Origin of the sequence: Bacillus cereus group sp. BceL220, assembly GCF_051776965.1 — a bacterium.
Classification (GTDB): Bacteria; Bacillota; Bacilli; order Bacillales; family Bacillaceae_G; genus Bacillus_A; species Bacillus_A cereus.
In genome coordinates, this window is sequence record NZ_JBPWBC010000003.1 from 57672 (window position 1) to 115342 (window position 57671).

Consider the following 57671-nt stretch of genomic DNA (forward strand, 5'->3'; position numbering starts at 1 on the left):
AGGAAAGATGGTAGTTTCATCAAAGAAAGGGACTGGAACAGCTTTATATAATATTAATGAACGTCTTATTGGGTTATTTGGGAAAGAAACGATGCTTCATATCGAAAGTGAATTAAATAAAGGGACGGAGATTACCTTTATTATTCCAAAAAAAGTAGGGGAGGAAGAGCCGGGTGTTAAAAGTATTAGTAGTTGACGATGAAATGTTAGCACGTGATGAACTAAAGTATTTATTAGAGAGAACGAAAGAAGTTGAGATAGTTGGTGAGGCTGATTGTGTGGAAGACGCATTAGAAGAACTAATGCAAAGTAGACCAGATATTGTGTTTTTAGATATTCAATTATCCGATGATAACGGATTTGAAATCGCGAATATATTAAAGAAGATGAAAAATCCACCTGCAATTGTATTTGCTACTGCCTATGATCAATATGCGCTGCAAGCATTTGAAGTAGATGCGTTAGACTACATTTTAAAACCATTTGATGAAGAACGTATTGTGCAAACATTAAAGAAGTATAAAAAACAAAAACAAGCGCAAATAGAAACGAAGCACGAAATAAAGGGGACAGATGTAGCAGCAGAGATGCATAAATTAGCATTACCAATTGAAGAATCAATCGTACTTGTGAATATTGAAGACATTATATATGTAGGGCTTGTAGATGGGAAAGTAACAGTAAAAACAATGAGGGAAACGTATGTAACACATGATACACTTGTAATTTTAGAGAAGAAGTTACCACAAGCAAGCTTCATGCGCATCCATCGTAGCTTTATTGCGAATATTAATCATATTACTGAAATTCAGCCATGGTTCAATTCTACTTATAATTTAATCATGAAAGAAGGATCGAAAGTACCTGTTAGCCGTACATATGCAAAAGAACTCAAGAAGCTGCTTCGTATTTAAGAAGCGGCTTTTGTATTTCATCCTTTTATATTTGTAACTGATTCTGTATATTTGACGTTCTGTTATGTAAACGCTTACTTTGGTGTTTATATCCTATACAATAAAGGTACCAAATCGAAAGAGGTGGCCAAAATGAGTACGAAAAAAGTAAATAGTTTCTTATCACAAGCATTTATATTCTCAGCTATTATGTTAATTTCAAATATTATTGCAACGCATTTACCAATTCCAATGCCTTCATCGGTAATCGGGTTAGTTATTTTATTTAGTCTATTATGTTTAAAAGTAATTAAATTGGAGCAAGTTGAATCACTTGGAACAGCTTTAACCGGTATTATCGGATTCCTTTTCGTCCCATCAGGTATTTCAGTTATTAATTCTCTTGGTGTAATGGGGCAATACTTTGTACAAATTTTAACTGTAATTGTTGTAGCAACAGTTATTTTACTCGCTGTAACAGGATTATTTGCACAATTCATTTTAGGAAAAGATGAAAAAGAAACAGAAGATACAAAAGAATTGAAAGTAGTAAATAAAGGACGCAAGCACGGAAAGGTTGCGTAACCATTGAATTTATATATTGTTAGGAGGTAATGAACATGGCAAGCACAATGACTCCATATTTCGGAATCGTCGTTTCATTAATCGCATACGGAATCGGAACATTATTATTCAAGCATTCAAAAGGGTTCTTCCTATTTACACCATTATTCGTAGCGATGGTATTAGGGATTGTCTTTCTAAAGGTAGGTAACTTTACTTTTGAAGAATATAATACTGGTGGAAAAATGATTAGTTTCTTCTTAGAGCCAGCAACAATTGCATTCGCTATCCCACTATATAAACAAGTTGATAAGTTGAAAAAATATTGGTGGCAAATTTTATCAGCTATCGTGGTTGGATCTATTTGTTCAGTAATTGTCGTGTTCATTGTTGCAAAAGCAATCGGTTTAGATACAGCAGTAATGAATTCAATGCTACCACAAGCAGCAACAACAGCAATTGCGTTACCAATTTCAGAAAGTATCGGTGGTATTCCTGCAATTACATCGTTTGCGGTTATTTTCAACGCAGTTATCGTATACGCATTAGGAGCATTATTCTTAAAAACATTTAGAGTGAAACATCCGATTGCAAAAGGTTTAGCACTTGGAACAGCGGGCCATGCACTAGGAGTTGCAGTAGGAATTGAAATGGGTGAGGTAGAGGCAGCGATGGCAAGTATCGCTGTAACGGTAGTTGGGGTTGTAACAGTAGTTGTCATCCCGATGTTCATGCCATTCATTTGATAGTGAAACTTACTTAAAAAATAAGAAAAGCAAGCTATTTGTAGGACAGATTTCTACTGATAGCTTGCTTTTTATGTTACAGTAGTGGTAAGACCTATTTAAAAAAATGTAAGTTTCCTTAAATCTTCATTAATACTATGTAGAATACGTTTTGAATTAGGTCATTGTATTGTAAAATAAGAAGTAAGCTACTATATACCTGTTAAGGTAGGCATATAATGAGTTTATAAAAATCTTAATATGAATGAATAATTAAAAGTAGAAAAGAGAGAGAAATCTACTTATTAACGTTTTAGTTTATAGGACAGGAGAGAGTATTCGTCGATTATGCAAATAAAAAACCTGTTTCAAAGCAAAGGATTTCAGAGGTTACTCGTATTAGTAATACTTGCTCTCGTGTTATACGGGCTGCAAAGTATGTTGAATTTAATATTAATTACGTTTATTCTCACGTATTTAATGGATCGATTCCAAAAGTTTATTTCCCGCAAATTAGATCATTTCATGCCTATTAATCGAAAAATTATTATAGCATTTCTATATGTAATGTTAATTGGTGGAATTGCTATTACGCTATTTAAATATTTACCAGTATTAACGATACAAATTTCACAATTGATTTACCAATTCAATGTATTTTTAAGAAACCCACCAGATAGTGAACTAATTAAGTATGCAGTTAATGCTGTCAATCATATGGAGCTTTCTAAATATGTAGGACAAGGCGTAGACATTTTGTATAAATCAATTACGAATGTTGGTAAATTTGGTCTTCAAGTTTTACTTTCTTTAATTTTGAGTTTGTTTTTCTTACTAGAAAAATCTCGTATTGTTGGTTTTACTGCAAAGTTTAAAGAAAGCAGGCTTGCAATTTTCTATACTGAAATTGAGTACTTCGGTAAGAAATTTGCACGTTCATTCGGAAAAGTAATCGAAGCACAATTTTTAATTGCAGTTGTTAACTGTGTTTTATCCGTGATTGCACTATGGATATTAGGATTCCCGCAATTATTAGGTTTAGCATTAATGATTTTCTTGCTTGGATTAATTCCAGTAGCGGGGGTTATCATTTCGTTATTCCCACTTTGTATGATTGCTTACAATATTGGCGGTATTATGTACGTTGTTTATATTTTAGTTATCGTAACAGTGATTCATGCGCTTGAAAGTTACGTATTAAATCCGAAGTTTATGTCGCAAAAAACAAATTTACCGATTTTCTATACTTTTATGGTATTAATTTTCTCAGAGCACTTCTTAGGTGTATGGGGACTGATTATCGGTATTCCAATCTTCATTTTCTTACTAGATGTTTTAGACGTGACAAGTGATGAAATTGAGAAGGATGTTGGAACAAAATAAAGTGAAGTAGAGAAAAAGCATCGATGTTCGATGCTTTTTCTTTTATAACATTATGTTTCTTATGCCATACTGTAAGGAGAATATAGAATAGGGGTGAAGTAATGGCTGTAAATGAAAAGGTAGAATTGGCTACATTTGCTGGAGGGTGTTTCTGGTGTATGGTTTCTCCATTTGAAGAGATGGAGGGAATTATACAGGTTGTTTCAGGTTATACAGGCGGTCATAAAGAGGACCCAACGTATAAAGAAGTGTGCTCAGAAACAACAGGACATTATGAAGCAGTACAAATTACATTTGATGCAAATAAAATGCCGTATGAGGAATTGTTAAATATATATTGGAGACAAATTGATCCGACTGATATTGGGGGACAATTCCACGACCGCGGGCAGTCTTATGAAACGGTGATTTTTTATCATAATGAAGAACAACATAAAAAAGCTGAGGCCTCAAAAGAAGAGCTTGAGCAGAGTGGACGCTTTTCAAAACCAATTGCGACAAAAATATTACCAGCAGCTACATTTTATCCAGCTGAAGAATATCACCAAGGATATCATAAGAAAAACACATTCCGCTATGAGTTATATCGTAAAGGCTCAGGACGAGATGCTTTTATTAAGCAACATTGGCCAAAGGATAATGCTCATTTAAAAGAAAAACTCAATGAGATGCAGTTTTATGTAACACAGGAAAATGGTACAGAACCACCATTTCGAAATGAGTATTGGAACCATAAAGAGGAAGGTCTTTATGTAGACATCGTTTCAGGTGAGCCGCTGTTTACTTCTCTAGACAAATTTGATAGTGGATGTGGATGGCCTAGTTTTACAAAACCAGTTATGTCAGCAAGTGTGAAAGAAAAGATGGATGTGAGTCATAATATGACACGTACAGAAGTGAGAAGTAAAGAAGGAGACTCACATCTTGGGCACGTATTTCCAGACGGTCCAGGACCAAATGGCCTTCGTTACTGTATTAATTCCGCAGCTCTTCGATTTATTCCAAAAGAGGAATTAGAGAAAGAAGGCTATGGCGATTTCCTAATCTTGTTTGGAAATAAAAAATAACCTCGCAGTTAGCGAGGTTATTTTTTTGTTATTTTGCTTTTTTCTTTTTGAACTTGCTTAATACTTCATAAACGATTGGAACAATAAGAAGTGTTAATAACGTTGAACTTGTTAATCCACCAATTACTGTTACACCAAGTCCTTTAGAAATTAAGCCACTACCTTCAAATCCTAATGCAAGCGGGATAAGAGCACCGATTGTTGCAATTGCAGTCATTAAAATTGGACGAAGGCGTGTTGCACCAGCTTCTAATAAAGCTTCACGTGTTGATAGACCTTCATTTTCTTTATGAATAACGCGGTCGATAAGCACGATTGCGTTTGTTACAACGATACCGATTAACATAAGCGCACCAATCATTGCAGATACACTTAATGTTTCACCAGAGATTAATAAGGCAACAAGAGCCCCAATAATTGTGAATGGTAGCGAGAATAAAATTGCGAATGGTGCAAGAGCACCGCCAAATGTAACGACAAGAACGAAGTATACAATGGCAATCGCAGCTAACATCGCTAAGCCCAGTTGTTTGAATGATTCTTCAATATCTTTAGTAACACCGCCCATAGAAACATCTACACCGGAAGGAAGATCCATTTTATCTACTTCTTTTTGGACTGCAGCAGATGCTTTTGAAACGTCATCAGATGTTAGTTTTGCACTAACCTCTGCATAAACACGTCCATCTCGGTGTGTTACTGTATTCGATGTTTCACCTTCTTTTACAGTCATAACATCTTTCACAGCTACTTCATTACCAAGTGGTGTTGTAATTTTGCGATTTGTTAAGTCATCGATTGTTTCATAATTTTGTTTTTCAGCTTCTACATATACATTGATATCCTTACCGTCTTTTTTAATTGTTGTCAGAACAGGGCGATCATGTTGATTAGAAAGTCCCATTCCAATTTGAGCAGCCGTTAAGCCCATTTTACTTAGCTTTTCTTGATCTGCGACTAAAGTGTACTCTGCATATGTTTTTGCAATACTAGAATCTATATCTTTTAAGTCTTTATTTTTCTTCATGATATTTTGAATATCTTTTACGACAGGCTTAATGTCTTCTGAGCTATCTCCGTAAACGTATAGTTTAATTTCATTACTACCGCCACTTGCTCCGAAGTCTTGGTTTTTCCATTCGCCTTTGCCAGACATCTTCTGTAAATCTTTAACGACTTGTTCTTTCTCTTTTTCGAAGTTTTTCGTGTCGTTATCATATTGCACGAAGAACATTGCTTGGTTTGATTGACCAGGACTCATTGGATTCTCTCCACCTAATGAGAACTGAATTGTTTTGACGTCTTTATTATCTTGGAAGTGCTTCTCAGCTTTTGTTGCAATTTTTTCAACGTCTTCTAACGTTTGACCTGGTTCAGGATTATATGTTGCAATAATCATTTTTTCTTCTTCAGAAGGTAAGAAACTTACACCGATAACTGGTACAAGTGCAAGACTACCAACCAATAGAAGGACAGCGATACTTGATGTAATAATTTTGTGATTTAAAGCCCATGCAAGTATGCGTTTATAACCATTTGCTAATTTACTTGGTTTTTCTTCATGATGTACTTCTTTTTCCCTCATACTCTCTTTCTTAAATAAAGAGTGAGCTAGCATCGGTACGATTGTAACAGCTACTAGTAATGATGCTAATAAAGCGAAGACGATAGTTAAGGCAAATGGTAAGAACATTTCACCAATCATACCTTTTACTAGTCCAAGTGGTAAAAATACAGCAATTGTTACAATGGTAGAAGACATAATTGGGATAAACATTTCTTTCGTAGCTTCACGAATTAAATCTTTTCCGCGCAATTTCTCTTCTGATAACGACATACGTCGGTAAATATTTTCAATAACAACAATTGAGTCATCGACAACGCGGCCTATAGCAACGGTCATTGCTCCAAGTGTCATAATGTTAAGCGTAATATCCATTTGCTTTATGACTAAAACAGCAATTAATAAAGAAAGTGGTATTGAAACGACAGAGATTAACGTTGTTCGAATATTTCGTAGGAACAGCATAATAATAACAATCGCAAAGATAGCACCGAAAATTGCTTTGCTTAGCATTGTTTCAACTGATTTTTCAATAGGTGCACCTTGGTCGAATGTTGAAATGATCTCTAAATCTTTATATTTTTTCTCAAGATCTTTTACTTTATCTTTTACTGCATTTACAATATCAACTGTATTTGCATCAGAGGCCTTCACAATTTGAATTCCAATTGCTTCTTTTCCATTTGTTCGAGAAATGGATTCTGCTTTCCCAACTTCTTTAATGTCAGCAATTTCGTCTAATGTAACTGTTGGAATCCCGTTCATAGCAGCTGGATTCATTTGCGGCGTTTGTGCACCAGCGCCAGCATTTTGACTACCTTGACCGTTAGGTGAGGAAGGTATAGCTGGGATTTTAAGTTCTTTTAATGCTTTAATCGTTGTAATATTGCCATCTACAACAACTGATTTTTCCGTGTCTTTAAATGTGTATAAGCCAAGTGGTAAAGATACATCCGATCCCTTAATCACATTTTTTACAGTATCTTCACTTAGTCCTAGTTCTTTCATTTTATCTTTCTTGAAGACAAGCTGTACTTCATCTACTTGTTGGCCAGCAATTTGGACAGATGCAACACCATCAAGTCCTTTTAATCCTGGTACAACATTTTTTTCTACATTTTCAGTTAAGGTAGCTAAAGATTCATTCTTGCTTGCTACGCTTAACGAAATAACTGGGAAAGCATTGAAGTTTACTCGTGAAACTTTAGGATCTTTAACACCTTCTGGGAGTTTTACATTTGTGAGAGCTTCTTTAATTTCTGTTTCTGCTTTTTCCATATTTTTATCAAAATCGTATTCTACTTGAATAGAAGATGCGTTTTGAAAAGATGATGAGCTTACAACGTTAACACCGCTTAAATTTTGTAGTTGTTCTTCCATCGGCTTTGAAACTTTATCAGCTACTTCTTCTGGTGTAGCACCAGGATAGACCGTAGTTACTGTTACAATCGGTGTTGTAATATCAGGAATTGTTTCCAGCTTCATATTGAGTCCAGAGTAGATCCCTGCAATAGTAACAATAATGGTTAGTAGCCAAACTGCGAACTTATTTTTTAACGAGAAATTGATGATTTTGTTCATGTTTGCGCTCCCTTTTTATTGTATTGACCAACTGGTCAGTCTAATACATAATATAACTGACCAGTTGGTCAATCGTCAATAAAAAGAGATGGTATAATAAATCCATAATAAGATGCGAGATTAAATTTAGGAGAGAAGATATGAAAGAAAAAGAGCGTTTAATTATAGAATCGGCTATGAAGTTATTTGCTACTAAGGGTGTAAATGCGACATCAGTGCAGGAAATTGTGACAGCTAGTGGTATATCTAAGGGAGCTTTTTACTTATATTTTAAATCAAAAGATGAGCTTTTATTAGCGACACTTCGATATTATTATGACAAAATTCAAAAGAAAATGCTGGATATTGAGCAAGAGTCTTTGTTACCACGTGAAAAATTTGCAAAACAATTACATTGTCAGTTTAATGATATACAAAGGCATAAAGAGTTTATTATTATGCATGCGAGAGAAAATGCGATTCCGTTTAATAAAGAAGTGGAAGAATTTATGATGCGGATGAAGTTAGAGTCTCATGCATTTTATCGAAATAGTTTATTGTCCATTTATGGTGAAAAGATTATGCCATATTTATTGGATTTAGTAATTATGGTGGAAGGCATATGCCGTGGGTATTTAGAATTAATTATTTTACAAGCAACAGAAATTGATTTATCTTACGTCTCTGCTTTTATTTTAAAAAGAGTAGATAATCTAGTAGATGGCTTGGTAGAGTCTTCGGAAGAGCCTATTTTACATGAAGAAAAGCTTGGAGAATTTTTTTGTAAATCAGAGCTCATTAAGGAACAAGTTAAAGAGCATTTTTTAAAAGAAATTATTGGATTTAAGCGCACTCTAGCTGATCAATTAGAGGACGATGAGTTGCTAGTAACATTAGATGTTTTAGAGGCGGAAATGCGATTGCTTAATCCAAGAATTCCGGTAATTAGAGGTATGTTAGCAAATTTAGAGGCGTATCCGGAATTAAAAGAATTTCGATTACGCCTTATAGGATACTACAATATAAAAAATTCTTAATAAAAACAAGTAAAAAACTCCTTGTCTACACAAGGAGTTTTTTCTTAAAGACTACTTACTATTTTGAGACCATTCTTCAACATCCCAAACCTTTGTGATCCAATCTTCATAGAATTCCGGTTCGTGACATACAAGGAGAATTGTTCCTTTATATGCTTTCATAGCCTTCTTAAGTTCTTCTTTTGCTGTAACATCAAGATGGTTTGTCGGCTCATCAAATAGTAGCCAGTTACTTTCTTCACCCATTAACTTACATAAACGAACTTTTGCTTGTTCTCCACCACTTAATTGACTTAATGGGCGAGAAATATGTTCATTTTTTAATCCGCATTTTGCTAACATCGCACGAATTTGATGCTGGTCTAGGCCAGGGAATGTATTCCATACATCATCAATTGGTGTTATATTATCAGCTTTAACTTCTTGCTCAAAGTATGCAGGCTCTAAGAAGTCACCAAGACTTGTTTTACCGTTTAAAGGTTTAATTTTACCTAAGATTGTTTTTAGTAACGTTGATTTACCAACACCATTACATCCAACAATAGCAATTTTTTCACCACGCTCAATTGTCATTGATAGCTTTGGTAGTAGCGGATGTGTATATCCGATTTCTACATTTTCACCTTCAAAGACGAAGCGACTACTTGCACGACTTTCTTTAAATGAGAATTCAGGTTTAATTGCTGTTTCCGGACGATCAATAAGTTCCATGCGATCAAGTTGTTTTTGACGACTCTTTGCACGACCTGTCGTTGAATAACGAGCCTTGTTCTTTGCAATGAAGTCTTCTTGCTTTTTGATAAACTCACGCTGCTTTTCATAAGCGTTTATATGTTGATTTTTATTGATTTCTGCTAGTTCTAGGAATTTTTCATATGTCGCTGTATAGCGCGTCATTTTTGTGAATTCTAGATGGAAAATAACATCAACACATTTGTTCATAAATTCTGTATCATGAGAAATTAATAAGAATGCATGTGGATATTCTTTTAAATAAGTTGTTAACCAATGAATATGTTCAACGTCTAAATAGTTAGTAGGTTCATCAAGCAATAACACTTCTGGTTGCTCAAGTAATAGCTTTGCAAGCAATACTTTTGTACGTTGTCCACCACTTAGTGCTGAAACATCACGATCTAAACCAATAGCATCAATTCCAAGACCACGTGCAGCCTCTTCAATTTTCATATCTAGTAAATAGAAACCACCTGCTTCAAGTGCATCTTGTATTTCTGCCATTTGTTCAAGAAGTTCTTCTAGTTCTTCTGGTGTAGCAGTTCCCATTTTTTCTGTAACTTCATTTAAAGCTGTTTCCTTTTCGAATAACGGTAAAAATGCATCCGCTAGTACGTCACGAATTGTACGTCCAGGCGTTAAAACCGTATGCTGATCTAAGTAACCGTAATGTGTGCCTGGTGTCCATTCTACACGACCTTCGTCATGAATAAGCTGACCAGTAATGATATTCATGAATGTTGATTTACCAACACCGTTTGCACCAACTAATCCAACGTGCTCACCTGCTAATAATCGCATAGATACATCTTTAAATAATGTACGATCGCCAAATGTATGTCCTAATTTTTCAACTGTTAATAAGCTCATAGTATCCTCCGTCCAACTTGAAATAGTACCTTGAATCATGATACTAAATTCTTTCATATAATGCCATCATTTCAAAATGTATATTTTTTCAAAAAAAGGGTTGCATTAATTTTCTGAAAATATATAATATAATTGAACAGTGGTTAATTAAATGTGTGAGGTATGAAATATGTCACCAAGGAAAGCAGTTAAACAAGAACTAACAAGAGAAATGATTATGAATGTAGCTAGGGGGCTATTTATAGCACAAGGATATCAACATACTTCAATGCGCAAAATTGCAACAGAACTTGGATATAGCCATGGTTCGATTTATTATCATTTTAAAAACAAAGCAGAGCTATTTTACGCAATGGTGGAACAGGATTTTCAATTATTAAATAAAAAGTTAGATGAAATTTGTAATCAAAAATTATCGAGAGAAGAGCAACTAAGAGCAGTTTTATTCGGTTTTATTGAATTTGGTCTAAGAAATCAGAGTCATTATGAAATTATGTTTTTAATTAAAGATGCCGAATTAAAAGAGTGTTTGGCAAATAGTCCTAATGTTAGCTATGAAAAATTTGCGAAGGTTATTTCTTCTTTATGTGATGGGAAATTAAATACGATGATAATATGGTCTGTTTTTTTATCATTACATGGATTTGTAGCACATTATTGCAGAAGTGGTCAAACGTTTGAAGAACTACAAGGTTTGGCTAAAGTACATGTAGAGTTTATTTCAAAATCGCTTCTTATGTAAGTGATTTTCTTTTTAACATTAATTGACCGGTGGTTAATTAATTTAGGAGGGGATTTATAATGAAGAAGGCTTTAGTATTAGGTGCTTCTGGTTCAATGGGTTATGCAATTGTAAACGAATTATGTGACCGAGGGATTCATGTAGTTGCTTTTGCAAGAAATAAGGAGAGATTAGGTGCATTATTTTCTGGGAACAAACATGTAGAAGTTGTAGCAGGCGATGTATTTATACAAGAGGATATAATGAATGCCGCTAAAGATGTTGATATTATATTTCATGCTGTAAATATTCCGTATTCAGATTGGGAGAAACAACAAGAGAAATTATTAATAAACATATTAGAGGTATCGAAACATTACGGTATCAAACTAGGAATAGTTGATAATATTTATGCGTATGGAAGGCAAGGGGAAGGGCTTGTAAAAGAAGATGCTAAAAAGAGACCACAAACAAAGAAAGGGAAGATTCGTTTACAACTTGAAGAGATGGCAAAACAAGCTAATGTACGAATGTTTATTGCTCATTTCCCAGACTTTTATGGTCCAAATGCAGAAAATACACTTGTCCATCATACATTAAAGGGAATACTTGCAAATAAAATGTCTAGCTTTGTTGGAGATAAAAAGATTGCCCGTGAATATATTTTTACACCAGATGGTGCAAAAGCGATGGTTGAATTAGCTTCACATGATGAGGCCTATGGACAAAATTGGAACATACCAGGTTATGGTGTCATTACAGGTGAGGAAATGATTCAACACATACGGGAATTAACGGGATATACCAAACGAATAATAGCTGTGAAAAGAGGAATGATCCAGTTCATTGGTCTGTTTGATAAGCAGATGAAAGAATTTGTGGAAATGCTATATTTGACGGAAAAACCAGTTGTATTAAGCGGGGAGAAATATGAGAGGTGTATCGGGGAGATACCAAAAACTTCGTATTATAATGGGCTAAAAGAAATGATTATATCTATGCAAAAAAAGGGTGTGTAAATGTTAGGATATAAAAAAGTTACTTCTACCTATAGAAGTAACTTTTTTGTTATGCCTTTTGTTTAACTTCACTAACTTTCTTTTCAGCTACAATAAAATGTGGTCTACGTTTTGTTTCATAATAAATACGACCGATATATTCACCAATAACCCCTAGGAATATGAGTTGAATACCGCCAATAAATAGTATAGCGGAAATGAGAGTAAAGTAACCAGGAACTTCCACACCACCAAGGATGATTTGAACGAACGTAGTGATTACATATAAAAGTCCAAAAATGGTTGTTAGTAATCCGAGATATATAGATAGACGTAACGGTTTATTATTGAATGAAATTACACCATCAATTCCGTAATTTAATAATTTCGAGAAGGTCCATTTACTTTCTCCATCAGAACGTAATACATTTTCATATTCAATGATTAATTCGTTATAACCAATCCAAGAGAATAAGCCCTTCGAAAATCGGTTGTATTCACTTAAAGATACTAAAGAATCCACTGCTCTTCGGCTTAAAAGTCTAAAGTCACCAATACCATCTACTAATTCAATATCTACAAATTTATTCATTACTTTATAGTAAAGACGAGAGACGAAAGAGCGAACGGGTGAATCACCAGTTCTTGTCCTTTTTGCAATGACTTGGTCGTAGCCGTCGTTATATCCTTCTAACAGTTCTTTTATTAATGTAGGAGGGTGTTGTAAGTCAGCATCCATAATAACGATTGCATCGCCTGTAGCATATTTTAAACCTGCTAACATTGCAGCTTCTTTTCCGAAGTTTCGACTAAACGATATATAGTGTACCGATGAATCTGCACTAGCTAAATCACGTAAAATATTTAAGGTATCATCTTTACTACCATCATTAACAAAAACAAATTCATAATCGGTAGTTAATTTATGAATTTCAAGAGAAGTCTCTGAATAAAAGGCTCGAAGCACCTTTTCTTCATTGTAGCATGGTACAACTATTGAAAGGGTCATGTTTGACACTCCTTGTTTGTAGTGGATTAAAATAATATTTAGATATTATTTTAGGAAGCTATCTAAATAGATAGCTTCATGATTCATTAAGTGCTCATTATTGCTTTTTAAAAGAAAATTTTCGTCGTGCTTTTGGATTTTTGAAAATTAGTAAAGCTATACAGATAATTAGTGAGATGATTGATATAGTCATACCTAATTTGAAGTAAGGTGTAACGTAAGTCATTTCGATTACATGTGAACCTTTTGTAATTGGAACACCGATAAAGGCAGAATTCGCTTTCGTAAATTCTGTTTCTTTCCCATCAATTTTTATAGTCCAGCCTTTACTATATGGGACAGATAGATATAAGAGCCCGTCTTTATTTGATTTGATATCCCCTTTTAAATAATTGTTCTTATAATAAATATTTTCAAGCCTATTTTCAGTTAGTTTTTTTGTTTCTTTTTGTATACTTTCATAGTTTACAATATTTGCTTGCAAGTCACCTAATTCATACTCACCTGCCATATCAATAGAGATAGTTAGGTTTTCTGGACGCTCATTGCCCAAATTGTAAACAAACCTTTCTAACGGATAAGAGTATGCACCAGCATCGTCCCCTTTTCCTATCGTTTTTCCATTAACAGTTGCATTGAATGTGCCTGCATTTTTTAATTTTAATTCTATCAGTAGATCACCAGGTGTATCAGGATAATTGATAGGTACAATCATATTTCCAAAGCCATGAATAATTAGTTTATTTTCTTGTTTTTCCATGTTTTCGAATTTTGCTTTTTCCGTTTTAATAGATACTGCCTTTGATTTAAGGTCTTGTTTATTAAAATGGTTTAATGAAAATTCTTTTGTATTATTAACGACAACAGCATGTAATAATAATTGATCACGCTGAGCGAAGTTTAATTTAGAAAATTCTTCTTCACTTATAGCCGAATCATATACATATCCTAACGGTAAAGCATAGTCATTTTTGTAAATATTATATGGTCCTACTTGCTGTAATAGTTTATATCCATAAGGTACATTCTTTGAATCTGTATCAGCACTTAATACGCGATATTTTATACCTAGCATATTTTCGAGTAGTAGTCGACTATCAGCTTGATAAAACATTGAAGGTGTATCGTACATTTGGAATACGCCATATTTATTTTTCATAAAGTCATGGACATAATAATTAACCAAGCTTTGATACGTACTTACGCCATGATATCCTTGTAGCATTGGTGTGTTATATTCGCTATATGGATTAAGAATACGATAAAAGTCTTTATCATTTTCTTGTATGTAGCGAATTGCAGCAATTTCTTCTTGATTATCATAGCCTGGTTCGTGTAACTTTTCAGTTGAAATCTGGCTCTGTCCGTAAACTGTGCTAAGTATATTATTCGCATACATATAATTCATAGAAATTGTGCTAACGAGTACGTTCAATACAACTAAAAATTGTATGAAAGGTTTAGAAATATAACGCCATAAACATACTGTAATAACAGAAAGAACGACAGTTCCGAGTAAAATGTTATCAACGTCTTGTAAAGGTTTATCAGTTACATTTATATTTGCCTTTCTATAAAATGCATAAATGAATAATCCAATAGACACTAATAAACTTATTAAATAAGGTAATTTGTAGTCTTTCTTATGAATAATCATCCAATCTAGAATGTATGCAATTGTTTGGGCAATTACAAATACAAATAAATAAAACCATCTAGATTGCATTGCTGAAAAACCATTAAACATAGAATATGTATATGGAAGCATAAACAGAATGAACATGAATAACGTAAAGAATACTTTATTCTTAACGAGTTTATCACGTATAAACATTCCAAATACGATTAAGAATAAAATTAAAGCTGGTAAAGCTAATTGATGATTTTCAGCATTATACATGAAGAAAATATTTTCCATTAAATCTTTATAAAATTTATCTTCAAATAATAATGGTATCTCAAACTTTTTTGATAGTCGATCAGCGCTAAATACGGCATTAACTGATGGGAGGAAGCAAACGGCGGCTAAACCGAGTGATAATCCGTACAATAAACCGATTCTAATATAATAAGTTAGAAAAGAGACAATCGTTTTATTTTGTTGTGTCGCAAAGTATTGGAATAATGCATAAATAAATATGAAAATACTTGTGATAAAAGCAAAATAAAAGTTTGATGCTAACATTAAAGTAGCAGCGATTAGGAAAAGGCCGTGCTTCTTTTCAATAATATATTTATCAAGTCCCCATATTACTAATGGTAAAAATACAATGGCATCAGCCATGAAATCCCATAGTAAAGAGTGGCGGATGAAAGTAATACAGCCACCATATATAATAGCAGCAACAAAAGATGAGAATGCTGTTTTATTATGGTAACGTAAAGAACCATACATGAATACCATAGCTAAAAAGTTTTTTAAAATACTCATGTATAATTTCACGTCATATACTTGCTCAAGACTTAGTTTAGGTAGTAACAGTGTAATCCAGAAAAACGGTGATGTGCTGTAATAATAACTAAACTCTCCAAATAAATCTCCACCTAATCCATAATCAAAAGACCAAAAAAGGTTGCCATCTTTAAAGGCATGTTGTAGAAGAAACGTAAAAAAGCCAAATTGACGTAACGCATCCCCTGTACCAGAAAAGGCTTGATTAGATGTTAAAAAGAAATAATGAAAAGCAAAAGCGCACAATAATAATATTGGCATAATTATCATTGTTTTCTTGGAAAAGAATTTATTATTCGGCTTTATGCTCATAAAAATTGATAATCCTCCTTTGAAAGTCGTTACATGTAACAACTAGTTTTTAGGTAGCATATAAAAACACACCAATTTTTAAAGGTGTGTTCTTTAGTTTTAACATGAGAAAATATATATTTTTGTTGAAGCATATATATTTTTACAAGCGTTGAAGTTCATAGTTTACATGTAATTTAGTATAAGGCATTTTCAGAAAGTAAGTCAATTTGAGCTGGAATATATAGCATTTTTTTACTGAAGAAAAATGATGGTATATAAAAAAAGCAAAAAGCTTTTCCATTTTTAAATAGGAAAAGCTTTTTGCTTTTAAGCATGTTTGCGAATGAGCTTTTGTTTTATAAACCCTAAAACAAATCCACGTATTTGAGGATCAATTCCAATTCCAATTATACCGTATAGTATACCAGTAAGAGTTAAAGCAATTAGTGGCGGTAAGTTGATTAATGCAATTCGGTATATACCGTAACTAATAATAAAGGCTAAGGAATTAAATATAACTCCTTTAACTAATAATTGCATGCCTTTACGAATAAAGAGGGTAAATCCGATTAATAGTGTAATTTCGGTAAGGATAGCTGCGGCAGCTGCTCCCATCATTCCATATTTACTACCTAATACAATATAACCTATGATGGCAACAACTAATCCAATAGTCATTGTTGTTGCACGTTTCCATTGCTGGCCAATCGTTGTTAAATTATCGGCTAGTGGATAGTTAATTGATTGTAAAATAACCATAAACGCTAGAATAGCAAGAGCGTCACCAGCGGGAGCGTATTCTTCTCCTAATAAACTAACAATCCAGAAACTTGGATCTGCAATAAAGGGGATAGAAATTCCGATTCCTAAAAAAGACATAAGTTTTAATTCAAAACTTGATAATTTTCTATGTTCTTCAATATTTTTCTCATTACCAAAAGCAAAAAGCCTTGGATAAAAGGCTGCTGCAATTACCCCAGGTATTTGATATAGTACAGCAGGTATTTTAGATGCAGCACCAAAGAATCCAACTTGATTATACGTTGAAACCTTTTCTAATATAATAGGGCCCAATTGTGGTAAGAGCATAATGATGATGCCATTGATTGTAAAAATAAGTAGTTGATCTAAAATGCCTTTATCCCAACCCTTATGGACCTTCGTATAACGTATTGTCATTATAAAGGCGATAACACCTGTTACAAGACTAGATACCCCGTACATGGCAGCAACCATCATAAGTGACCATTGGAAAGACATCCCTAGTAATAGGGCAGCAGCAGCAGTTACACCTTGTAGTACAGAAATAATAGCTGTAAATTGCATGCGTTCTGTTACTTGGAAGTAAGCCATTCCAACACCTTGTAAGGTTGCTCCGAACATTGTTGGTAGAACAACCCAATATACCATCGCGCGTAAGTAAGCATCGGGATAGAAGAACTGGGCAAAAATAGCGAAAAGTACAGAAATTACGATAGCTAATATTAAACGAATACGTAAGTAACTACTTATTAGCACGCTAATATTAGCATCGCTTCTCGTTCCTTCACGCATAAACGTATGTGTTAAACCTGCATCTGTAAAGTAACAAATAACAGCTGAAACTGCTAACGCAGTTGTAAACATACCGTAATCACTTGGAGAAACATACCTTGCAAAGAAAATTGTTGCAATAGCCAGTACAAAACGGACAGTAATGTTTCCTACAAACAGGTAGGATGCGTTTTTTAGAATTTTATTTGTTTTCATGAGAAAAGACCTTTCTATTCTTTAGGACCCGGTTAGCTTGTCCTATTTGTAAATTTGATTTGTTCACAGAAAGAGAGAGTATCGTTATATTTTCAGTTTAAGAAAACAGAAATTTAATTCGTACAAACCAAAGCATTGCATATAGTTTTTTACTACGTTTTCCATTCTTTGAATAGATTTTACGGCAATATTTCTTTATATCTTTTTTGATTAATTGAACTTGTGATTTATCTAATTGAGAGTTTTCTTTAATATATATACAAGCGTTATTGATGACTGTATAAGGGAATAAATAAGTCTCAAGAATTTCAATAAGTAACTGAGAATCTTTTGTAATGAAATCTTGAGATTTATTATGTACCCATTCCTTCATACGATTGAATACTTCCAGCTCTTTTGTCGTTTTTAATTCATAATCTTTATACTTAGAAGAAAGATTTCCTTCTGATAAGATTCTATAATAAGTTAAGTATTCATGGACATAACATACATTTGTCACACTCATAAGTTTAAATAAAAACTCTAAATCTTCGCCCCAACTACATTCTGGTGTAAAACGAATGTTATGATCCATTACGATGGATCGTTTGAAAATCCAAGTACTTGTTTGAGCAACAACTTGATGCGTTAGGAATGCTTTTGCCATATCACCTTTAATAAAGTTTGTTGTATGTTCAACCTTCTCACCTGTTTCTTCGTAGAAATTCATATAACCACAATAGCAAGCGTCCATGTTGTTTTTATGCATACTTTCGACTTGCTTCTCAATTTTAGTTGGATGCCATAAGTCATCGCTATCAAGAAAAGCGACATATTCTCCACTAGCATTTTCAATACCCGTATTACGAGCTACTGAAACACCTTGGTTTTTTTGATGAACGTATTTTACTTGCCCTGGATATTTTTCAGCAAGGTTTTTCACAATAGAAGGTGATTGATCTTTACTTCCATCATCTACAATTACAATTTCGATATTTTTATATGTTTGATCTAGTATTGACTGCATCGTTTCTTCAATATATTTTTCCGTGTTATACAGGGGTATGACAACAGAAACAAGTTGCTTTTGTTCCATCATAGAATTTTTATCTCCTCAAGTTTTTTATGTCTTGCATCATATATACAAGCCTTTTGAAAGGAAGAAGATTACAAGAACATCTGTATAAGTTTAACGCATATAAACTTTGTAAATCAACTTTCTATTAAAAAGGTGGCGGGAAGTTAGATTCTTATGGTTAATTCTCGTATTTCAAACAGCTTTATCATGTCTATTGCATATAACTTCTTATTCATGTCATTTTAACTTATTAGTTAAGTAGGATGTATCTATCTTAACGATTGTGAAGGCGAATAAATTATTATTAAGAATAAAAAACCTCTTAATTTTTGCAATAAATTAAGAGGTTTTTTATATTAGCTATGAAATATTAGGTTAGTCTTTGTCTGGCTCAGTTGCATTTAATTTTTGCTTTAGTAACGCATAATCTTGCGTTAATGTTACAAGTTGATGATGTTGTTTAGAAATTTTTCTTGTTAGGTCAAAAATTAAGATGAAACAGAATAATAGTCCAAATAAGAATAAAATGGAAGGGGGATATTCTACTTTTAATAGTTTTCCAATCCAGTTTATAATTTTATCGGTAGAACTTAAAATAGCCATTGCAATACAAACAAAAATCCATAAAACAGCATATTTCGTTTCTAAAGTTTCACGGCGAATGGAATTAATAATTAATAATAATAATAATAAAATAAAGATGAATGAAAAGGTAATTATAGGCATTTATTATCAACCTTTCACGATTTTTTGCATCAATATAGCAAGACTTACTTTAATCATGTAATATGCAGATTTAAAAGGTGTGATAGAAGATTGTCCACCTTGTCGCTCTTGCATATTTACAGATATTTCATTAATGCGAAGTTTTTTCTTTTTTAAATGAATAAGAACTTCTGGTTCTGGATAATCTTTTGGATAGTTGTGTGCAAAAATTTTAATTACTTCTCGATTGATAGCACGATATCCAGAAGTTGGATCCATAAATGTTTGTTTTGTTAGTACTTTCAATAAGGCAGTAAAATAAAAAATACCGATCCTTCTGGAAATACTACCTTTATATGCTGTTTTTTCTGTAAAACGTGACCCTAGCACCATATCGCATTCATCTTCAGCGATAGGCTTTATAATTTTATATAAATCATCTGGATTATGTTGTCCATCAGCATCGAACTGAATCGCAATATCATATCCGTTCTCATATGCGTATTTATATCCAGTTTGTACAGCTGAGCCAATACCTAGGTTATATGGTAAATTCACAAGGTGAACAGGAAAATCTTGTACGATTTGAGCTGTTTTATCGTGTGATCCATCATTAATAACACAAATGCTTAATCCTGTAAAATGCTGTTTTAGTTTTAATAATCTTGTTAATGTATCTGCAATTGCTTCTTCCTCGTTATACGCTGGAATAATAATTAACGTTTTTGGTATTGAAATTGGTACTTCAATAGTCATTACCGCACCATCCCTTATATACTTAATCATATTATGGTTATTTTTAAACGAACTTTATTTAATATACCATTAACAGTATAACAAAATAAAGGAAAAGCTGGTGCATGATTTAGGAGAACAGATTGAGAATAAAATGGTAAGAGGTGATATTTTGTATAAAAAAATACATGCAAGGAAGAAAAAATCTGTGCATGTATATGGAAGAGTATTGTATTAAATATTCCAAGGTTTATTTAAAGTTAAAACCTCAGCCATTTCTTTGCTTTTTAAACGTCCTTTTTTTCTATTTTCCGCACGTTCTGAACCGGTTGTGTATAACCAATGTTCTTCCTCAGTTTCAGGTAGTACTTGTGGTACCGACGAAGGTTTTCCATCTTTTATTGCTACAAATGTAATGAAGCAAGTAGCAGCAATTCTACGCTCGCCTGCTAATAAATTTTCTGCGATTACTTTTACGAAAACTTCCATTGAAGATTTCCCTGTATAACATACAAATGCTTCATAACAAACAGAATCAGCCTGGTGAATTGGAGTTAAAAAATCAACTGAATCAATAGATGCTGTTACGCAATGTTTACGACTATGTCTTGCAGCCGCAATCGAAGCAATACTATCAATTTCTGCTAATAATTTCCCTCCAAAAAGTGTTTGGTGATTATTTAAATCGTTAGGAAAAACACGTGTTGTCTTAATTGCTTTAGATTCTCGCATGAATTTCTTTTCCATATATTCAGCCCCTATAGTCTGTTTTCAATCAGAATAATATGTGTAAGCGGATTACTCATATTAGATATTTAATGAAGTAAAGTGTATTCCAAAAGAGGATTATTTAAACTTCTGTATTTGTATTCATGTAACTGAAAGAAAATTTATTTTATCTAAAATGTAGTGTAAAAGAGGATTCGCTTACATTGCAAGTAAAAAGTAATGACTATGTATTTGTCATAGAAATTCTCTATCAGCCGTGTACTCATTCATGATAGAATCGTTTTGTTATGAATGGAAATAGAGGTGCAATGGACATATGAATCATATACAAACAAATTTTTCATCTTTCTTTAATAAAATTACAATCGGTGCGATGCTCGCATTTTTTGTTTATAGTTGTTGGGCAGCATTTGAGAAAAGTAAGCAATTTTTTGGAGGAAGTACAACAAGTGTAACAATCATATTAGCAATTTTTATCATACTCATTTTGTTAGTGGCATCAATTCTACAATATCGTTTTACAGATAAACAATTTCTTATTTTTCTTATAAGTATATCTATAGTTGTGAGACTTAGTATGCTGTTATTTGTAGACGCTCCAATAATTGGTGATCTGAAAGTGATGTATGAGTCTGCAAAGCAGATTGCAATTGGTAATAATATAGAGACTGTAACTCATTTGCCTTTTATTATATATGAGTCAGTAATTATTCGTATATTTGGTGATACATTATTCGCTTTACAACTATTTAATGTGTTATTTTGCGCAGGAACCGCATTTTTTATTTATCGTATTGCAGCAATGGTTTTTGGAGAAGAATGCGGTCGTATTGCTTCTATCTTTTATGCTCTGTATATTCCAAATATATTCATGAGTTCCGTATTAACTCCTGAGTCACTTGCAATATTTTTATTTTATTTTGCTTGTTACATACTTTTATATAAAGGATTAGATCATCCTTATATGTGGGTATTTTCAGCAATTTTATTTGCATTTAGTAATATGATTTTCCCAATGGGATTATTTCTTCCTATTTTTATCACGGTATATGTATTATTAATCGAAGTATTTCAATCAGCAACGAAACAAAAGGTGTTACTAAAGATGATAGGGATACTTATTCTATTTTATAGTGCCCATTTTGGTGTGAATTATGGAATTAAGACAATGGGAATGTCACAATATACGATTGCGAATGAGACGTATGTTCAATCTGTTTTAATTGGAAAAACGCAACATGAAGAAAAAATATCGAAAAATCAAAGTGTAACAGAGCATATTGATCAAAAGTTAAAAGAGATTGAGGGAGAAAGATTTAAACTTTTAGAACCGATGATAAATCAGTTTTCAGATGAGGGGATAAATTCTATTCTTTTCAAATATGAAAAACTGATATATATAGCCGTAACATTGTTTATGACTATAGCTCTATTACACTTCCTTATTAAGAAACAACAAAATGAGGGATATATGTTGTTCTTATTTTTAATTAGTGGATACGTATTGTTAAAGCTCTTCCAAGTAGATATGGCATATTACAATGTAATTATGCCAGCATTGTTTATTTTGCAGAGCTTTGGTGTTTATATGAGTTATGTGTATTGTCAAAAAATATTTTTCAGAAAATAAAAAGAATCCATTCTGGATTCTTTTTTTGATGGAAGATGAAATTTAGTAGTCAGTGCAAATGGAAAGTATGCCTGACCTGAATTTTATCCCGCTATTTTCCGGACAGTAAGCCACCCACCTCAAAATTCAGCGAAAGCAAAGAAGTTAGGTGGGGGCCCTGCTACTCGTAAAATCCCGATTGGTGAGGGCTGATTATATCTTATCGATTTAGTTCTAGTTGTAAATTATCGGCTGTTAGAGCCATTTGTGAGGAATCATCTTGAATTCCTTTCATTACTTGTGAAATAGCTTGTAGCTCATGTTCAATTTTCTTATTCTGTTCTTTTGAGTTAGACATATCTTTTACAATTTCTTGGAAGTATCGATCTGTTGCCGACATACTATCGGTTCCTTCTGATACGAGAGAGCTAATTTGTTTCACGGAAGACGAGACACGGGTAATTTGTTCATTTGTTTTTTCGACGAGCTTTGTAACGTTAAATATAGATTCTTTCGTTTGCTCTGATAATTTTCGGATTTCACCAGCAACAACAGAAAACCCCTTCCCAAATTCTCCAGCACGTGCAGACTCGATAGCAGCATTTAGTGCGAGTAAATTTGTTTGCTCCGCGATTGATTTAACGATATCTATGATTTCGTTAATTTTGTTAGAAATATCGAGAAGTTCATGAGTATCTGTAATAATCGTTTCCATATTCATTTGAATAGATCCCATTCGTTTGTTTTGCTGGTTTAATTGTTCTTTCCCTTTATTCGCTTTTTCTTCAGATGTTGTAGCTAATGATGTACCTGTTTTAGCAATTTCTACAATAGTTTCAGATTTAGCGGTTAGTTTTTGAATAGAAGAGCTTGTTTTTTCAGATACAGCAGCTAATTCTGTTGCGATATGCGTAATTGTCATAGCAGTTAGTTCTTTTTCTTTCTCATGCTCTCTTTGCATTCTTTCATATTCAGATTCATAAGCTGCAAGAACAAGTTCTTGTTCAAGAGTGAATAATTTATTTATAACATTTATAGAATAGGAAAAATCATCGATTGTTGTTATTTTTGTTTGCAAAATCTTCATGATAGAGCGGAATAATTCTTGATAAGCAGCAGTATACCATTTTCGATGTAAACCAATTTGTACATGCCTTTTGGCAATTCTAACACGCTGTTCAATAAAATCTTCATGCATATTGCCGCTGAATAATTCTTTAATATGTGTTTTTAAAGTTTGTTTTAGTTTTGGAATAGAGCTGTAACGTTCAATAATAGTAATTAAATTAGGTTGTTTTGTAATGTTGGCATAAAATTTTTCAGTAATCCAATCAATTTCTGCATAAATAAAAGGCTGTAGTACTTTTACAACTTGTAAATCTTCTTTTGAAATATGTAGCATATCCATTTGAATTTTCAATTCAGAATTAGTAGGTACATTAAAAGTTATTTGTTGGTCCTTACTTAATTCGATTATACTGGCATTTTTTTTATTAATATTTTTTTTGAAAACCCCAAGCATCATTCTTCCCCCTGTATATAAAACGTTTTCAATTTTAAAACTAATATAGAGTAATTATATATGCTTATATATAATTACTCTATATTAGTTTGTTGAATAGTATATAAATTAAGAGAATTCTAGATAGAATTCTCTTAATGGCCTTTACTAATTTTAGCATGTGTTTTAAAGAAAACAGGGAAATGCACATTATATATTACAGTGACGACACGAATAACAAATGTTACTAATAAACAAACATAGAAAGCTAATACGTGTGCCCCCATAGCGTGTGTGATTAGGAAGCTAATTGCTCCTAAGATAGAAGCGATTGCGTAAATCTCTTTTCGGAATACGTAAGGGATATCTTGAGCACAAATATCACGCAAAATACCGCCTCCAATACCTGTAATGACTCCCATTGAAACAACTAGAAATGATGCGTCAACATGATGTGACATTGCCGCATTTGCACCAATAGCTGTAAAAACGCCTAAGCCAACAGCATCAGAAAGCATAATAACGACTTGAAGTTTATTGATGCGTTCAAAAAACATACAAGTAAATAGTGCTGATAATACACTTACGAAAAAGTAAATTGGTTTTACAAATGCGACAGGGGGCAGGTTACCAATCATGATATCACGAATAATACCGCCGCCGAGCGCAGTAGCTACAGCTAAACAAAGGACACCAAATAAATCTAAATCTTTTTTTAAACCAACTAATGTACCAGAAATGGCAGCGGCGATAATGCCAAGAAACGTAAATATATCGATTAATAACATGGCCTTAATCCCTTTCTCTTAAAGATGTTCCAGAGAAAAAATATACACTAAAGTATTGGAAATAACAATTACTTTTCGTTACATGTATAAAAACGGATAAAATACATAAAGAAAGCGTTTGAAAATGCTTAGGAGAAAACGAAGCAAGGTTAATCTTTAGTTGTAGGATAACCGAGTTGGTGTTTGTATATAATTATTAAATTTTATATATTTATAAACAAATTAACAAATGTTACTATAATGATGATAATAAGTGGAAGAGTGTTAGATAGTTTTTATAGAGATAGGGAAGGATAGCTAAAGGATAATGTTTTCTAGTACTACTTAAGCTGGATTTGGTTAGTTTCGGCATAAAAATAAGTTCTCAATTTAAATATGAGTTATGTTATAATTGCTAGGTGTGTTTTGAAGATAAAAATTATGATTAAAAGATAATGTTAAGATTTTGTATGGAGGTCTTGGAATGTTAGCAAATCAAGCTAGGGTTAGATTTGAGCATTTTTTGCTCTTTTTTATTATTTTACAGCCTGTTTTAGATTTATTAACGTCTCTTAGCATCACTTTATTAAAGTCAAATGCTACCGTTGGAATTTTAGTAAGATTCCTTATTATGGCTGTTGGTGGTATTTACATTTTAATTCAGGCAAAAGAGAAGGAAAATAGAAAGTTTTTAATTTATCTTATATTATTAGCCGGAGTTTTAGGGATAGGGTTTATTAATAACAAACTAGTTAAAAATCCTATTGTACTTGGTGAAGAGGTTAAATTCGTTGCGAAAGCATTATATATATATATCATGCTGGGATCATACATTTTAGCTTTAAAATCATTGAAAAAGACAGTTAATATTAGTGATAAGGTTCGAAATAGTATTGTATATTCTACATTAATCATTAACGCAATTATGGTTATTTCTATTTCAACATCTACTGACTTTGGTAGTTATGAATGGATGAAGGTTGGTTCTCGAGGTTGGTTCTATGCAGGGAATGAACTAGGTTCAATCTTAGCTATTATTTTCCCTATTGTGGTACTATATTCTATTCAAAAAACAAAGAGCTGGAAACACATTTTATATTGGATTCCATCACTCTTAATGATTTATTCGCTAATTCAAGTCGGTACAAAAGTTGGAATGGGCTCAATTGGTGCTACGTTAGGGGCAGCAATCGGAATCATTGTACTACAATTATTATTTGATAGAAAAAATCCGAACAAAAAATCCCTTGCGCTTAATGCAGTAATTGCTATGGTCCTATTAGCTGGTGTAGTTGGGACGTTTAAACAAACACCATTAGCACAAAATATGGGTATTCACAATAATTATTTATCAGAGCAAAATGTGGCACAGCAAGGTCAAAAAGAAAAAGAAATTAAAGAGAAGCTGAAAAAAGAGCAAGAACTTAAAGCAAAAGAAGAAAATCATCATAAAGTTGAAAAGCCAGAAGAAAAGGCGAAGATAGAAGAGGAAGTTAAGAAAGAGCTTGAGAAAGAGCAAAAGAAAGAAAATCAAGAAAATCTTATTTTCAGTGGACGTCAAGTATATGAAGAAAGACATAAGCAGTTCTTTAAAGAAGCGCCAATGTCACAAAAGTTATTAGGAATGGGTTATGCAGGTAACTTTAAATACAATGAACAAAAGCAGCCAGATCCAAAACTAATTGAAATGGACTTCCATGATTGGTTTTATGATTTCGGGATTATTGGCTTTGTATTACTAATGATTCCATTTATTTATTACGGGCTAAGAATTTTACTAGCATTTGCTACGAGATTTAAGGACATATTCAATATAAAATATGGAATGATTTCAGCAAGCTTATTGTTAGCGTTAGGTATTGCTTATATTGCAGGACATATTTTAACAGCACCAGGAGTTGGGATTTACTTTGTAGTGGTGTTAGCTTATCTAATAGTAGACCTAGAAATTGAATGATAAAAATAAAAGCTAACTTTTGTTAGCTTTTATTTTTTAGTACAGTAAAATAAAAATAGATGGAAACGTAGCGAGGATTTAAAGGAGGAAAAAATATGAGAATATTGCATATGAATGCAGGAGCAGAAGATGGGGGAGGGAAAACACATATTATTTCACTTCTCGATCAGTTTCCAACTGGTGAAGTAGAATTAGCAGTATTTGAAGATGGAATTGTTGCGAAGGAAGCAAGGGAGTTAGGGATAAAAGTCCATGTGTTTTCACAAAAATCGCGCTATGATTTATCCATTTTAAAGAATATAAGTGAATTTATTAATAAAGAAAAATTTGATGTAGTTCATACACATGGCCCTAGGGCTAATTTCTATGTTTCTTTAATGAAAAAGAGAATAAAGGCAAAATGGGTAACGACTATTCATAGTGATCCATTTCAAGACTTTACTAAACAGGGCTTAAAAGGTTGGATTTTTACGAAATTAAATTTGAAAGCCTTAAAAAATATAGACTTATTTTTCGTTGTAACAAATAGATTGAAAAAAAGCCTGGCAGCATTAGGTATTTCAAATGAAAAGATGCATGTTATTTATAATGGAATTGAATACGATAAGGAAAAAGCAGAAGGCTATAATAAAAAAGAAATGTTCAATATTGATGAAGATGTATTTACGGCAATCCAAGTAGCACGATTACATCCTGTCAAAGGACATGAAGTTTTATTCGATGCGTTACAACAAACAAAATTAGAGAAAATTAAAGTATTATTAGTTGGCGATGGCCCATTAGAAGAAAATCTAAAGTCATTAGCTACTGAAAAAGGGATTAACGATAAAGTAGAGTTTTTAGGACATCGTCAAGATGTAAAACAATTATTTGCGTCGTCACATGTAAATTTATTAACTTCCCATAGTGAAGGGTTCCCACTAGTTTTATTAGAAGCGGCAAATCAACGCGTACCATCAATTGTGACTAGGGCTGGAGAAATTGAACCATTAATCGTAGATGAAACTTACGGATGGATTGTGCCAACAGGTGATGGAAAGGCATTAGCATTAGCTTTAGAAGAAGCGTATGATAAGTGGAAAACTGGAGAGTTAGCAGCAATGGGCAAACATATTTATGAGCATGCTACTATGAACTTCTCACTTCAAAAACTATATGAAGATACAAAGGAAACATATAAGCAATTAATAGCGAAAAACTTGTAATGATAGAGAGGATAGTTAACTATGGCAGTACAAACAGTTGATATTCTAGGCGTTCCTTTTTCTACAATGACAATGGATGAAACGGTCCAATATTTAAAAGAACAACTAGAAGCGGAGCGAACTCATACGTTTCAGGTAGTAACAGCAAACCCTGAAATTGTTATGTGCGCAAAAAAGGATGAAAAGTTCTATCAAACATTATTGAATACAGATTTAATTACACCTGATGGTATTGGGGTTGTAAAGGCAAGCGGGATGCTTGGTACACCTTTAAAAGAACGTGTAGCAGGTTTTGATTTAATGTGTAATTTACTTGCGAAGTTATCTGAAGATAGTAAGCCGGTATCTGTTTTCTTATTAGGTGCAAAGCCGCATGTTGTACAAGCTGCAGCAGATCATTTAACAAAGACATATTCAGCTGTATCCATCGCCGGTACACAAGATGGTTATTTTAAACAAGAAGACGAAGAGAATATTATTTCTCGCATTCAAGAAGCAAAACCAGATTTATTACTTGTTGCACTCGGTTTCCCGAGACAAGAGAACTTTATCCAAAACAATAAGCATCGTTTAGAAACGAAAATGGCTGTTGGAGTGGGTGGAAGTTTAGACGTATGGGCTGGAGAAGTAAAACGTGCACCAAAATGGATTCAAGCGATTCATTTAGAGTGGTTTTATAGATTATGCAGTAATCCAACACGCTGGCGTCGTCAGTTAGTATTAGCGGAATTTTTAAAAGAAGTAATGCGTTCGAAAAAGTAGCGAAATATCGCTGCTTTTTTTATTTGTTCATTTTTAATAAATTGAAACTTTAATCAGTGAGGCATCCCTACTGATTATTAGCCCTCACCAATCGGGATAGACGTTTTACTTTTTGGGAATGATGAAGGAGAAATTTTTTACACAAAAGTATTTTACTTATACAATTCACACATGTAAAATGATGTGTAAAGACACCTGTGTAAGGAGGACTTCTAGTGGGCAAGGTAAAAGAAATTTCGAAGCGCAAACTACTTGGTATAGCTGGGCTTGGATGGCTATTTGATGCAATGGATGTTGGAATGCTTTCATTTGTAATGGTAGCCTTGCAAAAGGATTGGGGATTAACGAGCCAGGAAATGGGCTGGATAGGTAGTATTAACTCAATCGGTATGGCAGTAGGAGCGCTTATTTTTGGGATACTATCAGATAAAATAGGGCGAAAATCAGTCTTTATTATTACATTATTATTATTTTCTATCGGTAGTGGTTTAACTGCGTTAACGACGACACTCGCGATGTTTCTCGTTTTACGCTTTGTAATTGGTATGGGGCTTGGCGGAGAGCTTCCGGTTGCCTCTACACTAGTATCAGAGAGTGTTGAAGCACATGAGCGTGGGAAAATTGTTGTGTTATTAGAAAGTTTTTGGGCAGGTGGATGGTTAATTGCAGCTCTTATCTCGTATTTTGTTATTCCGAAATATGGTTGGGAAATTGCGATGGTATTGAGTGCAGTTCCAGCACTATATGCTTTATATTTAAGATGGAATTTACCGGATTCCCCAAGGTTCCAAAAAGTTGAAAAAAGACCATCTGTTATTGAAAATATAAAATCAGTTTGGTCTGGGGAATATCGTAAAGCAACAATTATGCTATGGATTCTATGGTTTTGTGTTGTCTTTTCCTATTATGGAATGTTCCTTTGGTTACCGAGTGTAATGGTGCTAAAAGGGTTTAGTTTAATAAAAAGTTTCCAATACGTACTTATTATGACGTTAGCTCAACTTCCAGGGTATTTCACCGCTGCTTGGTTTATTGAACGTCTCGGTCGTAAATTTGTTTTGGTTACGTATTTAATCGGGACAGCTTGCAGTGCCTATTTGTTTGGGGTTGCGGATTCATTAACAGTATTAATCGTGGCAGGTATGTTACTATCCTTCTTTAACTTAGGTGCTTGGGGAGCATTATACGCCTATACACCTGAGCAGTATCCAACCGTTATTCGTGGTACAGGTGCAGGAATGGCAGCAGCGTTTGGGCGTATTGGTGGTATTCTTGGACCACTATTAGTGGGGTATTTAGTTGCCTCAGAAGCTTCACTATCATTAATATTTACGATTTTCTGCGGATCAATTTTAATTGGTGTATTCGCTGTAGTAATACTTGGACAAGAAACGAAGCAACGAGAATTAGTATAAAGTGAAATTTTAAATGTATGCCTGATCGTTTATTACCCTACACTACTTGGCTCTTTCTAGGCAGTTAATGTAGGATAAAGGGGGAGAGGAAACCGAAGGGGTTTCCTTTTTTCTGTTTTTTTAGATAAATAATGGTATAGTAAGAAAAAGGGATTATTTCTTATAAAAGCGAATGTATACAGCAGGACATATGGACAAAGAATTAGGTGGTTGAAGAAATGAAAATTTTACTGATCATGGAAGAGGCAGAAGAGAGAAGAGAGTTAGCTGAAAATTTCACTGAAAATATGAGAAATGTAGAATGTTTTGAAGCAAAGACAGGAACAGAATCTTTATTTATGATGAAAAAACATATACCAGACTTTGTTTTTTTAAGTTCCAAATTACTAGATGGTACTGGTTTTGAATATGCAAGTTTATTACGAGAAATAAATTGCTATACAAAATTTATTTTTGTAGGTGAAAACATAGAGGAATCTATTACAGCTTTTCGTTTCCAAGCATTTTATTATTTATTACGACCATTTCGTGAAGAAGATTTACAATTTCTTTTATATAAAATAGGTAAAGAACAAGGTGAGAAAGCAAAGAGTTATTTGCGGAAACTACCGATAGAAAGTCAAGAAGGTATACGATATATGCTTCCAGAAGATATCGTATATGTAAGTAAAAATAAAGAAAATAAAACTGTTTCAATTTACACAACGAATAATCAGTATATTTCAACATATACACTTCAGGAATTAGAAAATAAGCTAAATGCATATGATTTTTTACGTGTGCATAAAAGCTATTTAATTAATATGTCATATGTAAAAGAACTGAAACCTTATTATAATGGCACGTATAATTTGTATTTAGATAGGTATGATGAGCAACCGATTCCAGTCAGTCGTAATTATGTAAAACGCCTTCGAAATAACATTGAATTATAGTAGGTAATGAGAGTATTTTAACATGATAAACTGAAAATCCTTCATGATAAGGAGGATTCAAGTTAAATATTCAGAAAATTTAGTACAATCTCCACTAAGAAATAGTATTGGGGGAATTGTATGTGAAGACATTGAAATCGATCTTACTTTGGGGCGTTATTACAGCAGTAGGAGCAGGTGCTTTTGGGGTAATAGCTTTATCACAAGGTGAAACCATTAATGCTGTATGGCTCTTAGTAGCTGCCGTATGTGTATATGCAGTTGCTTATCGTTTTTATAGTAGATTTATAGCGAGAAAGGTTTTTAATTTAGATGATAATCGGCAAACACCAGCCCATACATTAAACGATGGGAAAGACTATGTTCCGACAAATAAGTGGGTATTATTTGGACATCACTTTGCAGCGATTGCTGGGGCGGGACCTTTAGTAGGACCGATTTTAGCAGCACAAATGGGATATTTACCAGGGACCATTTGGATTATTGTTGGGGTAGTTGTTGCGGGGGCTGTTCAAGATTTTGTCATTTTATTTGCTTCGATGAGACGTAATGGTAAATCGTTAGGAGAAATGATTAAGGATGAGATTGGACCTGTTACAGGACTAATTGCAATGATAGGTATTTTAGGAATTATGATTATTTTATTAGCAGTATTAGCGTTAGTCGTAGTAAAGGCACTGATCGGAAGTCCTTGGGGAATGTTTACGATAGCAGCAACGATTCCTATCGCTATTTTAATGGGAGTTTATATGCGCTATATTAGGCCTGGTCGTGTTGGAGAAGGGTCAGTAATTGGTATTATCCTACTTATTTTATCTCTTATTGGAGGACAGTATGTAGCAGAAAACCCAACACTTGCAAGTATGTTCACATTTAGTGGTGAAACAATTGCTATTATGCTTATTGTATATGGATTTATTGCATCTGCATTACCAGTTTGGATGCTATTAGCACCACGTGATTATTTAAGTACATTTTTAAAAGTTGGAACAATCGTTGGATTGGCGATAGGTATTTTAATTGTAGCACCCAATTTACAAATGCCAGCAGTTTCGCAATTTATTGATGGAACTGGTCCTGTTTTCTCCGGTAATTTATTCCCGTTCTTATTTATTACGATTGCCTGTGGTGCGGTCTCTGGATTCCATGCTCTCGTTTCATCTGGTACAACTCCAAAAATGATTGAGCAAGAGGGACATGCACAGCCAATTGGTTACGGAGCAATGTTAATGGAGTCGTTTGTAGCAGCGATGGCAATGATTGCAGCTTGTGTATTAACGCCAGGAACTTATTTTGCGATTAATAGTCCGGCGGCACTTATTGGTACGGATGTATCGCAGGCAGCTCAAGTTATTTCTTCATGGGGATTTGCTATTACACCAAATGAATTAAAAGAACTTGCTGTAAATGTTGGAGAGCAAACAATTTTATCACGTACAGGTGGAGCACCAACGTTAGCAATAGGTATGGCATATATTTTCTCACAAGTAATAGGTGGAACGGCGATGATGGCATTCTGGTATCATTTTGCCATTCTTTTTGAAGCCCTATTTATTTTAACAACGATTGACGCAGGAACTCGTGTAGGACGATTTATGATTCAAGATATTTTAGGACATGTATATAAGCCATTTGCGAAAACAGATTCTACATTAGCTAATGTAATAGCTACAACGTTATGTGTATTAGGGTGGGGATATTTTTTATACCAAGGGGTAATAGATCCGCTCGGTGGAATTAATACATTATGGCCACTTTTCGGTATTGCAAATCAAATGCTAGCAGGTATTGCATTATTACTTGGAACGACAATTTTGTTCAAAATGGGGAAAAAGGCGTACGTTTGGGTAACACTTATTCCAACTGTGGGATTGCTTATTGTAACAATGACAGCTGGTTATCAAAAGCTATTTCATGAAAATCCTAAAATCGGATTTCTATCTCACGCGAAGGTGTTTCAGGGAGCGTTAGATGAAGGGAAAGTGTTAGCACCAGCTAAAAATGTTACTCAAATGAAGCAAATTATTTTTAATGATTATATCGATGCAGCGCTTTGTGGGATTTTTATGATAGTTGTAATCGCTGTGTTAATTTCAGCACTTCGAATTTGGATACAAGTATTAAGAAATAAGCCAATGCCGTTAAAAGAGGCACCATATATTCCTAGAGATGAAAGTGAGTCGAGGAACTATGCTTAAAAAGCTGTGGCAAGTATGGGGGGAAAGGAAGCGCTTTATTAGTTTGCTCGTTGGGGTACCAAGTTATGAAATATACGTAGAGCATATGAAAAAGCATCATCCAGAAGAAGAGATTGTATGTCAAAAGCAGTTTTTTGCTGAGGCACAAGAAGCAAGATTTAACGCAAAGGGTGGAAAAATATCACGCTGTTGTTAATGAAAAAGGGCGAGTTTTCGCCCTTTTTATTTTTTTGCTGTTTCACGTGGAACAGCAAAAAAATAAACAAAAAACTTTGGGAATTATAGGGATTTCGTATACAATAAAGTGAGGAAGGGGATAGATGGAAAAGTAGGGAGATTATTTTATGTTAAGGGACTTATTTGTAAATACAACAATTATTATTTCCTTTATTTTTGTTGGAGGTCAGCTTTTAAGAGATAAGCCGTTAAAAGAAGGATTCTCTTTTTTGCAGAAGTGTGTAATCGGTATTTTTACTGGAATATTAGGTGTACTGTTAATGCATTTTGGTGTACACATTGAAGATATTATGTTGGATTTACGTTATTTAGCCGTTATTTTGGCAATTATAGTTGGAGGTCCGGTAGCTAGTAGTATAACAGTTACTATAATTTTAATTACTCGGCTAATTTTTACTGAGTACTCTTTAGCTTCCGAATTGGCTTGCTATACAATTTTACTAAGTGGAATTGGTGTTATCTTTATTGCAAGAATACAAACTTCGATTACGTTAAAGTTAGTATGGTTACACGTATACTGCCTTTCTATTTTGATAGTACCGATGTATATATTATTTAATGATATATCTGTAGTTGTACTATATTTAATTTCAAGTATTACTACAGGTTACATAACATTCGTAAGTACAAACTATGTTTTACAATCCAATGAGTTATTTCAAAAGATGAAACAATACGCAACGATAGATGCATTGACAGGTTTAGGAAACGTAAGACAGTTTGATTTAGAGATGAATCGTCATATTAGTAATAAGAACATGAAAAATGATTTGCTTTGTTTACTCCTGATAGATATTGATCACTTTAAGTATGTAAATGATACGTACGGGCATCCTGCAGGGGACGAAGTGTTAAAACAAGTAGGATGTATTTTACGAGAAACTTCACAATTTCCAGATTTGGCTTTTCGAAAGGGTGGAGAGGAGTTTGCGCTTTTGATACCGAATAAGGGATTAGCTTACGGAATTTGTATGGGCGAGCAAATTCGTACAGCTGTTGAAAGTCACCCATTTCAATTGTTAGATGGAACAAAAATAAAAATTACGGTTTCGGTAGGGGTTTCAGAGTATGAAGGGTCATCAGAGCAATTTATTCAAGCGGCGGATGATGCGTTATACTACTCGAAACGAAATGGTAGAAATAAGGTCAGCTCTGCATCTTAAAGATAAGATGACCAGAAGACATAAAGCTTATAAAAAACACTCACAGAGTCAATGTATGAACCTTGTGAGTGTTTTTATTTATATATTAGACAAGTTCTTTTGATACAACGAATTTACGATATGCACCATGGTGAGTTGGACCTACGTATTCGTTAATTTTGAATGAGTAACGAATAGCAGCTGTGATGAATTCTTTAGCAGTTTTTACTGCTTCTTTCACAGGTTTTCCTTTTGCAAGTTCTGCTGTAATTGCAGCAGAATATGTACAACCTGCACCGTGTGTATTGGTTGTATCGATTTTTTCTGATTCTAGAAGGTCGAATGTTTCTCCATCATATAGGACGTCGATTGCAGTTTCCGTACCAAGTTTGCTTCCGCCTTTAATTAGTACGTATTTGGCACCTAAAGCGTGGATTTTCTTCGCTGCTTCTTTCATGTCCTCAAGAGAATTAATTTTCACACCGCTTAATTGGTAAGCTTCAAATAAGTTTGGCGTTACAACTAATGCCTTTGGCACAAGAACGTCACGTAAGCAATCGTTCGTTTCAGGATGTAATGCTTCATCTGCACCTTTACATACCATAACAGGGTCAACTACTACATTTTTGAAATTGTGCTTTTCGATTGTTTCTGCAACCATTTCAATAATTTCTACCGATCCAAGCATACCTGTTTTTAAAGCATCTACGCCAACACCTTCAATTGTTGTTTCTAATTGTGGTTTTAATGTAGAAGCTGGGATTGGAAATACGTTATGTGCCCAACCGTTATGTGGATCCATCGTTACGATTGTTGTAAGAGATGTCATTCCGTATACGCCAAGTTCTTGGAATGTTTTTAAATCTGCTTGTATACCAGCACCGCCACTTGTGTCAGAACCAGCGATAGTAAGTGCTTTATTTAATGTCATTATGAAAGCCCCCTCAAGTGATATAATGAAAACTATGTTTTCACCATTATATCAATGTTACGAATAAGTACAAAGTGAAAAGTAGATGATTTATTTTAAGAGCTATTTAAAATCTTGTATGCAGGAGACTGAGTATGTTTCGAGATAATCGTACAAATGAATTAGTTATATTAAAGGAAATTGCAGAAACATTAAATACATCAAATGATACGTATCATGTATTGCAAGCTGTCCTAGAGAAATTACTAAGTGTGACAGGCTTAACGACAGGATGGATTTTTCTTGCAGATGAAAATGGGAAGTATACGAAGTTGATTGATTACCAATTACCAGAGGCACTTACATATGAAAATAAACGCCCGATGTGCGAAGGTGAGTGTTGGTGTTTACGAGGTTTTGTAGATGGGAAATTAGAGAGAGCCGTTAATATTATTGAATGTAAAAGAATTAATAATGCAATTGAATATAATTGGGGAGATACGGAGGGCATTCTTCATCATGCTACGGTTCCTTTAAAAGCTGGAGGAGAAAAATTTGGGTTGTTAAATGTTGCAAGTCCGGGTAAAACACATTTTTCGGAAGAAGAATTAGTATTACTCCAATCGGTTGCTTTCCAAATTGGTACGGCTTTAAAGCGAACAAAATTATATGAAAATGAAAAAAGAAGAGCACATTATTATGTGAAATTAGAGCGTTTCATTCAAGATTTAAAAACGATTCATAAGTTTAATGTATTACCTGAAAAGGTGGTAAATCACGTAGGTGAAGTATTTCAATGGAATCAAGTAGCGCTTTTTATTAGGGAGGAAAAAGAATTATCTCTGCGAGCGTCTTACGTTCAAGAAGAGTTACAAGAGGATGTAAAAGAGGCGGCCAACAAGGCGTTAGAGCAAGATGAACCAGTTCTAATAAAACATCAAATAGGGCATAATGTGCATCTAAATCAAACTGTTATTGCTACGCCAATACATATTCAAAACCATATATTTGGTGTTTTATGTGTTAGCTTGAATAATGGAGAGTTTGATGCTAATACAATAGATGTAATTCAAGCGCTATCAAACCATGTTTCGTTAATAATAGAGAATTTGAGGTTAAACGAGCAGCGCCGTGAACTTGTACGAATGGAAGAAAGAAACCGATTAGCAAGAGATTTACATGATTCTGTTTCGCAAAAATTATTTTCATTAACCTTCATGACAAAAGGCGCCGAGGCAGTTTTAAAAGGTAAAAATGAAAAGGTAGATCAATCTTTGCATGAGATGCGTGAACTTGCACAAGGAGCTTTGAAAGAAATGAGGACATTAATTTGGCAGCTTCGTCCGGCAGGATTAGAAAAAGGATTATTGCCAGCTCTAAAGCAGTACGGTGAAAATTTGGGACTGAAAATTAGGGAGCAAGTTACGGGTGTTCGTGATTTACCTCGTGTAGTAGAAGAAGCTTTATGGCGCATTGGCCAAGAAGCACTGAACAATGTAAGTAAGCATGCAGGTGTAAAAGAAGCGACGATTTATTTTACAGTGAATGAGAAAAATGTATCATTAGAAATAGTTGATCAAGGAAAGGGCTTTGTGGAAAAGAATATAAAAGAAAAGAAATCACTAGGTATGACTACGATGCGTGAAAGAGTAGAATTAGTTGGTGGAACAATTAAAATTGTAAGTAGTAATAAACGAACGAGCGTAAAAGTAAATGTACCATTATGATGTGAAAATGAGGGAAGTTTGTGAAAATAAAAGTATTGTTAGTTGATGATCATACAGTTGTTTTAAAAGGATTAGCGTTTTTCTTAAGCACACAGGAAGATTTAGATTTAGTTGGAGAAGCGAATAATGGGAAAGAAGCGTTAGTGAAAGTAGGAGAAACAAATCCTGATGTTATATTAATGGATTTATATATGCCTGAAATGGATGGTGTTGAGGCGACGGCATATATTAAAAAAGAGTATCCAAATGTGAAAGTAATTGTGTTAACTAGCTTTTCTGATCAGGCGCATGTGTTACCTGCATTAAGGGCTGGAGCAAGTGGGTATATTTTAAAAGATGTAGAACCCGATCAGCTTGTTGAGGCTATTCGAAGTGCATATAAAGGTAATATTCAATTACATCCGGATATAGCAAATGCTCTTCTCTCTCAAACATTACCTGTAGAAGAAAAGGAAGAAGAACATTCTATTCAAGTGGATGTGCTAACAGCGAGAGAAAATGAGGTGTTGCAACTATTAGCAAAAGGGATGAGCAATAAGGAAATTGCATCTGTTTTAGTTATTACAGAAAAGACGGTTAAGGCGCATGTAAGTAGCATTTTGAGTAAATTAAATTTATCCGATCGTACGCAAGCGGCGTTATATGCAGTGAAAAATGGAATTGTATAAGACAAAAGTCGTAAGACCTAGTTCGCCTTTAGAAGGTGGACTTTTTTTATGGAAAAATACGTCTATGTGAGGACGAAATTGTCTTGATATAAAGATAAAATATGTTTGTAAGCAACAAAACAACAATTACAAGGGATACCTTTTTTGAAAGCATATAACAACATAAGAGTGAGTACTAGGAGGAAGAAATAATGGCAACAGTTTTATTCGTAAAAGCAAACAACCGTCCAGCGGAACAAGCAGTTAGTGTAAAATTATATGAGGCATTTTTAGCAAACTATAAAGAAGCACACCCAAATGATACAGTAGTAGAACTGGATTTATATAAAGAAGAATTACCATATGTAGGTGTAGACATGATCAATGGTACATTCAAGGCAGGTAAAGGATTTGATTTAACAGAAGAAGAGGCAAAAGCAGTAGCAGTTGCTGATAAGTATTTAAATCAATTCCTAGAAGCTGATAAAGTTGTTTTCGGCTTCCCATTATGGAACTTAACGATTCCAGCAGTGCTACACACGTATATTGATTATTTAAACCGTGCTGGTAAAACGTTCAAATACACGCCAGAGGGTCCAGTTGGCCTAATCGGTGATAAGAAGATTGCATTATTAAATGCACGGGGCGGCGTATATTCAGAAGGTCCAGCAGCTGAGGTAGAAATGGCTGTTAAATATGTAGCAAGTATGATGGGCTTCTTCGGCGCAACAAACATGGAAACAGTAATTATTGAAGGACATAACCAATTCCCAGATAAAGCGGAAGAAATCATTGCTACAGGTCTTGAAGAAGCAGCTAAAGTAGCAAGTAAATTTTAATTAAAATTATAATCGTCACTCGAAAAAGCAGCATTAACATGTAAACGTTAATGCTGCTTTTTTTATATTTTTAGTTCATCAGCAAGTTTTTTTAATTGAATTCGATTTCGTATGTAATAGGTTCTTCCGTCTTTTTTTAAGTAATTTTGTTGGCAAAACTGATTTAATACATATAAAAGATGACGATAGCTGACATTTAAATATTCCGAGGCCTCAGTATGCTTTTCTATATAACAATTATTTTGTTCTGTTAATAAAATAAAAGCAGCTAATCGATTTTCAAAAGGATAACTATAGTTTTTTGCGTAATTTTCAGTGCGAGTAATTGTCTTTTCTCCAATAAATTTGCATAAGTGCTGTAAAAACGTTGCATCTTGTAATAAAAGTTGCTGACAATCTTTAAGAGGAAGTGCCAAACAAACACAATCTTCTAGTACTTCAACGGACTTAGTAATATTTTCTACTCCTATTAATCCTAATTCCCCGATAAAAGATGGTGCTTGAATAAAATTAATTAATGAAACCTTCCCGTTTTTATGACTCATATATATTTTTGCCTTCCCAGAAATTAAGTAATAGAGATAAGGGAGAGTATTTCCTTCGCTACATATCATCTCTTTCGTTTGAAAAGAATGTAGCTCTACATATGGCAAGACATGAAATGAAAATAGGGTATGGAATTGATGGATTTGCATGTATTGATAAATTTCTTCCTCATTTTTGCTGATTTTCATATTTTCACCCCTATTTATAGTATGAGATATCTCCTATTATCTTTACAAGAAGGAATGATACGATTTATGTAAATTTGTTTTTGTAGAAAAGAGAGTGTGATGAGTTTATGAAAAAATATAAAACATTGCTATTTGATGTAGATGATACATTATTAGATTTCCAAAAGGCTGAAAAAGTGGCTTTACGGGTGCTTTTTGAAGAGAAGGGAATCCCTTTAACAGACGAGATAGAGGCTCGTTATAAAAAAATAAATAAAGGTCTTTGGGATGCTTTTGAAAAAGGGGAACTATCACGCAATGAAGTTGTAAATACACGATTCTCTCTGTTGTTTAAAGAGTATGGAGAAGAAGTAGATGGAATATTATTCGAAAATAATTACCGTAACTACTTAGAAGAAGGAAATCAACTCATGCAAGGTGCGTTTGAATTTATAAATCAAATTCAAGGGGAGTATGAGTTGTATATAGTGACAAATGGTGTTTCTAAGACGCAAGATAAACGTTTGCGTAATGCAGGGTTACATTCATTGTTTAAAGATGTTTTTGTTTCGGAAGATACAGGTTTTCAAAAGCCGATGAAAGAGTATTTTGATTATGTTTTTGAACGGATTCCTAACTTTGCACCTGAAGAAGGGCTGATTATTGGGGATTCATTAAGCGCGGATATTAAAGGTGGATATGTAGCGGGAATTGATACTTGTTGGTTTAATCCAGAAAGGAAGTTAAATGATAGTGGGATTATACCGACATATGAAGTGCATAATTTTGAGGAGTTAGAAGCGTTATTAAAGCAGCATGTGTAATAAAAAAATAGACAGTGGAGCTTTCGTCTTCACTGTCTATTTTTGTTAATTTGTATTTTCGTTATGTTTTGGGAGTGGAAAGGCATTCCCAATAGCAGCTGCACCAAGCATTGGCAATAGTAAATTAAGCGGGAAAAACATAAGTAATAGCAATGTGATAGCTATTGGCTATCGTAACGCATAGCTCGAAATTGCTGTCGTTACGATAGCAACGGATGCTACTGGATCTATAGGAAGAATAGATGCTATAGCGTATCCAATACTTGATCCGGAAAATATAATTGGGAATATATGTCCACCCCGCCACCCTGTGTTCAAACAAACGGCAGTAATACACAACTTTAAAATCCCTGAAAGAAGTAGTATCCAAAAAGATAAATGGCTCCATTCAACAACTAACTCTTTTAATTGATGTTCCCCTGAAAATAATGTGTACGGAAGAAAAGTTCCTGCAATTCCTAATAAAATGCCACCGATAATTCCGAGTGTCAGCTTGTATTCCCTAAAAGGGTGAATTAACTTCTCTAATGTGCATTCTAACTTGAAATAAAAGAAACCAACTATAGCACCGATACTAGCAAGTGGAAGAAATGCGATCCATTCATTGAAAGAAAGTGCACCTTCCCCGAAATCAACAATAAAGGATCCACGATTATCGAGTTTACTCAGTAGTAAATAAACAGAAAAACCTGCGAAAGTAGTAGCTAAGTATACAATTGCCTTTTTTCCTTTAGAAAAAGCAGCAATTTGTTCCCCCTCATTTTCATTCGGTGCTAAATAACCGAATAATGGTGCGTTAAAAATGACACTTAAAGTAGCGCCAATTCCAATCTCGGTTAGCTCATTCATACCCTTTAAGGCAAATTTAAAGCGATCCCCTACCCATGTGCACAGTCCGCCTATAATTCCAACTAGTGCGGCTTCTGGACCAAGACTAGCTCCGAAAATTAAAACAATAATCGCTGTTAAAGTAGCCTGATGGACAAAGCGATATTCGATTCGACCAGTTTTTTTATATTCAGTCATCACTTCAGGCATAAGGCGTGGATATATACCGAAATATTTTTGTGATAGACCAACGAGGACCCCGCCAATTATTGTTACGCAAAGGGTGTAATAAGAGGGATAAGAGAGAACTTCAGGCAAGTATCCCCAAATAAAGTGGATTCCAATATTTATTGTGACTAAAAATAACCAGACTGTAGCTCCTACTATAGATCCTAGAAGAATGCCATATAGAGCAAGTATGTACTGCATATCTTTTTTATTTGTCATGTTATACCTCCGTTATGTAAATCTCAGTAGGGAAAAAGTGAAATATACTAGTGGAAAATGGATTGAATATATATAGTATCTTTTTGAGAGGACCGCCTATTCAACATATAGGCTGAATTTTAGAGAATTTGAATTTATAGGTTAAATTACTTATTTAATTTTATAGACTGATTTGAGTTTTTTAAAGGTCTTTTTTGAAATAGACTAGAATATATTTCTTTTGTTGCTTTATATGAAACTGTTAACATTTATTTTAGAACATTCAGAAAAACTGTTTGACATTAGGAAATTATTGCTATAAAATCAACGGTAATTGCATAGTCTTATCAAGAAAAGGTGGAGGGACAGGCCCGATGAAACCTTGGCAACAGCCGTATAACGGAATTGTGCCAAATCCTGCAGGTAGTAATCCTGAGAGATAAGAAAGAGCCTTTAGAGCGTGTTTTCAAACTGCTCCTTTCTTGTTTTCAGGAAAGGGGCAGTTTTTTATTTTGTATAAAAGAAAGGAGAATGAGAGATGGGAGAATCATGGGGAAAAGGAACGATTTGTGTGCAAGGTGGCTATACGCCAAAGAATGGTGAACCACGTGTTTTACCACTTTATCAAAGCACAACGTATAAATACGATACTTCGGATGATTTAGCAGCTCTATTTAACTTAGAGGCAGAAGGATATATTTATACGCGTATTGGAAACCCTACTCTAGCCGCATTTGAGCAGAAGTTATCAGATTTAGAAGGCGGTGTAGGAGCTGTTGCAACGGCTTCTGGGCAAGCAGCTATTATGCTCGCAGTTTTAAATATTTGTAGTAGTGGGGATCATTTACTTTGCTCTTCAACTGTTTACGGGGGAACGTTTAATTTATTTGGGGTGAGTTTACGTAAGCTTGGCATTGATGTTACGTTCTTTAATCCAAATTTAACGGCAGATGAAATTACGGCACTTGCTAACGATAAGACGAAACTTATCTATGCAGAATCATTAGGAAATCCAGCGATGAATGTTTTAAATTTCAAAGAATTTTCAGCTGCCGCTAAAGAATTAGAGGTACCTTTTATCGTTGATAATACATTAGCAACTCCTTATTTATGCCAAGCGTTTGAATATGGGGCAAATATTATTGTTCATTCTACGACTAAATATATCGATGGGCATGCGAGCTCTTTAGGCGGTATTGTAATTGACGGTGGAAACTTTGATTGGACAAATGGAAAATATCCTGAGCTTGTTGAACCAGATCCAAGTTATCACGGTGTAAGTTACGTTCAAAACTTTGGTGCAGCAGCATATATTGTGAAAGCACGTGTTCAACTATTAAGAGATTATGGAAATTGTATGAGCCCATTCAATGCATATATTAGCAATATTGGCTTAGAGACTTTGCATTTACGAATGGAGCGTCATAGCGAAAATGCTCTGGCAGTTGCTAAGTGGCTTGCTAATCATGAACGTATTGAATGGGTGAATTATCCGGGATTAGATAGTAATGAAAATTACTCGTTAGCACAAAAGTATTTGAAAAAAGGTGCTAGTGGGGTTTTAACATTTGGTATTAAAGGGGGATTAGAAGCAGCAAAAGAATTTATCGCAAATGTAAAACTAGCAACTCTTGTAACGCACGTAGCTGATGCACGAACTTGCGTTATACATCCCGCTAGTACGACGCATAGACAATTAAATGCTGAAGATCAGCGTTTAGCTGGTGTTACATCTGATTTAATTCGTTTATCGGTTGGTATAGAAGATGTTTCTGATATTATTGCAGATTTGGAAGCAGCTCTAGTTGGAGGCAAAACACATGCCGATCATAATTGATAAAGATTTACCGGCTCGCAAAGTGTTGCAAAAAGAAAATATTTTTGTAATGACGAAGGAGCGAGCAGAAACACAAGATATACGCGCTTTGAAAATTGCTATATTAAATTTAATGCCAACGAAGCAAGACACAGAAGCACAATTACTTCGCTTAATTGGAAACACACCGTTGCAATTAGATGTTCATTTACTTCATATGGAATCACATCTGTCTCGTAATGTAGCGCAGGACCATTTAACGAGCTTTTATAAAACGTTTCGTGATATTGAAAATGAAAAATTTGATGGGCTCATTATTACAGGAGCACCAGTTGAAACTCTTTCTTTTGAAGAAGTAGATTATTGGGAAGAGCTTAAACGTATTATGGAGTATTCAAAAACGAATGTAACATCTACGCTCCATATTTGCTGGGGGGCACAGGCTGGTTTGTACTATCATTATGGTGTTCCAAAGTATCCCCTTAAGGAAAAAATGTTCGGTGTATTTGAACATGAGGTTTGCGAGCAACATGTGAAATTGTTACAAGGATTTGATGAATTGTTTTTTGCTCCGCATTCTCGTCATACAGAAGTACGAGAGAATGATATTAGAGAAGTGAAAGAATTAACATTGTTAGCAAACTCTGAAGAAGCAGGTGTTCACCTTGTTATTGGGCCAGAAGGAAGGCAAGTTTTTGCCCTTGGACATAGCGAATATAGTTGTGAGACGTTAAAACAAGAATACGAACGAGATCGTGACAAGGGATTAAATATTGATGTGCCAAAAAACTATTTTAAACATAATAATCCAGATGAAAAGCCGCTTGTTAGGTGGAGGAGTCATGGTAATTTATTGTTTTCTAATTGGTTGAATTATTACGTGTATCAAGAAACCCCTTATATATTGTAAAGAAAGATTGTGTAACACGTGGCAACGTTTTCCTTGTAAAGATTAACTTATATTTTTCCGAATGTTCAAAATACATTGTTTTTCAGATTTTTTACTCATATAATTTCATCTAAACACAATTTTTGAGGGGTGGACAGTACTATGAAAGAAATTCAAGTTGGGTTATTAGGTCTTGGGACAGTTGGCAGTGGTGTGGTTCGTATTATTACGGATCATCAAGAACGACTCATACACCAAGTAGGTTGTCCAGTTAAGGTAACGAAAGTATTAGTGCAAAACATTGAGAAAGAGAGAGAGGTAGAGGTACCTTCTACTCTATTAACACAAGATGCAAATGAAATTTTAGATAATCCAAATATTGATGTTGTCATCGAAGTGATGGGTGGCATTGATGATGCAAAATCATATATTTTACAAGCTTTAAAAAGCGGAAAGCATGTTGTAACTGCAAATAAAGACTTAATGGCATTACATGGAGCTGAATTATTAGCGACAGCAAAAGATAATAAGGCTGATTTATTCTATGAGGCGAGTGTGGCAGGAGGAATTCCAATTTTACGCAGTATCGTAGAAGGACTTTCTTCAGATCTTATTACGAAAGTAATGGGAATTGTAAATGGAACGACAAATTTTATTTTGACGAAAATGTCAGACGAAGGGAGAGCATATAACGACGTGTTAAAAGAAGCCCAACAACTTGGATTTGCAGAAGCAGATCCAACATCAGACGTAGAAGGTTTAGATGCAGCAAGAAAAATGACGATTTTAGCTACTCTCGGTTTCTCTACAAATGTAGAGCTTGGAGATGTGAAAGTAAAAGGGATTACCTCTATTACAGAGGAAGATATTGAATACAGTAAGAGCTTAGGTTATACAATTAAATTAATCGGTCTTGCAAAACGAGATGGTGAAAAATTGGAGGTTACAGTTGAACCAACTTTACTTCCAAATACACATCCTCTTGCGGCAGTACAAAATGAATATAACGCTGTGTATGTGTACGGTGAAGCAGTTGGAGAAACGATGTTTTATGGACCAGGCGCAGGAAGTTTACCGACAGCGACAGCTGTTGTTTCGGATTTAGTTGCTGTAATGCAAAATATTAGATTAGGGGTAACAGGAAATAGTGCTGTAGTCCCACAATATCAAAAAGTATTAAAAGAGCCAGACGAAATTGTCGTGAAAAAGTTTTTAAGACTGCATGTAAAAGACGAAATTGGTGTATTTGCAAAAATTACTTCATTGTTCTCTGAGCGTGGCGTTAGCTTTGAAAAGATTATTCAAATGCCACTTGAAGAGAAAGGAAAGGCTGAAATTGTAATTGTAACGCATCGTGCGTCTCTTGCTGATTATGATTATATTCTACATACGTTGCAAGGGTATGAAGAAATCGATTGTTTGAAAGCGAACTATCGAATTGAAGGGGATGCTAAGTAGTATCTCTTATCATAAAACAGAAAGAGCCTATTAAGCAGCTTGCTTAATAGGCTCTTTTCTATTTAAAATCTGCGTACCAACTTGAATAAATGCTTGGATAATCCAGCCTGTTGTAAAGGATAAGATGATTGTTCCAAAATAGATAGGTCCATCTAATAAAAAGCTTAACGTTAAAAATAAAAAGGCTAATGAAATCTCTGTTCTTCTAAACGTCCATTTTTTCTTTTCAGCAACCGTTAAAACGAAAGCTTCTTGAGGCGCTGCGCAAAGGTTTGTAGAGACGTAAAGACCAATTCCAGCTCCAACGAATAGATTTCCGCAAATAAGTGTTATATATTTTGGAAGAGAGCGGATAGCATCCATAATAGTTGTAATGGAACCAATCCAATCAACAAAAAGAGAAATAAGAACCATCGTTACAATTGTACCGATTGTAATTTGTTTTTTATTCCAAAAGAGTACGATAAGTGTAAAGGCAAAGTTAATCATGAAAATCCAAAAACCAATGCTTATCCCAAAATTTTGATATAGTGCAATAAAGAAGGAATCATAAGGACTAAGTCCAAAGGAAGTAATTGTTGTCATCATATTAATACCGATGGCAAGAATGAGTAAACCGCCAATGAAAAATATATATTCTAATTTGAATCGAAGCATAGTTGTATATCCTTTCTAAATGTATTTGCTAGGAAAGGATATATTGTGGAAAGCTTACCAGGTCAAGGGAGAATTTTTGTGAGAAGGGGAAAATGAGATGACAAATATAAGAAAGATTGCTGAACTTGCTGGAGTATCTGTTTCAACTGTTTCACGTGTACTAAATAATCATCCGTACGTAAATGAACAGAAACGAAAAGAAATTTTAGCAATTATAGAAGAATTAAATTACACGCAAAACGTGAATGCAATTCATTTAGTGAAAGGAAAAACGAATGTAATTGGCGTTTTATTGCCACACGTAAATGATCAATATTATAGTGCTATTATCGAGGGGATATCAAAAGAAACAGCAAAGAATAATTATAATATGATGCTTTGCCAGACAAATTATAGCGAAGAAAGAGAACTAGAAATTTTAAATATGTTAAAAATGAAAAAGCTTGATGGGGTTATTATTTGTTCTCGGACAAATAGTAAGGAGAAGCTTGAAGAATATACGAAATTCGGCCCGATTGTTATGTGTGAAGAAATAGATTCGAAGTATATTTCAAGTGTCCATATCGATTACTACAAAGTATTTTCGCGTGGGATGAAAAGCTTAATAGATGCCGGTCATACACGTATTGGATATTGTATTGGAAGAAGTAATAGCGTTAATAGCCAAAGACGAAAGAAGGCGTACGAAGATTCGCTTCAACAGAGTATCGTAACATCGTTAGAGACCTGGAAATTTGAGGGATGTTTTACAGTGGAAGATGGACGCAATGTAATTAGAGAATGGGCTCATATGTCAGTAAAACCGACGGCGTTCCTTGTATCTTGTAACCATATTGCAGCGGGGATGGTTACAGAAGCAAAAAAACAAGGAGTTCGTATTCCAGAGGATATTACGATTATCGGGTGTGATGATCAAGAGGTGGCAGATATATTGGGTATAACGACGATTTCGCATTCTAGTAAAAACGTTGGAGTGAAAGCGTTTGAATTATTATATGAAAAGATTAATGAAGAGAAATTAGATGTGAAGCATATAGAGTTATTACCAGAGTTAGTAGATAGAGAAACGACATAATTGAGAAGGTGTGAAAATCGCTTTTCAAAATTTCGTTTGGTATAATTATGGACAATCTATGAGGGCTAAAAGGGGTTTTGATATGAGATCAAAAGTAGTAAAAGTAATTCTACTCATTACAATTGCATCTTTTTGTTTATTTGCACATGGCTTTGTTTCAGGTGTAAATGATGTATTAAATCCGAAAGCTTCAAATTTAATTAAAAAGACCGATGTAGTGGCAAAAGAGAAAAAGAAAACGGGAACGTTACAAATCGTTAGTTTAGGTGATTCATTAACGCGTGGCGTTGGTGATAAAGAAGGAATTGGCTATGTTGGGCGAATGAAAGAGGATTTACAAAAAGATTATAAGCAAAAAATTGCATTAACAAATTTAGCAGTTAGTGGTGCAAAAATGCCCGATTTATTAAAACAAATTGAGAGTAGTGGCGCTCAATATTCAATTAAGCAAGCAGATGTAATCGTGTTAACGATTGGCGGGAATGATTTGTTCCCAGGCTGGGAATCGCTCGGGAAAATAGATTTAGAGACGTATCGTCCTGATACAGAAACGTTTCAAAATGAAGCAAAGAAAATTATAGAAGAAATTCGTAAATTAAATGCAAATAGTCCGATTTTTTGGCTTGGTTTATACAATCCTTTTGAAGATGTAGAAGATTTAAAAGGGTCTTCAAACATTGTTGTGGACTGGAATGCATCTTTAGAGAAGTTAGCGCTAAACGATAAAAATGTGTATATTACACCGACATTTGATTTATTCCAAAACCGCGGGAAAGATTTATTATACTCTGATCATTTTCATCCGAATGAAGTAGGTTATACGTATATGGCAGAACGTTTAGTTCAAAATGTTGTAAGTAAATTAAAACTAGAACAAGGAGGGGTAAAATGACGACGATACTTTCCGTACGAGACTTGAAGAAGGTAATTGGAAACAAGACTCTTGTAGAGAATATTTCCTTTGATGTAAAGCAAGGAGAAGTGTTCGGGTTCCTAGGACCAAACGGTGCTGGAAAGACGACTACCATTCGAATGTTAGTCGGATTGATTAAGGCGACAGAAGGTAAGATTTCTATCGGTGGTTATTCGATTAAGGAAAATTTCAGAGAAGCGATGCGTCAAATTGGGAGTATCGTTGAAAACCCAGAGTTGTATACATATTTAACAGGATGGGAAAATTTAAAGCAATTTGCTCGTATGTTAGGTGATATATCAGATGAACGTATTATTGAAATTGCTGAAATGGTTCATTTAGATGAAAGAATTCATGACAAGGTAAAAACGTACTCACTTGGTATGAAACAACGCCTTGGAATTGCACAGGCGCTCCTTGGGAATCCTAAATTGCTTATATTAGATGAGCCAACGAATGGTTTAGATCCAGCAGGGATTAGAGAACTTAGGGAATTTATACATAAGCTTGTGAAAGAAGAAAATATGAGCGTGTTTATTTCAAGTCACTTGCTAAGTGAAGTGCAAATGATATGCGATCGCGTTGCTATTATTCATAAAGGAAAGATGATAACAGTTGCCAAGGTTGAAGAATTAATTAAAACAGCAAGTGATCGTGTAGAATGGATTGTTACACCAATTTCTAAGGCGAAAGATATGCTAGAAGCGGCCGAGGAAATAAGAGAAGTGAGTGTAAAAGGCGAGCGATTACTATGCCGCATGGATATTGCATCTATAAGTAGTTGGAATAAAAAATTTGTAGAAAATGAAATAGATGTACATAGCGTTAAGGAGCTTGTATTTACGCTAGAAGATTTATTTATTGAACTCACAAGGGGTGAGCAGCATGCGTGAATTTACGAATCTAGTTTTAAATGAATCAGAAAAGATTTACCGTAAGAAACGTATTTTTGTTGTCATGCTTATTTTAGCAATCTTGATCCCGCTTTTTGTGTACGCGCAGTATCGTGAAATAGAAACGACACAAAAAAGACTCGGTACAACTGATTGGAAGGTTTCATTGCAACAGCAAATTGTTGATTCTCAGAACCGGTTGAACAATTCTAGGTTGCCAGAAGAATGGCGTGATTGGTTAAAGGTAAGAGTTGAGCAACAACAATATTATTTAGATCATGATATTAACCCGATGGCACCGGGTGCACCGACTTTTGTCAGAGCATTTATTGAACAAGGAATTACATTGTTTATTCCGCTTCTCGTAATGATTGTCGCTATTGATATCGTTTCAGGAGAACGAAGTGATGGGACAATGAAGATGTTACTTACGCGGCCGATTCGGCGCTGGAAAATACTCCTTAGTAAATACGTGACGATGTTATTTTTCATTTCGCTCATACTGTTTCTTGTAGGTTTGTTTGCTTACATATTATCAGGGCTTGTATTTGGATACTCGGGATGGAATTTACCTGTTTTAACAGGATTCGTCATTGATAAGGAAACGTTAAATACGAACTTTGTGCATCTGATTCCGCAGTGGCAATACATCTTAATGGCGTATGGACTAGCCTGGTTTGTTGCTATCGTTGTCGGAACTATATCATTTATGGTCTCTGTTTTAATTCGTAATACACCAGCTGGTATGGGCGTTATGCTAGCTGCATTAATTGCAGGCGGTATCTTAAGCTCGTTCGCAACATCTTGGGAAGGTGCGAAATATATTTTTAGCGTGAATTTATCATTAACGGATTATTTATCAGGAAAATTACCTGCATTACAAGGCTTATCAATGGGATTTTCTTTGATGAATTTAACTGTTTGGGCAGTTGTTTCCCTTATTATTTCGTTCTTAGTATTTACAAAACAGGATATGTTGAATTAATTAGACAGGAAGTGACAGTATGGAAAATGTTTTAAAGAATGATTGGGGACCATTATTGGCACCAGAATTTGAGAAAGAGTATTATCGTACTCTATCCAGTTTTTTGACAGAAGAGTACAGCACGCATGTTGTTTATCCGAAGGTAGAAGATATTTTTAACGCTCTTCAGTATACAAGTTATGAAAATACAAAGGTTGTTATTTTAGGACAAGATCCATATCATGGACCGAATCAAGCGCATGGTTTAAGTTTTTCTGTACAACCTGATGTTAAAACACCACCATCATTGTTAAATATGTATAAAGAACTTCGAGATGAATATGGTTATGAAATCCCGAATAACGGTTATTTAGTAAAATGGGCAGAACAAGGAGTATTACTACTAAATACCGTATTGACAGTTCGTCAAGGCGAAGCAAATTCTCATAAGGGAAAAGGATGGGAGCACTTCACAGATCGTGTGATTGAACTGTTGAACGAACGTGAAAAGCCAGTTATTTTCATATTGTGGGGGCGCCATGCGCAGGCGAAGAAGAAGTTAATTACGAATCCGAATCATCATATTATCGAATCTGTACATCCAAGCCCATTATCGGCAAGACGTGGTTTCTTTGGTAGTAAGCCATACTCTAAAGTAAATACGATTTTAGCTAATATGGGAGAAAGAGAAATTGATTGGGAAATTCCAAATTTATAAATAGAAAAGGTAGTTAACAGTCGTTAACTACCTTTTTATTATTGTTGTTCGTTCTTTAATTTTGCATCTAGTACAAAAGTACCAAATGGGATAACTGATGAAACAAATGCTCCAAGTGCCCATAAAATTGATTTACGGTGTACGATTGTTACTTGAATTACTGCAAAGATGAATAGAATAAACAGAACACCATGAGCCATGCCTGTAATTTTAACAGCTGTTGCAAATCCTGCGAAATATTTCAATGGCATTGCTACAAATAATAGTAATAGGAAAGAAATACCCTCAACTAGTCCAATTGCTCTTAATCGTCCGATTGGTGTAGATAACATAAAGTAGCCTCCTTTAACGTATGCTTGTATATAGTAAATTTGTATTCTTTTTCAAAATAAAATAGTCTATTTTGTTTCATTATATACAAAAAGAAAGTTTACACTACGAGAATAGTGCAAAGTTCAAAATATAGTCACAAAAGCATGAGAATTTAAATAAAAACCTATTTGAAGTATTTGACTTCAAATAGGTTTTGTGAATGAAAATATTAAACAAGTACATCCGTTTTTAAAACGAATTTCTCTACAACTTTTGCGACACCATCATTCATATTTGTATCTGTTACGTAGTTTGCAATTTCTTTAATATCATCAGGTGCATTGCCCATTGCAACACCAAGACCAGCAAATTCAATCATTGCTTGGTCGTTATAACTATCGCCCATTGCGATAACTTCTTCACGCTTAATGCCAAGCTTTTGAATCAGTTTGTTTAAGCTCGTTCCTTTTGTAACACCGGCTTCAGTAAATTCTAAGAAGAATGGTTTCGAACGCATCACGCTTAATTGGCCTTCTAGTTGTTGTTGAAGTTTCTTTTCAACTTCAACAAGGCGTTCAGCTTCTTTATTCATTAATACTTTTACTACAGGCTCTTTAACTGCGGCTTTAAAGTCATCTACTACAACAATTGGCATACCAGTAATATCGCCCTCAATTTCAGTATAAGGATTATTTTCTTCCGTTACGATATCATCGCCCATATAAGTATGAATCCATACATCTTCAGTTTTACTAATTTCAAATAGGTTGTGAACGATTTCAGGAGATAGTGTACTACTAAAGATTTCTTCGTTTGTTTTACAGTTAATAATTTTTGCGCCATTAAAAGATAGAATGAAACTGCCGTATTCTTCTAAGCGAAGTTCTTTGGCTACATTGCGCATACCAAACGTTGGACGTCCAGAAGCAAGTACAACCTTTACCCCTTGCTCTTGTGCAGTCATTAACGCTTCTTTCGTACGAGGTGAAATAGTATGGTCATCACGTAATAAAGTATCATCTAAATCTAAAACAATCATTTTATAAGTCATATAGAAAATTCCTTTCTTTAATTGAAATCAAAATACATGTTCATGAAGATGTTGAGGAATAATAGTAAGACATCAAACCTCTTTGAAAAGAAGTAGATAAATCATTATGAGTGTGTTGCTCATAATATCGGTTAATAATCATTGGGGATGGATAAAACCCCAATGATTCAAGTTTGATTTTATCGTAACAACTCTAAAGGTAGAGTGCAATAATGGAAGTTTTCCAATTTACGATATTTGTTTTGCTGTGGAACGAGAAAATAGTATTTCTAGCAAAATGGCCATTACAGATCCAAGAACGAGACCGTTACTTAAAAACGATGCTAGAAATGGTGGAAGTGTGGAATATGCTCCTGCTGGAACAAACATAACTCCGACTCCTGTGAAGATTGAAAGACCGGCTACTTTAAATAATTGTTCTTTATCCTGGACAGTTTCGTATTCTCGAAAGGCGAGGCCAATCATGCTTGCGAATACAGGATAAATAGCGGCATAACCAACTGCAACAGGGATTGCTGCAAAGAATGAAGTAATCTTTGGGAATATACTAACGACAATAATAAAGCTTGACCCTAATATAAAAGGGAGACGTTTATAAATATTAGTCGTTGCAATAAAACCTGCTGATCCAGAAATAGCGACAGGTCCAATAGCTGAAAACAGGCCGCCTAGCAATTGGTTGATTCCTGTTATAATGCCGGCTTGTTTAAAACGATCTGATGCAGCATTTTCTTCATATTTAGAGACAACCTTTTGTACAACGCGAATACTTGCTAACATATTTGTTAGAAGTAAGAGTGTAACAAATATGACCGTAATTACCATGTTCCATTCAACACGAGGCATGCCGAAAACAAATAAGGACGGAAAACGAATTATGTCTGTCACTGGTGTTATTGGATTAGATAATCCGAAGCATGCGAATAATATCCAGCCGCATATGATACTGAAAAGAACGGAATATTGTCCAATAATAGGTAGCTTCATGATGAAAAAGGATAGTAAAATAACAATGAGTGAAAGAATAAATACATTAGGTTGTACTTCTGTATGTTTTCCATCAAGGCCAAACATTCCCTTTAAGAAGGAGCCACTGAGTTGCGCGACAAGAAGAAATAAATACGTTCCAATGACTGTCGGTGTAAAATAGCGAACGAGTTTATCAATAAGTCCAAAAACGCTAAGAATAATACAAATAATACCGCTTAATAAGAAAGCATATTGAAGAACTTTAAGTGTCTCATTGCTTGATCCAAATAATACGACGCCTAAACTTGCGTAAAGGGAGAAAATTCCCCACCAAAGGCCAGCAGGACCTTCTTGAATAGGAAGTTTATGCCCAAATATAGCTTGCAAGAGACCAGCAAAGCCTAGAACAAATAATGTTCTTTGTACGAATGCAATGGCTTCAGCGCCATCAAGACCGTAACTAGTTGCGACACTAATTGGTACAATAAGGCTTCCAGCTAAAATAAATAGTGCCCATTGTAAGGCGGAAAGAAATGTCTTCATTATATCAACCTCTTTCATAGATTCCGTATCTAGTATATACGTATTTTATTTCCACTGGCAAAGATTGTAGATAGAGAAAAGAGTTGAAACACGGTATGAATGCACGTAAGCAATTATGGATAGCAGTTATATGTATGACTTTTGTTGTAATTCTAGGAACGATAGGATTTATGACAATTGAAGAGATTAGTTTGTTTCAAGCATTTTGGATGACGATGATTACTGTATTGACTGTTGGATACGGAGATGCCGTTCCTGTAACGCAAGCAGGGAAAGTATTTGCGCTCCTTATTATTCCTGTTGGTGTAGGTATTGTTACGTATGCAATTGGGGTAGTGGCAGCTATGATTATTGAAGGGAATTTATTTCATGCAGTACGGAGGAAGAAGATGGATAAACAAATAGCGCAGTTGAAAAATCATATTATAGTATGTGGTTGCGGTAGAGTGGGGCTTCAAGTTGTACATGAATTGCAAGAAAAGAACATTCCATTTGTCGTTGTTGATAAAGATGAAAGTATATTGGAGCAGGAAAAGCTTTTATTTGTACATGGAGATGCAACGGAAGATCAAGTATTACATAATGCCGGAATTTTAAAAGCAGCTGGTTTAGTTGCTATTGTTGCAAATGATGCCGAAAATGTATTTATTACATTAACAGCAAGAGGATTAAACGATACGATTAAAATTGTGGCGAGATCTGAAAAGCCAGAAACTGAAGAGAAATTAAGGCGTGCTGGTGCAAATAAGGTTATTAATCCATCTAGTATGGCAGGTATTCATATAGCAAAAGGTATTGCAAATCCATTAACCGTTCATTATATTGATACAGTGTTGTATGGAGTAGAACAGTCATTTGTCATTGAAGAAATTCTAGTTGGCAAAGATTCAATACTAGTCGGTAAATCGTTACTAGAGAGTAATGTAAGGAATCAGTTTGATGTAACGATATTAGCGATTTCAAGAAATGGTAATATTATACATAATCCAACAGGGCAGGAAAAATTACAAGAACATGATATGATAATAGTATTTGGTTCAGTAGAGAAACTGGGACAATTTGAGAAAGAATTACAAAGTACGAGGTGATAAGGAATGCAAATATCTAGTGACAAGATTTTAAATAAAATGGCGAATGAAATTGCGAAGGCAAAAAGTAGCGAAGGACAAAAGTCAAAAGAACATTTATTAGTTGTGCGTGCTTTATGCGATTTACTATTAGATGAACAGGTTGAATCTTCTACGTATAGGGAGCCGCAAATTCAATCGCAAGTAATTGGATCACAGCCTATAACAACAGTTCAACCAGTTATACCAGTTTCTGGAGAACCTGTGTATATAAAAGAAGAAGGTGCAAATGGTAATTCTTTATTTGATTTTTAAGAATTAAATCGTTTGGCTTATATGAAAAAATTGCTTATGATAAAGGTAAAAAAGGGGAATTAAGATGAAAATTTTCTTTTTACTAGGTTGTATTGCAGCGGGGCTATCTGTTGCGTTAGGGGCCTTTGGAGCACACGGTTTAGAAAATAAAATTTCTGCGAAAATGTTAGAAGTTTGGAAAACAGGCGTTACATATCAGATGTTTCATGCAGGTGGATTATTCGTAGTTGCTTTATTGATGGATAAGGTTCAATCATCACTTTTAACTACTGCTGGTTGGCTAATGGTAGCTGGGATTATTATGTTCTCAGGTAGTTTGTATGCATTAAGTACGACAGGCATTAAGTTCTTTGGCCCAATTACACCTCTTGGTGGTGTAGCGTTTATTGTGGCGTGGATTCTAGTAGGGACTGCAGTTGTAAAAGGATTATAAAAAACAAAAGCTGGCATTTGCCAGCTTTTTTTATGGTCTTGGAGTATAAGTTGCTTGTTGACTAGGTAAATACGTAATTTCTTCTGGAAATTCTACGTAATCTAAGTAGATCATTAATAGTAAATAGCGTTTTCCTGATTGCGGTTCACTAATAACGATATGGTCACGGCCGGCTGCTTCAATAATACCTGTATAAGATTGTGTACCAAGGGAACTGCCACGTTCATAAGTCATTACAACTGTAGCTTGCTTACCTTTGTTTAAACGAAGGATATTTTCAATATAGGATTGCTCTAGAGGTAACATGCCTTGAGAAATTGCATATTGAGCTTGCGCAGCTTGAGCTGTTTGTTGTTGCATTGCTTGCTGTTGTTGTTGAGTCATTTGTTGTGGTTGGACATAAGTTCCAGATGGTTGATAAAAACCTGTTCCATAGTACGGATTTTGTTGCTGTGCCATTCAAAAATCCCTCCTCATTTTCATCTCTTAATATACGCTAGGACAGTCTTCACCAGATGGTTGGAAGAAGCAGTGCTTTTTGAAGCGACCAGAGTTTTGTTGGTTATACCAAGTTGGTGGACAAGGACCTTCAGGTCTAAAGAACCATAAGGCAAAGTTAGCGGGCCAAAAACGTTGTCCTTGAATAGTTCGCCTTGCTAAGGCGATATCTTGTTCACGGGCTCTTTGATAAAAATATCCTTTTTGTGTTGCCTCAAAACCACCAGGATTTTGATACACCATTTGACGTAAATTACGAATACTTTTAAAGTCTAAACAATTTCCGCGGACACGATTTACCCCAACGTTTCCGACCATTAACATTCCTTGTTGCCCTTCTCCTTCGGCTTCAGCACGCATCAGTCTAGCTAACAACTTTACATCTGCTTCGTTATAAGCAATAACACCCATTATGTGTCACCTCTCTTTTTGTAATACCTTTTGGAAAGAGGTTTATTTCTAGATGAAGTGTGGAACAATTACTAGTTCATACGTATGAGAAAAAGGACTCAGATATGACAACCAAACGAAGTTTTACATTGAGAGAGGAAAATAAAAAAAGCTAGCGTGAGCTAGCTTTTCATCATTAAAATACTTTAGACCATAAGTTTGAGAAGAAATCTCCAATAGAGCGCATTGTTAGCACAAACCAATTTGCTTTTTCAACTTCCTCTGTTGTTTTTGCAGTAACTTTCATACTTTTACTACCGTCTAAGAAACCATATTTATCAGTTGATTCTAAAGTAATTGAGCCTACTTTAGCATCTTTCTTAACAGGAGCAACTAAATGTCCATCTTCAGCAAGAGATTTATCTAATTCAGTCCCAATTTTATAAGGATCTTTGCTACCTTTTTTCGCAATTACTGTTATTTCTTTTTCAGGTGCAACCGTTACTTGATCTTCTTTCCCTTTTACTACAGAGATTGTGTTGTTTTTATCAACCTTGAGCTTTTGTTTTTCGAAGTTATTAAATCCATATTCGATTAATTCACGAGATTCTGTGAAGCGCTCGTCCATTGATTTCGTTTTAATAATAACCGAGATAAGACGTAAATCACCGCGTTTCGCAGTAATAGTAAATCCATATCCAGCTGTATCAGAACTTCCTGTTTTTAAACCATCAGTACCTTCATAAGCGAAGGCAGCTCCTGGTAACATCCAGTTCCAGTTTTCCATACGAATTGGTTTTGGATGATTGTCTGGGAAGTTTCTAAATCTTTGTTTTGTATCCTCTAGCATTTCTGGATACTTTGTAATCATTACTTTTGAAAGTATACCCATATCGCGAGCTGACATAGAGTTTTCTGCATTTGGATCAGTACCCTCGGGATGTTTCCCTTTTAAGTCAGCGTTATTTAAACCAGTAGCGTTTACAAATTTATATTTCTTTAACCCTAGTTTTTTTGCATGTTCATTTGCAAGATTTAAGAAGTTTTTCTCACTTCCTGCAAGTAGCTCTGCTAAAGCAATACTAGACCCGTTTGCAGAGAAGATAACAATAGAATGATATAATTCTTTTACAGTATATTGACGTCCTTTCTCAAATGGTACGTTAGAGAATTCATTATTACGTGAGACTTCATAAGCGTAATCGGAAATATTTACTTTCG

The 57671-nt window shown here is 34.4% G+C and carries 53 protein-coding genes, 2 pseudogenes and 1 riboswitch (2 of these 56 cut by a window edge); of the genes and pseudogenes, 33 read left to right on the top strand and 22 right to left on the bottom strand.

Going from position 1 to position 57671, the window contains the following annotated elements; genetic code table 11:
• From lytS to msrB, 6 genes are all read left to right on the top strand, one after another.
• Nucleotides 1-196: the 3' portion of a two-component system sensor histidine kinase LytS gene (gene lytS / locus ACS2FK_RS09400; RefSeq protein WP_000933592.1), read on the top strand. Its footprint begins 1574 nt before the window's first position; the window shows 196 of its 1770 coding nt (coding positions 1575-1770); its start codon lies beyond the left edge, outside the window; its stop codon occupies nucleotides 194-196.
• Complete coding sequence (locus ACS2FK_RS09405) at nucleotides 174-914, top strand: LytR/AlgR family response regulator transcription factor (protein ID WP_000921848.1); 741 nt, start codon at nucleotides 174-176, stop codon at nucleotides 912-914. Before lytS ends, ACS2FK_RS09405 begins: the two co-directional genes overlap by 23 nt.
• Nucleotides 915-1046: 132 nt before the next feature.
• Nucleotides 1047-1478 (top strand): antiholin-like murein hydrolase modulator LrgA, encoded by a 432-nt coding sequence (gene lrgA, locus ACS2FK_RS09410; RefSeq protein ID WP_023523620.1) that lies wholly within the window; start codon nucleotides 1047-1049, stop codon nucleotides 1476-1478.
• A gap of 35 nt (nucleotides 1479-1513) precedes the next feature.
• Entirely contained in the window at nucleotides 1514-2203 is a 690-nt protein-coding gene (lrgB, locus tag ACS2FK_RS09415) for an antiholin-like protein LrgB (protein WP_063549223.1), read from the top strand.
• A gap of 327 nt (nucleotides 2204-2530) precedes the next feature.
• Nucleotides 2531-3565 (top strand): AI-2E family transporter, encoded by a 1035-nt coding sequence (locus tag ACS2FK_RS09420; RefSeq protein WP_001166009.1) that lies wholly within the window; start codon nucleotides 2531-2533, stop codon nucleotides 3563-3565.
• A 101-nt stretch (nucleotides 3566-3666) separates the two neighbouring features.
• Nucleotides 3667-4632: a peptide-methionine (R)-S-oxide reductase MsrB gene (gene msrB / locus ACS2FK_RS09425; RefSeq protein WP_000290179.1), complete on the top strand. Its 966-nt coding sequence runs from the start codon at nucleotides 3667-3669 to the stop codon at nucleotides 4630-4632.
• Between the two features lie 28 nt (nucleotides 4633-4660).
• Here the strand turns inward: msrB and ACS2FK_RS09430 are convergent, their stop codons facing one another.
• Nucleotides 4661-7777, bottom strand: a complete 3117-nt coding sequence (locus tag ACS2FK_RS09430) for an efflux RND transporter permease subunit (protein ID WP_063549221.1) — start codon at nucleotides 7775-7777, stop codon at nucleotides 4661-4663.
• Nucleotides 7778-7917: 140 nt separating this feature from the next.
• Between ACS2FK_RS09430 and ACS2FK_RS09435 the strand changes: the two genes are divergently transcribed.
• Nucleotides 7918-8793, top strand: a complete 876-nt coding sequence (locus ACS2FK_RS09435) for a TetR/AcrR family transcriptional regulator (RefSeq protein WP_063549219.1) — start codon at nucleotides 7918-7920, stop codon at nucleotides 8791-8793.
• A 51-nt stretch (nucleotides 8794-8844) separates the two neighbouring features.
• Here ACS2FK_RS09435 and ACS2FK_RS09440 read toward each other — a convergent pair whose 3' ends face one another.
• Complete coding sequence (locus ACS2FK_RS09440; protein ID WP_063549394.1) at nucleotides 8845-10398, bottom strand: ABC-F family ATP-binding cassette domain-containing protein; 1554 nt, start codon at nucleotides 10396-10398, stop codon at nucleotides 8845-8847.
• 169 nt (nucleotides 10399-10567) lie between these two features.
• Here ACS2FK_RS09440 and ACS2FK_RS09445 point away from each other — a divergent pair, with 169 nt between their 5' ends.
• Nucleotides 10568-11140, top strand: a complete 573-nt coding sequence (locus ACS2FK_RS09445) for a TetR/AcrR family transcriptional regulator (RefSeq protein ID WP_063549217.1) — start codon at nucleotides 10568-10570, stop codon at nucleotides 11138-11140.
• 59 nt (nucleotides 11141-11199) lie between these two features.
• A complete protein-coding gene (locus tag ACS2FK_RS09450) occupies nucleotides 11200-12138 on the top strand; it encodes an SDR family NAD(P)-dependent oxidoreductase (RefSeq protein WP_063549215.1) in 939 nt (312 codons plus the stop codon).
• Nucleotides 12139-12187: 49 nt separating this feature from the next.
• Here the strand turns inward: ACS2FK_RS09450 and ACS2FK_RS09455 are convergent, their stop codons facing one another.
• From ACS2FK_RS09455 to ACS2FK_RS09485, 7 genes are all read right to left on the bottom strand, one after another.
• A complete protein-coding gene (locus ACS2FK_RS09455) occupies nucleotides 12188-13126 on the bottom strand; it encodes a glycosyltransferase family 2 protein (RefSeq protein WP_043935117.1) in 939 nt (312 codons plus the stop codon).
• Nucleotides 13127-13223: 97 nt separating this feature from the next.
• Nucleotides 13224-15890, bottom strand: coding sequence for a YfhO family protein (locus ACS2FK_RS09460; protein ID WP_063549213.1), 2667 nt, complete (start codon nucleotides 15888-15890; stop codon nucleotides 13224-13226).
• Between the two features lie 309 nt (nucleotides 15891-16199).
• Complete coding sequence (locus ACS2FK_RS09465; protein ID WP_000856130.1) at nucleotides 16200-17621, bottom strand: oligosaccharide flippase family protein; 1422 nt, start codon at nucleotides 17619-17621, stop codon at nucleotides 16200-16202.
• Nucleotides 17622-17718: 97 nt separating this feature from the next.
• Nucleotides 17719-18699, bottom strand: a complete 981-nt coding sequence (locus tag ACS2FK_RS09470) for a glycosyltransferase family 2 protein (protein ID WP_000970530.1) — start codon at nucleotides 18697-18699, stop codon at nucleotides 17719-17721.
• Between the two features lie 354 nt (nucleotides 18700-19053).
• Nucleotides 19054-19404 carry a DUF2304 domain-containing protein gene (locus tag ACS2FK_RS09475; protein WP_063549211.1) on the bottom strand — a complete coding sequence of 117 codons (351 nt, stop codon included), beginning with the start codon at nucleotides 19402-19404 and terminating at the stop codon, nucleotides 19054-19056.
• A gap of 6 nt (nucleotides 19405-19410) precedes the next feature.
• Nucleotides 19411-20139 carry a glycosyltransferase family 2 protein gene (locus ACS2FK_RS09480; RefSeq protein ID WP_000151539.1) on the bottom strand — a complete coding sequence of 243 codons (729 nt, stop codon included), beginning with the start codon at nucleotides 20137-20139 and terminating at the stop codon, nucleotides 19411-19413.
• 213 nt (nucleotides 20140-20352) lie between these two features.
• Nucleotides 20353-20865 (bottom strand): acyl-CoA thioesterase, encoded by a 513-nt coding sequence (locus ACS2FK_RS09485; RefSeq protein WP_000412123.1) that lies wholly within the window; start codon nucleotides 20863-20865, stop codon nucleotides 20353-20355.
• A 298-nt stretch (nucleotides 20866-21163) separates the two neighbouring features.
• Here ACS2FK_RS09485 and ACS2FK_RS09490 point away from each other — a divergent pair, with 298 nt between their 5' ends.
• A complete protein-coding gene (locus ACS2FK_RS09490) occupies nucleotides 21164-22477 on the top strand; it encodes an ArnT family glycosyltransferase (protein WP_001015630.1) in 1314 nt (437 codons plus the stop codon).
• Nucleotides 22478-22676: 199 nt separating this feature from the next.
• On the opposite strand, the gene ACS2FK_RS09495 is transcribed toward ACS2FK_RS09490, so the two are convergent.
• The 3 genes and pseudogenes from ACS2FK_RS09495 to ACS2FK_RS09505 form a co-directional block, all read right to left on the bottom strand.
• Nucleotides 22677-23417 (bottom strand): methyl-accepting chemotaxis protein, encoded by a 741-nt coding sequence (locus tag ACS2FK_RS09495; protein WP_372584669.1) that lies wholly within the window; start codon nucleotides 23415-23417, stop codon nucleotides 22677-22679.
• A gap of 15 nt (nucleotides 23418-23432) precedes the next feature.
• Nucleotides 23433-23981 (bottom strand): annotated as a pseudogene (locus ACS2FK_RS09500) (protoglobin family protein); the annotation flags it as partial.
• A gap of 131 nt (nucleotides 23982-24112) precedes the next feature.
• Entirely contained in the window at nucleotides 24113-24745 is a 633-nt protein-coding gene (locus ACS2FK_RS09505) for a trimeric intracellular cation channel family protein (RefSeq protein ID WP_063549209.1), read from the bottom strand.
• 463 nt (nucleotides 24746-25208) lie between these two features.
• On the opposite strand from ACS2FK_RS09505, the gene ACS2FK_RS09510 reads away from it, so the two are divergent.
• The 8 genes from ACS2FK_RS09510 (at nucleotide 25209) to ACS2FK_RS09545 (ending at nucleotide 34596) form a co-directional block, all read left to right on the top strand.
• Nucleotides 25209-26681 carry an O-antigen ligase family protein gene (locus ACS2FK_RS09510; RefSeq protein ID WP_000880755.1) on the top strand — a complete coding sequence of 491 codons (1473 nt, stop codon included), beginning with the start codon at nucleotides 25209-25211 and terminating at the stop codon, nucleotides 26679-26681.
• Nucleotides 26682-26776: 95 nt separating this feature from the next.
• Entirely contained in the window at nucleotides 26777-27886 is a 1110-nt protein-coding gene (locus ACS2FK_RS09515; RefSeq protein WP_001221227.1) for a glycosyltransferase family 4 protein, read from the top strand.
• A gap of 21 nt (nucleotides 27887-27907) precedes the next feature.
• The gene (locus tag ACS2FK_RS09520) at nucleotides 27908-28648 is read left to right on the top strand and encodes a WecB/TagA/CpsF family glycosyltransferase (RefSeq protein ID WP_000290751.1); all 741 of its coding nucleotides are present in this window, start codon (nucleotides 27908-27910) and stop codon (nucleotides 28646-28648) included.
• Between the two features lie 215 nt (nucleotides 28649-28863).
• Complete coding sequence (locus tag ACS2FK_RS09525) at nucleotides 28864-30063, top strand: MFS transporter (protein ID WP_063549207.1); 1200 nt, start codon at nucleotides 28864-28866, stop codon at nucleotides 30061-30063.
• Between the two features lie 218 nt (nucleotides 30064-30281).
• Nucleotides 30282-30998 carry a LytR/AlgR family response regulator transcription factor gene (locus ACS2FK_RS09530; protein WP_000698259.1) on the top strand — a complete coding sequence of 239 codons (717 nt, stop codon included), beginning with the start codon at nucleotides 30282-30284 and terminating at the stop codon, nucleotides 30996-30998.
• Nucleotides 30999-31120: 122 nt separating this feature from the next.
• Complete coding sequence (cstA, locus tag ACS2FK_RS09535; protein ID WP_016513279.1) at nucleotides 31121-33196, top strand: carbon starvation protein CstA; 2076 nt, start codon at nucleotides 31121-31123, stop codon at nucleotides 33194-33196.
• Nucleotides 33189-33392 carry a YbdD/YjiX family protein gene (locus ACS2FK_RS09540; RefSeq protein WP_000914502.1) on the top strand — a complete coding sequence of 68 codons (204 nt, stop codon included), beginning with the start codon at nucleotides 33189-33191 and terminating at the stop codon, nucleotides 33390-33392. The genes cstA and ACS2FK_RS09540 overlap by 8 nt, the downstream gene beginning before the upstream one ends.
• A gap of 148 nt (nucleotides 33393-33540) precedes the next feature.
• Nucleotides 33541-34596: a GGDEF domain-containing protein gene (locus tag ACS2FK_RS09545; protein WP_063549205.1), complete on the top strand. Its 1056-nt coding sequence runs from the start codon at nucleotides 33541-33543 to the stop codon at nucleotides 34594-34596.
• Nucleotides 34597-34681: 85 nt separating this feature from the next.
• On the opposite strand, the gene pdxK is transcribed toward ACS2FK_RS09545, so the two are convergent.
• Entirely contained in the window at nucleotides 34682-35506 is an 825-nt protein-coding gene (gene pdxK / locus ACS2FK_RS09550; RefSeq protein ID WP_000174252.1) for a pyridoxine/pyridoxal/pyridoxamine kinase, read from the bottom strand.
• A 134-nt stretch (nucleotides 35507-35640) separates the two neighbouring features.
• Between pdxK and ACS2FK_RS09555 the strand changes: the two genes are divergently transcribed.
• The 3 genes from ACS2FK_RS09555 to ACS2FK_RS09565 all read left to right on the top strand — a co-directional run bounded on the left by ACS2FK_RS09555 (nucleotide 35641) and on the right by ACS2FK_RS09565 (nucleotide 38698).
• Nucleotides 35641-37212: a GAF domain-containing sensor histidine kinase gene (locus ACS2FK_RS09555; protein WP_000488131.1), complete on the top strand. Its 1572-nt coding sequence runs from the start codon at nucleotides 35641-35643 to the stop codon at nucleotides 37210-37212.
• Nucleotides 37213-37232: 20 nt separating this feature from the next.
• Complete coding sequence (locus tag ACS2FK_RS09560; protein ID WP_063549203.1) at nucleotides 37233-37880, top strand: response regulator; 648 nt, start codon at nucleotides 37233-37235, stop codon at nucleotides 37878-37880.
• Nucleotides 37881-38071: 191 nt separating this feature from the next.
• Nucleotides 38072-38698 carry an FMN-dependent NADH-azoreductase gene (locus ACS2FK_RS09565; RefSeq protein ID WP_000246722.1) on the top strand — a complete coding sequence of 209 codons (627 nt, stop codon included), beginning with the start codon at nucleotides 38072-38074 and terminating at the stop codon, nucleotides 38696-38698.
• Nucleotides 38699-38760: 62 nt separating this feature from the next.
• Here ACS2FK_RS09565 and ACS2FK_RS09570 read toward each other — a convergent pair whose 3' ends face one another.
• Nucleotides 38761-39432, bottom strand: coding sequence for a transcriptional regulator YeiL (locus ACS2FK_RS09570; RefSeq protein WP_063549201.1), 672 nt, complete (start codon nucleotides 39430-39432; stop codon nucleotides 38761-38763).
• Nucleotides 39433-39539: 107 nt separating this feature from the next.
• On the opposite strand from ACS2FK_RS09570, the gene ACS2FK_RS09575 reads away from it, so the two are divergent.
• Nucleotides 39540-40235 carry a YjjG family noncanonical pyrimidine nucleotidase gene (locus tag ACS2FK_RS09575; protein ID WP_000760188.1) on the top strand — a complete coding sequence of 232 codons (696 nt, stop codon included), beginning with the start codon at nucleotides 39540-39542 and terminating at the stop codon, nucleotides 40233-40235.
• A gap of 45 nt (nucleotides 40236-40280) precedes the next feature.
• Here the strand turns inward: ACS2FK_RS09575 and ACS2FK_RS09580 are convergent.
• Nucleotides 40281-41510, bottom strand: a pseudogene (locus ACS2FK_RS09580) (chloride channel protein).
• Between the two features lie 320 nt (nucleotides 41511-41830).
• A riboswitch (SAM riboswitch) is annotated at nucleotides 41831-41935 on the top strand.
• Between the two features lie 92 nt (nucleotides 41936-42027).
• Between ACS2FK_RS09580 and ACS2FK_RS09585 the strand changes: the two are divergent.
• The 3 genes from ACS2FK_RS09585 to ACS2FK_RS09595 all read left to right on the top strand — a co-directional run bounded on the left by ACS2FK_RS09585 (nucleotide 42028) and on the right by ACS2FK_RS09595 (nucleotide 45652).
• Entirely contained in the window at nucleotides 42028-43326 is a 1299-nt protein-coding gene (locus ACS2FK_RS09585) for a bifunctional O-acetylhomoserine aminocarboxypropyltransferase/cysteine synthase (protein ID WP_000504786.1), read from the top strand.
• The gene (gene metA, locus ACS2FK_RS09590) at nucleotides 43310-44215 is read left to right on the top strand and encodes a homoserine O-acetyltransferase MetA (protein ID WP_001121531.1); all 906 of its coding nucleotides are present in this window, start codon (nucleotides 43310-43312) and stop codon (nucleotides 44213-44215) included. Before ACS2FK_RS09585 ends, metA begins: the two co-directional genes overlap by 17 nt.
• A gap of 141 nt (nucleotides 44216-44356) precedes the next feature.
• Nucleotides 44357-45652: a homoserine dehydrogenase gene (locus tag ACS2FK_RS09595; RefSeq protein WP_000659109.1), complete on the top strand. Its 1296-nt coding sequence runs from the start codon at nucleotides 44357-44359 to the stop codon at nucleotides 45650-45652.
• A 30-nt stretch (nucleotides 45653-45682) separates the two neighbouring features.
• Here the strand turns inward: ACS2FK_RS09595 and ACS2FK_RS09600 are convergent, their stop codons facing one another.
• Complete coding sequence (locus ACS2FK_RS09600) at nucleotides 45683-46309, bottom strand: YczE/YyaS/YitT family protein (protein ID WP_000943411.1); 627 nt, start codon at nucleotides 46307-46309, stop codon at nucleotides 45683-45685.
• 97 nt (nucleotides 46310-46406) lie between these two features.
• On the opposite strand from ACS2FK_RS09600, the gene ACS2FK_RS09605 reads away from it, so the two are divergent.
• The 5 genes from ACS2FK_RS09605 to ACS2FK_RS09625 are packed head-to-tail and all read left to right on the top strand — an operon-like array spanning nucleotide 46407 to nucleotide 50872.
• On the top strand, nucleotides 46407-47384 hold the full coding sequence (locus tag ACS2FK_RS09605; protein ID WP_000181979.1) for a LacI family DNA-binding transcriptional regulator: 978 nt from the start codon (nucleotides 46407-46409) through the stop codon (nucleotides 47382-47384).
• A 10-nt stretch (nucleotides 47385-47394) separates the two neighbouring features.
• Nucleotides 47395-48276 carry an SGNH/GDSL hydrolase family protein gene (locus tag ACS2FK_RS09610; RefSeq protein ID WP_154816437.1) on the top strand — a complete coding sequence of 294 codons (882 nt, stop codon included), beginning with the start codon at nucleotides 47395-47397 and terminating at the stop codon, nucleotides 48274-48276.
• Nucleotides 48273-49190 (top strand): ABC transporter ATP-binding protein, encoded by a 918-nt coding sequence (locus ACS2FK_RS09615; protein WP_000207730.1) that lies wholly within the window; start codon nucleotides 48273-48275, stop codon nucleotides 49188-49190. Before ACS2FK_RS09610 ends, ACS2FK_RS09615 begins: the two co-directional genes overlap by 4 nt.
• A complete protein-coding gene (locus tag ACS2FK_RS09620; RefSeq protein ID WP_063549197.1) occupies nucleotides 49183-50175 on the top strand; it encodes an ABC transporter permease subunit in 993 nt (330 codons plus the stop codon). Before ACS2FK_RS09615 ends, ACS2FK_RS09620 begins: the two co-directional genes overlap by 8 nt.
• A gap of 19 nt (nucleotides 50176-50194) precedes the next feature.
• Nucleotides 50195-50872, top strand: a complete 678-nt coding sequence (locus ACS2FK_RS09625; RefSeq protein ID WP_063549195.1) for a uracil-DNA glycosylase — start codon at nucleotides 50195-50197, stop codon at nucleotides 50870-50872.
• Nucleotides 50873-50910: 38 nt separating this feature from the next.
• Here ACS2FK_RS09625 and ACS2FK_RS09630 read toward each other — a convergent pair whose 3' ends face one another.
• The 3 genes from ACS2FK_RS09630 to ACS2FK_RS09640 form a co-directional block, all read right to left on the bottom strand.
• Nucleotides 50911-51204: a DUF3817 domain-containing protein gene (locus ACS2FK_RS09630; RefSeq protein ID WP_000953396.1), complete on the bottom strand. Its 294-nt coding sequence runs from the start codon at nucleotides 51202-51204 to the stop codon at nucleotides 50911-50913.
• Between the two features lie 209 nt (nucleotides 51205-51413).
• Entirely contained in the window at nucleotides 51414-52235 is an 822-nt protein-coding gene (locus ACS2FK_RS09635; RefSeq protein ID WP_000221387.1) for a Cof-type HAD-IIB family hydrolase, read from the bottom strand.
• A 228-nt stretch (nucleotides 52236-52463) separates the two neighbouring features.
• Nucleotides 52464-53747, bottom strand: a complete 1284-nt coding sequence (locus tag ACS2FK_RS09640) for a purine/pyrimidine permease (protein ID WP_000847031.1) — start codon at nucleotides 53745-53747, stop codon at nucleotides 52464-52466.
• Nucleotides 53748-53842: 95 nt separating this feature from the next.
• Between ACS2FK_RS09640 and ACS2FK_RS09645 the strand changes: the two genes are divergently transcribed.
• From ACS2FK_RS09645 to ACS2FK_RS09655, 3 genes are all read left to right on the top strand, one after another.
• Nucleotides 53843-54835, top strand: a complete 993-nt coding sequence (locus ACS2FK_RS09645) for a potassium channel family protein (RefSeq protein ID WP_000993985.1) — start codon at nucleotides 53843-53845, stop codon at nucleotides 54833-54835.
• 6 nt (nucleotides 54836-54841) lie between these two features.
• The gene (locus ACS2FK_RS09650; RefSeq protein ID WP_001167346.1) at nucleotides 54842-55129 is read left to right on the top strand and encodes a YwdI family protein; all 288 of its coding nucleotides are present in this window, start codon (nucleotides 54842-54844) and stop codon (nucleotides 55127-55129) included.
• Nucleotides 55130-55193: 64 nt separating this feature from the next.
• The gene (locus ACS2FK_RS09655; RefSeq protein WP_000688315.1) at nucleotides 55194-55562 is read left to right on the top strand and encodes a DUF423 domain-containing protein; all 369 of its coding nucleotides are present in this window, start codon (nucleotides 55194-55196) and stop codon (nucleotides 55560-55562) included.
• A gap of 30 nt (nucleotides 55563-55592) precedes the next feature.
• On the opposite strand, the gene gerQ is transcribed toward ACS2FK_RS09655, so the two are convergent.
• The 3 genes from gerQ to ACS2FK_RS09670 all read right to left on the bottom strand — a co-directional run.
• Complete coding sequence (gene gerQ / locus ACS2FK_RS09660; protein ID WP_000068652.1) at nucleotides 55593-56021, bottom strand: spore coat protein GerQ; 429 nt, start codon at nucleotides 56019-56021, stop codon at nucleotides 55593-55595.
• A 27-nt stretch (nucleotides 56022-56048) separates the two neighbouring features.
• On the bottom strand, nucleotides 56049-56471 hold the full coding sequence (gene cwlJ / locus ACS2FK_RS09665; protein ID WP_000538155.1) for a cell wall hydrolase CwlJ: 423 nt from the start codon (nucleotides 56469-56471) through the stop codon (nucleotides 56049-56051).
• A 175-nt stretch (nucleotides 56472-56646) separates the two neighbouring features.
• A protein-coding gene (locus ACS2FK_RS09670; RefSeq protein ID WP_063549193.1) for a serine hydrolase crosses the window boundary here: on the bottom strand, nucleotides 56647-57671 show its 3' portion. 247 nt of this gene lie beyond the right edge of the window; 1025 of the gene's 1272 nt are visible here — the last part of the coding sequence; its start codon lies off the right edge, out of view — the gene reads right to left on this strand; the stop codon is at nucleotides 56647-56649.

Excerpts from the sequence above, each read along its gene's own strand:
- ACS2FK_RS09495 (WP_372584669.1), bottom strand. The coding sequence starts at position 23,417 with ATGCAAAGAGAGCATGAGAAAGAAAAAGAACTAACTGCTATGACAATT.
- ACS2FK_RS09470 (WP_000970530.1), bottom strand. The coding sequence starts at position 18,699 with ATGATGGAACAAAAGCAACTTGTTTCTGTTGTCATACCCCTGTATAAC.
- ACS2FK_RS09655 (WP_000688315.1), top strand. The coding sequence starts at position 55,194 with ATGAAAATTTTCTTTTTACTAGGTTGTATTGCAGCGGGGCTATCTGTT.
- ACS2FK_RS09465 (WP_000856130.1), bottom strand. The coding sequence starts at position 17,621 with ATGAAAACAAATAAAATTCTAAAAAACGCATCCTACCTGTTTGTAGGA.
- ACS2FK_RS09615 (WP_000207730.1), top strand. The coding sequence starts at position 48,273 with ATGACGACGATACTTTCCGTACGAGACTTGAAGAAGGTAATTGGAAAC.
- ACS2FK_RS09600 (WP_000943411.1), bottom strand. The coding sequence starts at position 46,309 with ATGCTTCGATTCAAATTAGAATATATATTTTTCATTGGCGGTTTACTC.
- ACS2FK_RS09630 (WP_000953396.1), bottom strand. The coding sequence starts at position 51,204 with ATGTTATCTACACCAATCGGACGATTAAGAGCAATTGGACTAGTTGAG.
- ACS2FK_RS09585 (WP_000504786.1), top strand. The coding sequence starts at position 42,028 with ATGGGAGAATCATGGGGAAAAGGAACGATTTGTGTGCAAGGTGGCTAT.
- ACS2FK_RS09475 (WP_063549211.1), bottom strand. The coding sequence starts at position 19,404 with ATGCCTATAATTACCTTTTCATTCATCTTTATTTTATTATTATTATTA.
- ACS2FK_RS09455 (WP_043935117.1), bottom strand. The coding sequence starts at position 13,126 with ATGACCCTTTCAATAGTTGTACCATGCTACAATGAAGAAAAGGTGCTT.
- ACS2FK_RS09530 (WP_000698259.1), top strand. The coding sequence starts at position 30,282 with ATGAAAATTTTACTGATCATGGAAGAGGCAGAAGAGAGAAGAGAGTTA.
- ACS2FK_RS09435 (WP_063549219.1), top strand. The coding sequence starts at position 7,918 with ATGAAAGAAAAAGAGCGTTTAATTATAGAATCGGCTATGAAGTTATTT.
- lrgB (WP_063549223.1), top strand. The coding sequence starts at position 1,514 with ATGGCAAGCACAATGACTCCATATTTCGGAATCGTCGTTTCATTAATC.
- ACS2FK_RS09510 (WP_000880755.1), top strand. The coding sequence starts at position 25,209 with ATGTTAGCAAATCAAGCTAGGGTTAGATTTGAGCATTTTTTGCTCTTT.
- ACS2FK_RS09620 (WP_063549197.1), top strand. The coding sequence starts at position 49,183 with ATGCGTGAATTTACGAATCTAGTTTTAAATGAATCAGAAAAGATTTAC.
- ACS2FK_RS09480 (WP_000151539.1), bottom strand. The coding sequence starts at position 20,139 with ATGACTATTGAAGTACCAATTTCAATACCAAAAACGTTAATTATTATT.
- ACS2FK_RS09555 (WP_000488131.1), top strand. The coding sequence starts at position 35,641 with ATGTTTCGAGATAATCGTACAAATGAATTAGTTATATTAAAGGAAATT.
- ACS2FK_RS09625 (WP_063549195.1), top strand. The coding sequence starts at position 50,195 with ATGGAAAATGTTTTAAAGAATGATTGGGGACCATTATTGGCACCAGAA.
- ACS2FK_RS09485 (WP_000412123.1), bottom strand. The coding sequence starts at position 20,865 with ATGGAAAAGAAATTCATGCGAGAATCTAAAGCAATTAAGACAACACGT.
- metA (WP_001121531.1), top strand. The coding sequence starts at position 43,310 with ATGCCGATCATAATTGATAAAGATTTACCGGCTCGCAAAGTGTTGCAA.
- ACS2FK_RS09645 (WP_000993985.1), top strand. The coding sequence starts at position 53,843 with ATGAATGCACGTAAGCAATTATGGATAGCAGTTATATGTATGACTTTT.
- ACS2FK_RS09490 (WP_001015630.1), top strand. The coding sequence starts at position 21,164 with ATGAATCATATACAAACAAATTTTTCATCTTTCTTTAATAAAATTACA.
- ACS2FK_RS09650 (WP_001167346.1), top strand. The coding sequence starts at position 54,842 with ATGCAAATATCTAGTGACAAGATTTTAAATAAAATGGCGAATGAAATT.
- ACS2FK_RS09420 (WP_001166009.1), top strand. The coding sequence starts at position 2,531 with ATGCAAATAAAAAACCTGTTTCAAAGCAAAGGATTTCAGAGGTTACTC.
- cwlJ (WP_000538155.1), bottom strand. The coding sequence starts at position 56,471 with ATGGGTGTTATTGCTTATAACGAAGCAGATGTAAAGTTGTTAGCTAGA.
- ACS2FK_RS09520 (WP_000290751.1), top strand. The coding sequence starts at position 27,908 with ATGGCAGTACAAACAGTTGATATTCTAGGCGTTCCTTTTTCTACAATG.
- gerQ (WP_000068652.1), bottom strand. The coding sequence starts at position 56,021 with ATGGCACAGCAACAAAATCCGTACTATGGAACAGGTTTTTATCAACCA.
- ACS2FK_RS09430 (WP_063549221.1), bottom strand. The coding sequence starts at position 7,777 with ATGAACAAAATCATCAATTTCTCGTTAAAAAATAAGTTCGCAGTTTGG.
- ACS2FK_RS09565 (WP_000246722.1), top strand. The coding sequence starts at position 38,072 with ATGGCAACAGTTTTATTCGTAAAAGCAAACAACCGTCCAGCGGAACAA.
- ACS2FK_RS09635 (WP_000221387.1), bottom strand. The coding sequence starts at position 52,235 with ATGACTTATAAAATGATTGTTTTAGATTTAGATGATACTTTATTACGT.
- ACS2FK_RS09505 (WP_063549209.1), bottom strand. The coding sequence starts at position 24,745 with ATGTTATTAATCGATATATTTACGTTTCTTGGCATTATCGCCGCTGCC.
- lrgA (WP_023523620.1), top strand. The coding sequence starts at position 1,047 with ATGAGTACGAAAAAAGTAAATAGTTTCTTATCACAAGCATTTATATTC.
- ACS2FK_RS09575 (WP_000760188.1), top strand. The coding sequence starts at position 39,540 with ATGAAAAAATATAAAACATTGCTATTTGATGTAGATGATACATTATTA.
- msrB (WP_000290179.1), top strand. The coding sequence starts at position 3,667 with ATGGCTGTAAATGAAAAGGTAGAATTGGCTACATTTGCTGGAGGGTGT.
- pdxK (WP_000174252.1), bottom strand. The coding sequence starts at position 35,506 with ATGACATTAAATAAAGCACTTACTATCGCTGGTTCTGACACAAGTGGC.
- ACS2FK_RS09605 (WP_000181979.1), top strand. The coding sequence starts at position 46,407 with ATGACAAATATAAGAAAGATTGCTGAACTTGCTGGAGTATCTGTTTCA.
- ACS2FK_RS09460 (WP_063549213.1), bottom strand. The coding sequence starts at position 15,890 with ATGAGCATAAAGCCGAATAATAAATTCTTTTCCAAGAAAACAATGATA.
- ACS2FK_RS09540 (WP_000914502.1), top strand. The coding sequence starts at position 33,189 with ATGCTTAAAAAGCTGTGGCAAGTATGGGGGGAAAGGAAGCGCTTTATT.
- ACS2FK_RS09570 (WP_063549201.1), bottom strand. The coding sequence starts at position 39,432 with ATGAAAATCAGCAAAAATGAGGAAGAAATTTATCAATACATGCAAATC.
- ACS2FK_RS09640 (WP_000847031.1), bottom strand. The coding sequence starts at position 53,747 with ATGAAGACATTTCTTTCCGCCTTACAATGGGCACTATTTATTTTAGCT.
- ACS2FK_RS09545 (WP_063549205.1), top strand. The coding sequence starts at position 33,541 with ATGTTAAGGGACTTATTTGTAAATACAACAATTATTATTTCCTTTATT.
- ACS2FK_RS09450 (WP_063549215.1), top strand. The coding sequence starts at position 11,200 with ATGAAGAAGGCTTTAGTATTAGGTGCTTCTGGTTCAATGGGTTATGCA.
- ACS2FK_RS09445 (WP_063549217.1), top strand. The coding sequence starts at position 10,568 with ATGTCACCAAGGAAAGCAGTTAAACAAGAACTAACAAGAGAAATGATT.
- ACS2FK_RS09595 (WP_000659109.1), top strand. The coding sequence starts at position 44,357 with ATGAAAGAAATTCAAGTTGGGTTATTAGGTCTTGGGACAGTTGGCAGT.
- ACS2FK_RS09440 (WP_063549394.1), bottom strand. The coding sequence starts at position 10,398 with ATGAGCTTATTAACAGTTGAAAAATTAGGACATACATTTGGCGATCGT.
- ACS2FK_RS09515 (WP_001221227.1), top strand. The coding sequence starts at position 26,777 with ATGAGAATATTGCATATGAATGCAGGAGCAGAAGATGGGGGAGGGAAA.